Annotated in this window: 51 protein-coding genes (2 of these 51 only partly in view); 32 read left to right on the top strand and 19 right to left on the bottom strand. The window is 70.1% G+C overall.

The window, feature by feature from the left end; genetic code table 11:
- The 6 genes from yidD to CCN37_RS01255 form a co-directional block, all read left to right on the top strand.
- On the top strand, positions 1-280 hold the 3' portion of the coding sequence (gene yidD, locus CCN37_RS01280; protein ID WP_086818733.1) for a membrane protein insertion efficiency factor YidD. It extends 44 nt beyond the left edge of the window; the window shows 280 of its 324 coding nt (coding positions 45-324); the start codon falls outside the window, past its left edge; the stop codon is at positions 278-280.
- Positions 281-284: 4 nt separating this feature from the next.
- A complete protein-coding gene (gene yidC, locus CCN37_RS01275) occupies positions 285-1,319 on the top strand; it encodes a membrane protein insertase YidC (RefSeq protein WP_086818732.1) in 1,035 nt (344 codons plus the stop codon).
- 27 nt (positions 1,320-1,346) lie between these two features.
- Positions 1,347-1,889: a R3H domain-containing nucleic acid-binding protein gene (locus tag CCN37_RS01270; RefSeq protein WP_246842748.1), complete on the top strand. Its 543-nt coding sequence runs from the start codon at positions 1,347-1,349 to the stop codon at positions 1,887-1,889.
- Positions 1,890-2,305: 416 nt separating this feature from the next.
- A complete protein-coding gene (gene rsmG, locus CCN37_RS01265) occupies positions 2,306-3,019 on the top strand; it encodes a 16S rRNA (guanine(527)-N(7))-methyltransferase RsmG (protein WP_086818730.1) in 714 nt (237 codons plus the stop codon).
- A 98-nt stretch (positions 3,020-3,117) separates the two neighbouring features.
- Positions 3,118-4,014, top strand: coding sequence for a ParA family protein (locus tag CCN37_RS01260; RefSeq protein ID WP_086818729.1), 897 nt, complete (start codon positions 3,118-3,120; stop codon positions 4,012-4,014).
- A complete protein-coding gene (locus tag CCN37_RS01255; protein WP_086818728.1) occupies positions 4,011-4,982 on the top strand; it encodes a ParB/RepB/Spo0J family partition protein in 972 nt (323 codons plus the stop codon). Before CCN37_RS01260 ends, CCN37_RS01255 begins: the two co-directional genes overlap by 4 nt.
- Positions 4,983-5,071: 89 nt before the next feature.
- Here the strand turns inward: CCN37_RS01255 and CCN37_RS01250 are convergent, their stop codons facing one another.
- Both CCN37_RS01250 and CCN37_RS01245 read right to left on the bottom strand, forming a co-directional pair.
- The gene (locus CCN37_RS01250; protein ID WP_086818727.1) at positions 5,072-6,019 is read right to left on the bottom strand and encodes a D-alanine--D-alanine ligase; all 948 of its coding nucleotides are present in this window, start codon (positions 6,017-6,019) and stop codon (positions 5,072-5,074) included.
- A gap of 105 nt (positions 6,020-6,124) precedes the next feature.
- The gene (locus CCN37_RS01245; RefSeq protein WP_086818726.1) at positions 6,125-7,468 is read right to left on the bottom strand and encodes a PLP-dependent aminotransferase family protein; all 1,344 of its coding nucleotides are present in this window, start codon (positions 7,466-7,468) and stop codon (positions 6,125-6,127) included.
- Positions 7,469-7,643: 175 nt separating this feature from the next.
- On the opposite strand from CCN37_RS01245, the gene CCN37_RS01240 reads away from it, so the two are divergent.
- Positions 7,644-8,279, top strand: a complete 636-nt coding sequence (locus CCN37_RS01240) for a GNAT family N-acetyltransferase (RefSeq protein WP_086818725.1) — start codon at positions 7,644-7,646, stop codon at positions 8,277-8,279.
- Between the two features lie 80 nt (positions 8,280-8,359).
- On the opposite strand, the gene CCN37_RS01235 is transcribed toward CCN37_RS01240, so the two are convergent.
- From CCN37_RS01235 to CCN37_RS01195, 9 genes are all read right to left on the bottom strand, one after another.
- Positions 8,360-9,508, bottom strand: a complete 1,149-nt coding sequence (locus CCN37_RS01235) for an N-acetylmuramoyl-L-alanine amidase (protein WP_086818724.1) — start codon at positions 9,506-9,508, stop codon at positions 8,360-8,362.
- A gap of 195 nt (positions 9,509-9,703) precedes the next feature.
- Entirely contained in the window at positions 9,704-10,027 is a 324-nt protein-coding gene (trxA, locus tag CCN37_RS01230; protein WP_086818723.1) for a thioredoxin, read from the bottom strand.
- 30 nt (positions 10,028-10,057) lie between these two features.
- The gene (trxB, locus tag CCN37_RS01225) at positions 10,058-11,020 is read right to left on the bottom strand and encodes a thioredoxin-disulfide reductase (protein WP_086818722.1); all 963 of its coding nucleotides are present in this window, start codon (positions 11,018-11,020) and stop codon (positions 10,058-10,060) included.
- Positions 11,021-11,123: 103 nt separating this feature from the next.
- Complete coding sequence (locus tag CCN37_RS01220; RefSeq protein WP_086818721.1) at positions 11,124-11,948, bottom strand: hypothetical protein; 825 nt, start codon at positions 11,946-11,948, stop codon at positions 11,124-11,126.
- On the bottom strand, positions 11,945-12,562 hold the full coding sequence (gene sigM / locus CCN37_RS01215; RefSeq protein WP_086818720.1) for an RNA polymerase sigma factor SigM: 618 nt from the start codon (positions 12,560-12,562) through the stop codon (positions 11,945-11,947). The genes CCN37_RS01220 and sigM overlap by 4 nt, the downstream gene beginning before the upstream one ends.
- A 48-nt stretch (positions 12,563-12,610) precedes the next feature.
- Entirely contained in the window at positions 12,611-14,179 is a 1,569-nt protein-coding gene (locus CCN37_RS01210; protein WP_086818719.1) for a protein kinase family protein, read from the bottom strand.
- Positions 14,180-14,277: 98 nt separating this feature from the next.
- Positions 14,278-15,936 (bottom strand): murein biosynthesis integral membrane protein MurJ, encoded by a 1,659-nt coding sequence (gene murJ, locus CCN37_RS01205; protein ID WP_086818718.1) that lies wholly within the window; start codon positions 15,934-15,936, stop codon positions 14,278-14,280.
- The gene (locus tag CCN37_RS01200; RefSeq protein ID WP_086818717.1) at positions 15,936-18,110 is read right to left on the bottom strand and encodes a DUF6049 family protein; all 2,175 of its coding nucleotides are present in this window, start codon (positions 18,108-18,110) and stop codon (positions 15,936-15,938) included. Before CCN37_RS01200 ends, murJ begins: the two co-directional genes overlap by 1 nt.
- Positions 18,107-18,616 (bottom strand): NUDIX hydrolase, encoded by a 510-nt coding sequence (locus tag CCN37_RS01195; protein WP_086818716.1) that lies wholly within the window; start codon positions 18,614-18,616, stop codon positions 18,107-18,109. Before CCN37_RS01195 ends, CCN37_RS01200 begins: the two co-directional genes overlap by 4 nt.
- A 32-nt stretch (positions 18,617-18,648) precedes the next feature.
- On the opposite strand from CCN37_RS01195, the gene CCN37_RS01190 reads away from it, so the two are divergent.
- Positions 18,649-20,145: a CCA tRNA nucleotidyltransferase gene (locus tag CCN37_RS01190; RefSeq protein WP_086818715.1), complete on the top strand. Its 1,497-nt coding sequence runs from the start codon at positions 18,649-18,651 to the stop codon at positions 20,143-20,145.
- Between the two features lie 20 nt (positions 20,146-20,165).
- Entirely contained in the window at positions 20,166-20,525 is a 360-nt protein-coding gene (locus CCN37_RS01185; protein ID WP_086818714.1) for a PASTA domain-containing protein, read from the top strand.
- Here CCN37_RS01185 and CCN37_RS01180 read toward each other — a convergent pair.
- The 3 genes from CCN37_RS01180 to CCN37_RS01170 all read right to left on the bottom strand — a co-directional run bounded on the left by CCN37_RS01180 (position 20,522) and on the right by CCN37_RS01170 (position 22,948).
- A complete protein-coding gene (locus CCN37_RS01180; protein WP_143261358.1) occupies positions 20,522-20,818 on the bottom strand; it encodes a hypothetical protein in 297 nt (98 codons plus the stop codon). The genes CCN37_RS01185 and CCN37_RS01180 overlap by 4 nt on opposite strands.
- Positions 20,819-21,138: 320 nt before the next feature.
- Complete coding sequence (locus tag CCN37_RS01175; protein WP_143261356.1) at positions 21,139-21,594, bottom strand: hypothetical protein; 456 nt, start codon at positions 21,592-21,594, stop codon at positions 21,139-21,141.
- 34 nt (positions 21,595-21,628) lie between these two features.
- Positions 21,629-22,948 carry an MFS transporter gene (locus CCN37_RS01170; RefSeq protein WP_086818711.1) on the bottom strand — a complete coding sequence of 440 codons (1,320 nt, stop codon included), beginning with the start codon at positions 22,946-22,948 and terminating at the stop codon, positions 21,629-21,631.
- A 107-nt stretch (positions 22,949-23,055) separates the two neighbouring features.
- Here CCN37_RS01170 and CCN37_RS01165 point away from each other — a divergent pair, with 107 nt between their 5' ends.
- Both CCN37_RS01165 and CCN37_RS01160 read left to right on the top strand, forming a co-directional pair.
- Positions 23,056-23,637 carry a YqgE/AlgH family protein gene (locus CCN37_RS01165; protein ID WP_086818710.1) on the top strand — a complete coding sequence of 194 codons (582 nt, stop codon included), beginning with the start codon at positions 23,056-23,058 and terminating at the stop codon, positions 23,635-23,637.
- A complete protein-coding gene (locus CCN37_RS01160) occupies positions 23,628-24,665 on the top strand; it encodes an ADP-ribosylglycohydrolase family protein (RefSeq protein ID WP_086818709.1) in 1,038 nt (345 codons plus the stop codon). The genes CCN37_RS01165 and CCN37_RS01160 overlap by 10 nt, the downstream gene beginning before the upstream one ends.
- On the opposite strand, the gene CCN37_RS01155 is transcribed toward CCN37_RS01160, so the two are convergent.
- A complete protein-coding gene (locus CCN37_RS01155) occupies positions 24,643-25,092 on the bottom strand; it encodes an SdpI family protein (RefSeq protein WP_246842747.1) in 450 nt (149 codons plus the stop codon). The two genes, CCN37_RS01160 and CCN37_RS01155, sit on opposite strands and share 23 nt — an antisense overlap.
- Positions 25,093-25,178: 86 nt before the next feature.
- Between CCN37_RS01155 and CCN37_RS01150 the strand changes: the two genes are divergently transcribed.
- The 9 genes from CCN37_RS01150 (at position 25,179) to CCN37_RS01110 (ending at position 38,711) form a co-directional block, all read left to right on the top strand.
- Positions 25,179-26,321, top strand: a complete 1,143-nt coding sequence (locus CCN37_RS01150; protein ID WP_086818755.1) for an esterase-like activity of phytase family protein — start codon at positions 25,179-25,181, stop codon at positions 26,319-26,321.
- Positions 26,322-26,366: 45 nt separating this feature from the next.
- Positions 26,367-27,461 carry an esterase-like activity of phytase family protein gene (locus CCN37_RS01145; RefSeq protein ID WP_086818708.1) on the top strand — a complete coding sequence of 365 codons (1,095 nt, stop codon included), beginning with the start codon at positions 26,367-26,369 and terminating at the stop codon, positions 27,459-27,461.
- A 43-nt stretch (positions 27,462-27,504) separates the two neighbouring features.
- Positions 27,505-29,184, top strand: coding sequence for a glycoside hydrolase family 3 protein (locus tag CCN37_RS01140; protein ID WP_086818707.1), 1,680 nt, complete (start codon positions 27,505-27,507; stop codon positions 29,182-29,184).
- Positions 29,184-31,529 (top strand): serine hydrolase, encoded by a 2,346-nt coding sequence (locus tag CCN37_RS01135; RefSeq protein WP_086818706.1) that lies wholly within the window; start codon positions 29,184-29,186, stop codon positions 31,527-31,529. Before CCN37_RS01140 ends, CCN37_RS01135 begins: the two co-directional genes overlap by 1 nt.
- An 86-nt stretch (positions 31,530-31,615) precedes the next feature.
- Positions 31,616-32,185: a Uma2 family endonuclease gene (locus CCN37_RS01130; protein ID WP_168200474.1), complete on the top strand. Its 570-nt coding sequence runs from the start codon at positions 31,616-31,618 to the stop codon at positions 32,183-32,185.
- A 202-nt stretch (positions 32,186-32,387) separates the two neighbouring features.
- A complete protein-coding gene (gene leuS, locus CCN37_RS01125; RefSeq protein WP_086818704.1) occupies positions 32,388-35,246 on the top strand; it encodes a leucine--tRNA ligase in 2,859 nt (952 codons plus the stop codon).
- A gap of 78 nt (positions 35,247-35,324) precedes the next feature.
- On the top strand, positions 35,325-36,881 hold the full coding sequence (locus CCN37_RS01120) for an alpha/beta hydrolase (protein ID WP_086818703.1): 1,557 nt from the start codon (positions 35,325-35,327) through the stop codon (positions 36,879-36,881).
- Between the two features lie 68 nt (positions 36,882-36,949).
- Positions 36,950-37,627 (top strand): DUF4433 domain-containing protein, encoded by a 678-nt coding sequence (locus CCN37_RS01115; protein WP_168200473.1) that lies wholly within the window; start codon positions 36,950-36,952, stop codon positions 37,625-37,627.
- A 4-nt stretch (positions 37,628-37,631) separates the two neighbouring features.
- Positions 37,632-38,711, top strand: coding sequence for a macro domain-containing protein (locus tag CCN37_RS01110; RefSeq protein ID WP_086818701.1), 1,080 nt, complete (start codon positions 37,632-37,634; stop codon positions 38,709-38,711).
- Here CCN37_RS01110 and CCN37_RS01105 read toward each other — a convergent pair whose 3' ends face one another.
- Positions 38,712-39,437, bottom strand: a complete 726-nt coding sequence (locus CCN37_RS01105) for a TetR/AcrR family transcriptional regulator (RefSeq protein ID WP_086818700.1) — start codon at positions 39,435-39,437, stop codon at positions 38,712-38,714.
- A gap of 139 nt (positions 39,438-39,576) precedes the next feature.
- Here CCN37_RS01105 and CCN37_RS01100 point away from each other — a divergent pair, with 139 nt between their 5' ends.
- The 11 genes from CCN37_RS01100 (at position 39,577) to CCN37_RS01045 (ending at position 54,365) form a co-directional block, all read left to right on the top strand.
- Positions 39,577-41,751: an MMPL family transporter gene (locus CCN37_RS01100; protein ID WP_086818699.1), complete on the top strand. Its 2,175-nt coding sequence runs from the start codon at positions 39,577-39,579 to the stop codon at positions 41,749-41,751.
- A 264-nt stretch (positions 41,752-42,015) separates the two neighbouring features.
- Complete coding sequence (locus CCN37_RS01095; RefSeq protein WP_086818698.1) at positions 42,016-44,550, top strand: MMPL family transporter; 2,535 nt, start codon at positions 42,016-42,018, stop codon at positions 44,548-44,550.
- Between the two features lie 246 nt (positions 44,551-44,796).
- A complete protein-coding gene (locus CCN37_RS01090) occupies positions 44,797-45,783 on the top strand; it encodes a LacI family DNA-binding transcriptional regulator (protein ID WP_246842752.1) in 987 nt (328 codons plus the stop codon).
- On the top strand, positions 45,780-47,387 hold the full coding sequence (locus CCN37_RS01085) for a sugar ABC transporter ATP-binding protein (protein WP_086818696.1): 1,608 nt from the start codon (positions 45,780-45,782) through the stop codon (positions 47,385-47,387). Before CCN37_RS01090 ends, CCN37_RS01085 begins: the two co-directional genes overlap by 4 nt.
- Entirely contained in the window at positions 47,384-48,352 is a 969-nt protein-coding gene (locus CCN37_RS01080) for an ABC transporter permease (RefSeq protein WP_086818695.1), read from the top strand. Before CCN37_RS01085 ends, CCN37_RS01080 begins: the two co-directional genes overlap by 4 nt.
- 28 nt (positions 48,353-48,380) lie before the next feature.
- Positions 48,381-49,325, top strand: a complete 945-nt coding sequence (locus CCN37_RS01075; RefSeq protein ID WP_086818694.1) for a substrate-binding domain-containing protein — start codon at positions 48,381-48,383, stop codon at positions 49,323-49,325.
- 38 nt (positions 49,326-49,363) lie between these two features.
- Positions 49,364-50,296 (top strand): substrate-binding domain-containing protein, encoded by a 933-nt coding sequence (locus tag CCN37_RS01070; protein ID WP_086818693.1) that lies wholly within the window; start codon positions 49,364-49,366, stop codon positions 50,294-50,296.
- Positions 50,293-51,189, top strand: a complete 897-nt coding sequence (locus CCN37_RS01065; protein WP_246842746.1) for a ribokinase — start codon at positions 50,293-50,295, stop codon at positions 51,187-51,189. The genes CCN37_RS01070 and CCN37_RS01065 overlap by 4 nt, the downstream gene beginning before the upstream one ends.
- Positions 51,186-51,575, top strand: coding sequence for a D-ribose pyranase (rbsD, locus tag CCN37_RS01060; RefSeq protein ID WP_086818692.1), 390 nt, complete (start codon positions 51,186-51,188; stop codon positions 51,573-51,575). The genes CCN37_RS01065 and rbsD overlap by 4 nt, the downstream gene beginning before the upstream one ends.
- Positions 51,576-51,827: 252 nt before the next feature.
- Positions 51,828-53,471 (top strand): phosphoenolpyruvate--protein phosphotransferase, encoded by a 1,644-nt coding sequence (gene ptsP / locus CCN37_RS01050; protein WP_086818690.1) that lies wholly within the window; start codon positions 51,828-51,830, stop codon positions 53,469-53,471.
- Between the two features lie 72 nt (positions 53,472-53,543).
- On the top strand, positions 53,544-54,365 hold the full coding sequence (locus CCN37_RS01045; RefSeq protein WP_246842745.1) for a bifunctional 2-polyprenyl-6-hydroxyphenol methylase/3-demethylubiquinol 3-O-methyltransferase UbiG: 822 nt from the start codon (positions 53,544-53,546) through the stop codon (positions 54,363-54,365).
- Here the strand turns inward: CCN37_RS01045 and CCN37_RS01040 are convergent.
- From CCN37_RS01040 to macS, 3 genes are read right to left on the bottom strand one after another with little or no spacing between them, the layout of a single operon-like run.
- Positions 54,362-54,937, bottom strand: coding sequence for a DUF1707 domain-containing protein (locus tag CCN37_RS01040; protein ID WP_086818689.1), 576 nt, complete (start codon positions 54,935-54,937; stop codon positions 54,362-54,364). The genes CCN37_RS01045 and CCN37_RS01040 overlap by 4 nt on opposite strands.
- On the bottom strand, positions 54,930-55,607 hold the full coding sequence (locus CCN37_RS01035; protein WP_086818688.1) for a response regulator transcription factor: 678 nt from the start codon (positions 55,605-55,607) through the stop codon (positions 54,930-54,932). The genes CCN37_RS01040 and CCN37_RS01035 overlap by 8 nt, the downstream gene beginning before the upstream one ends.
- Positions 55,604-56,710, bottom strand: a complete 1,107-nt coding sequence (gene macS / locus CCN37_RS01030; RefSeq protein WP_086818687.1) for a MacS family sensor histidine kinase — start codon at positions 56,708-56,710, stop codon at positions 55,604-55,606. Before macS ends, CCN37_RS01035 begins: the two co-directional genes overlap by 4 nt.
- A gap of 114 nt (positions 56,711-56,824) precedes the next feature.
- Here macS and CCN37_RS01025 point away from each other — a divergent pair, with 114 nt between their 5' ends.
- Positions 56,825-57,488, top strand: partial view of a GGDEF domain-containing protein gene (locus CCN37_RS01025; RefSeq protein WP_086818686.1) — the 5' portion only. Its footprint extends 539 nt past the window's final position; only the first 664 of its 1,203 coding nucleotides appear in the window; the start codon lies at positions 56,825-56,827; its stop codon lies beyond the right edge, outside the window.

Genomic DNA, 57,488 nt, shown 5'->3' with positions numbered 1-57,488 from the left:
TCTCGCCGGGCGCGTGCTCCTGCTCCCCATCCGCGGCTACCGCAGATGGATCTCCCCCCTGCTCCCCCCGTCCTGTCGCTTCTACCCAAGCTGCAGCACCTACGCCGTCGAGGCGATCACCGTGCACGGCGCGCTCCGCGGCTGCTGGCTCGCCGCGCGCCGACTGCTCCGCTGCGGCCCCTGGCACCCTGGAGGCATGGACCCCGTTCCACCGCGCCGAGGGTCACGTGGCGAGTCCACTGACCAGGAGCGGGTTCACCACATCCCCGCCGAGGAGTAGCTTCGTGCTGGATTTCATCAACTACCCGGTGTCAGGCATCATGTGGGTCTGGCACAAGGTCTTCGGGACGCTGTTCGGAGCCGCCAGCGGCATCTCCTGGGCGCTGTCCATCATGTTCCTGGTCTTCACCCTGCGGGCCATCCTCTTCAAGCCGTTCGTCAAGTACGTGCGCTCCATGAAGCAGATGCAGGAGTTCGCTCCGCAGATGCAGAAGCTGCGGGAGAAGTACGGCAACGACCGGCAGCGCATGGCCGCGGAGATGCAGAAGCTCCAGTCCGAGCACGGCTTCAACCCGCTCGGCGGCTGCCTGCCGATGCTGGTGCAGATCCCGGTGTTCTTCGGTCTGACCAACGTGCTCCAGGGCTTCAAGGCCGGGGCTGAGCAGAACTTCTTCTTCGGCGCCGAGGACGTGAAGTCCTACCTGGCCGCCAAGCTGTTCGGCGCGAACTTCTCGTCCTCGCTGACCGCGACCGCCGAGACGCTGGCCCACTACGGCACCGACCGCAACGTCCAGATCTTCGTGACGATCCCGATCATGATCGTGGCGAGCGCGCTGACGCACCTCACCTCGCGGCACTCGGTCGCCCGGCAGAACCCCGCCGCGGCCAACCAGCAGACCGCGATCATGAACAAGCTGGCGCTCTACGTCTTCCCGGCCGGCGTGCTCGTCGCCGGTCTCTTCCTGCCCATGGGCATGCTGCTCTACTGGCTGAGCAACAACCTCTGGACGCTGATGCAGCAGTACGTCGTGTACCACCGCATCGACCGCGAGGAAGAGCAGAAGAAGCAGGACGCGATCTCCAAGCGGCAGAACCTCGCGCCGAAGCCGGGCCAGAAGCCGGCCCGCAAGCGCCCCGCCGCGGACACCACGGCGACCTCGCCTGCCGAGGACCCCACCAAGGCCGAGAAGCCGGCCGACAAGCCCGCCGCGAACGGCTCTGCTCCCCAGGACGACTCCGCCCGCCCCAAGTCGGGCACCGTCCCCGGGATCATCGACGACCGGTCTCGCGGCAAGAAGCAGAATCGCAAGCGCCGCTGAGGCGGCTGCCAGTTGAGAGGAGAAACCGTGTCGGAGACCTTGCAGGCCGAGGATGCGGACGTGCGGACCGACGCAGCCGGTTCAGCCGCCGAGGCCGAGGGCGGCGAATCGCTGCTCGTGCGTGAGGGCGACGTCGCCGGGGACTACCTGGAGCGGTTGCTCGACCTGCTCGACTACGACGGGGACATCGACCTCGACGTCGAGGCCGGGCGCGCGATCGTGAGCATCGACGGCGGTGAGGACCTGGAGAAGCTGGTCGGTCGCCGCGGTGAGGGGCTGGAGTCCCTCCAGGAACTGACCCGCCTCGCGGTGCAGCAGGCGACCGGCGTCCGCAGCCGCCTGATGCTCGACGTCGCGGGCTGGCGGGCCAAGCGCCGGGAGGAGCTCAGCGAGCTGGGCCGCTCCACCGCGGAGAAGGTCCTGGAGACCGAGAAGTCCATCCGCATGCGGCCGATGACCCCGTTCGAGCGCAAGGTCGTGCACGACGCGGTCGCCACCGTCAGCGGCGTGCACAGCGAGAGCGAGGGCGAGGAGCCCAACCGTCGGGTCGTGGTGTTCCGCACCTCCTGACGCAGCACTCCCCGAAGGGCCCCGTGGTCGACGACCGCGGGGCCCTTTCGCGTGCCGGGCTGCCCCGGACGAAGGAACTGCCGAACGAATCTCCGCACAAGCGCCCCCTCAGCTTGACCGCCTCACCCGCTGCGGAGGACCCTTGTTTTGGGGGAACCCGCACCGGGCGAAAGCCACCCTCGCTGCGCATCGCGTAACGAGGTTCACCTCGCCCGCCATCCGCTTCCCTTCTCGCTTCGGACCCGTGATGCTTGGCCGGTGGCGCGATCGCCGCGCCCGTTGGCGCGTGAGCGGCGAGCCGGAGCGGATGGCCCCGGGCGAACCCTCGATACTCGTTTCACGTGAAACACGGCGGCGCGGGCCGCGATGCCAAGCGCCCGTGTTTCACGTGAAACGCAACCGCGAGCTGGAGAGAGATGAACGAAACCGAACAGCGTCCGTCCGTGCCGACCCCCACAGGCCCACCGCCCGGAGCGGAGCAGGTGTTCGGGTCTCGCCTGGAGCTCGCGGTGCGGTTCCACGACATGCTGGCGCAGCGCGGGGTCGAGCTGGGGCTCATCGGTCCCCGCGAGGTCGACCGGCTGTGGGACCGGCACCTGATGAACTCGGCGGTGATCAGCGACCTCTTCCCCGAGGGCGCGCGGGTGATCGACGTCGGCTCCGGTGCCGGGCTCCCGGGCATCCCGCTGGCGATCGCCCGGCCGGACCTGCGCCTGACGCTGCTGGAGCCGATGGCTCGCCGAGTGGGGTGGCTGGAGGACGTGGCGGACGAGCTGGGGCTGTCCTCAGTGACGGTCGTGCGGGGTCGCGCCGAGGAGAAGTCGGTGCGGACGAACCACGGCGGAGCCGATGTGGTGACGGCGCGCGCGGTGGCGCCGCTGGCCAAGCTCGCGGCGTGGTGCCTGCCGCTGGCGCGCGCTGGTGGCCAGCTGATCGCGCTCAAGGGCGCCAGCGCGGCGGAGGAGATCGAGCGCGACGCCCGCGAGGTGAAGGCGGCCGGTGGCGGCGCCGCCGAGCTCGTGACGCGGGGCGAAGGCGTCTTGGAGGTGCCGACCACGGTGGTGCTCGTGCCGCGGGTCGAGGTCGACCGCGGCCGGGACTCCCGGCGGCGCAGGAGGAAGGACCGGTGAGGCGTGAGTCGCAGAACGGAGCGCGAGATGTTCCACGTGAAACAGCGGGTTCGAGCGGGGCGCACAGCGCGCCGAATGCCGGAGAGGGGCAGCACGCGGTGACGACCTCCGACCAGTTCTCCGGGTGGACCCCGATCGCCGAGGAGGCCGCGCGGGCCACCAAGGTGCTCCACCCCGACGCGAACCAACTCCCCCAGCCCGCCCGGCGCCGGATCATGACCGTCGCGAACCAGAAGGGCGGGGTCGGCAAGACCACGAGCACGGTCAACCTCGCGGCGGCACTGGCCATACACGGCCTGAAGGTCCTCGTGATCGACCTCGATCCGCAGGGCAACGCCAGCACCGCGCTGGGCGTCGAGCACCGCTCCGGCACCCCCTCGATCTACGAGGTGCTGATCGGCGAGATCTCGGTGTCCGACGCGGCGGCGGTCAGCAGCCAGTCCGACAACCTGTACTGCGTCCCGGCCACGATCGACCTGGCCGGCGCGGAGATCGAACTGGTCTCCATGCCCAACCGTGAGGGGCGGCTCAAGGAAGCCCTCTCCCCCGAGGCGCTGGACGAGCTCCGCCCGGACTACGTCTTCATCGACTGCCCGCCCTCGCTCGGCCTGCTCACGGTGAACGCGCTCGTGGCGGCCCGCGAGGTGCTCATCCCGATCCAGTGCGAGTACTACGCGCTGGAAGGGCTCGGTCAGCTGCTCCGCAACATCGAGCTGGTCCAAGCGCACCTGAACCCCACGCTGGACGTCTCCACGATCCTGCTCACGATGTACGACGGCCGCACCAAGCTCGCCGACCAGGTCACCACCGAGGTCCGGTCGCACTTCGGGGACCACGTCCTGAAGACGGTCATCCCCAGAAGTGTGAAGGTCTCGGAGGCGCCGGGCTTCGGACAGACCGTGCTCGCTTACGATCCGGGTTCCCGTGGAGCGATGAGCTATCTCGACGCCGGGCGCGAGCTGGCCATCCGGGGCACGCAGATGGAGCGGACATGAGCGAACGGAAAGGCGGCCTCGGACGGGGCCTCGCCGCCCTGATCCCCCAGGGCCCGCCTGGCGGTGCTCCGGCGGCCAGCTCGGGCGGCCTCGCCGTTGCCAACCGCGAGGGCGGCAAGGCCGAAGAGGTCAGCGGAAAGGTCGCGGGCGCGGTCTACCGCGAGGTGCCGATCTCGGAGATCAAGACCAACGCGAAGCAGCCGCGCCAGGTCTTCGACGACGAGGCGCTCGCCGAGCTGGAGCACTCGATCCGCGAGTTCGGCCTCATGCAGCCGATCGTCGTGCGCGAGCTGTCCCGCAACTCCTACGAGCTCGTCATGGGCGAGCGGCGCCTGCGGGCGTCCAAGCTGGCCGGGCTGACCAAGATCCCGGCCATCGTCCGGCAGACCGCCGACGACGCGATGCTCCGGGACGCGCTGCTGGAGAACATCCACCGCGTCCAGCTGAACCCGCTCGAAGAGGCGGCGGCCTACCAGCAGCTGCTGGAGGAGTTCGAGGTCACGCACGAGGAGCTGGCCTCGCGGATCGGGCGCAGCCGCCCGGTCATCACCAACATGATCCGCCTGCTGAAGCTCCCCCTCCCCGTGCAGCGGCGAGTGGCGGCCGGGGTGCTCTCCGCCGGTCACGCCCGTGCCCTGCTCGGGCTGGAGGACTCCGGCGGTCAGGAGGAGCTGGCGGCGCGCATCGTCGCCGAGGGCATGTCGGTGCGGGCCACCGAGGAGGCGGTCACCCTCGCGAAGAGCGAGCTGCCCGCCAAGCCCAAGCCCGCTCCCCGCAAGCCGATGCACGCGCCCGGTCTCCAGGATCTGGCGGAGCGGCTCTCCGACAGTTTCGAGACCCGGGTCAAGGTCGAGCTCGGCAAGCGGAAGGGCCGGATCGTCGTCGAGTTCGGCTCGGTGGACGACCTGGAGCGCATCGTCGCGATGATGCAGCCGAACGGGACAAATCGGACGCAAAACGGGGCCTAGGCGGCACACTGGGTCGTTTTGTCACGGTGACGAAACCGAAAAAGGGGCCTCCGGACGCGATGAGCGTCCAGGGGCCCCTTCGGCGTTCGTCAGCCGCGAGCGACGGCCTTCTCGACGAGTCCGGCGAAGACCTCGCCGAGCGAGCGGCCCGCCGCCTCGACCGCCATCGGCAGCAGCGAGGTCTCGGTCAGTCCGGGAGAGACGTTCACTTCCAGGAAGTGGACCGTGCCGTCCGCCGCCACGATCGCGTCCGTCCGCGACACGTCGCGCAGACCGAGCAGCCGGTGCGCGGCGACGGCCAGCTCCCCCACCGCCTTCGCCTCGGACTCGGACAGCCGCGCCGGAGCGTGGTAGTGGGTGAGCCCGGCGGTGTAGCGCGCGGAGTAGTCGTAGAGACCGCTCTCCGGAACGATCTCCACGGCGGGGAGGGCCTCAGGTCCCTCCGGCCCGTCCACGACCGTCACGGCGACCTCGACGCCCTCGATGTAGCGCTCGGCCATCACGGTGTCGCCGTAGGCCAGGCAGCCGACCATCGCGGCGGGCAGCTCCGCGGCCTCGCGCACCACCCGGGCGCCGAGGGCCGACCCGCCCTGGTCCGGCTTGAGGATCAACGGCAGCCCGAGCCGGTCGACCAGCGAGTCGAGCACGGCCTGGGCGCCGAGCACGCGGAAGGTGCTGTGCGGCAGCACCACCCACTCCGGCGTCGCCAGCCCGGAGCGCGCCAGCTCCGCCTTGGCGGTCGGCTTGTCCCAGGCCCTGCGGCAGGACTTCGAGTCGGTCCCGACGAACGGAACGCCCGCCATCTCCAGCACGGACTGCACCGCGCCGTTCTCGCCCTCCCCGCCGTGCAGCGCGACCACCACCGCATCGGGCCGAGAGCCCCGCAGACGGCTCAGCAGCGTCCCGTCGGCGTCCCACTCCTCGACGACGAGCCCGGTGCCGCGCAGGGCCGCTGAGAGCCTCCGTCCCGACCGCAGCGAGACCTCGCGCTCGTGCGAGAGGCCGCCGGACAACACGGCGATCCAGCGATCCGACACCCGTACTCCTCGATCTGACATGTCAGTGGACAAGCCTGTGGACAACTCCACCCCAAACTGGGGACAACTGCCCGCAGGCGGTGGGCAGCTGTGGACAACTCCGCGTCAGGCGGTGTCCGGCGACGGCGAGTGCGGGCCGCTGACCTGGCGCGTTGTCACCGTACCGAAGGTGCGCAGCAGTTCCAGTTCGCCTTCGAGCACCGTCGCCAGCCGCCGCACGCCCTCCCGGATGCGCTCCGGCGTCGGGTAGCAGAAGGACAACCGCATCTGCCTGGTCCCGAAACCGTCGCCGTAGAACGCCGTGCCCGGCACGTAGGCCACGCGCTGGGTGACCGCCCTCGGCAGCATGGCCTTGGTGTCGATCCCCTCCGGCACGGTCAGCCACACGTAGAAGCCGCCGTCCGGCTTCGTCCAGGTGCAGCCGGCGGGCAGGTGCTGCTCGAGCGCGGAGAGCATCGCGTCCCGCCGCTCGCGGTAGGCCTGCTGGTAGACCTTGATCTGGCCCTTCCAGTCGTGCTTGGTCAGGTACGCCGAGACCACGGCCTGGGTGATCGTCGGCGGGCACAGCGTCGCGGACTCCGCGGCCAGCACCAGCTTCTCCCGCACCGCGTGCGGGGCGAGCGCCCAGCCGACCCGCAGGCCCGGCGCGAAGGTCTTGGAGAACGAGCCGAGGTACACCACGTTGTCCGGCTCGCTGGCGCGCAGCGCGGGGTAGGTCTGGCCGTCGAAGCCGAGCAACCCGTACGGGTTGTCCTCGATGATCAGCACGTTGTGCTCGGCGCAGATCCGCAGGATCTCCGGGCGGCGCTCGACGGAGAGCGTCACACCGCCGGGGTTGTGGAAGTTCGGGATCGTGTAGAGGAACTTCACCCGCCTGCCGCTGGCCCGCACGGCGTCGAGCGCGGCGCTGAGCGCGGACGGGATCAGGCCGTCGTCGTCGACCTCGACGTGCACGACCTCGGCCTGGTAGGCGGTGAAGGTGCCCAGCGCGCCGACGTAGGACGGGGCCTCGGCGAGCACCACGTCGCCCGGGTCGCAGAAGATCCTGGTCACCATGTCCAGCGCGCTCTGCGAGCCGACGGTCACCACCACGTCGTCCGGGTGCGCCGAGATGCCCTCCAGCGCCATGACCTCGCAGATCTGCTCGCGCAGGCGCGGGATGCCCTGGGCGGAGCCGTACTGGAGGGCCTGCTGCCCCTCGGTGGCGATCAGCTCGGCCACGTCGGTGGCCAGCGCGTCCATCGGCAGCGCGGCCAGGTACGGCATGCCACCGGCCAGCGAGACCACCTCCGGGCGGCTGGCGACGGCGAACAGCGCGCGGATCTCGGAGGCCGTCATCCCGGCGGTCCTGGCCGCGTAGCGCTGAACGTGCGGGTCGAGGCTGCGACCCGCAGCTGCCACAACCGAGGGGTTGCTTTGCTGATCAGGTCCCTGTCCCGGTAGGTTCATGCGGCGCTCCCTGGGGCCGTGCACACCGACAACGTCGGCCTTAGTCTAGAAAGACGCCGGTCGGGGCGGCCCCACCGTGCTGGTTATGTCACTTTCGGCCGTGGGCTCGGCGCGCCTATGCTGGTAAGCGTTCTCGTCGGAGAAGGCGAGTGACGTCCTTCTGCGGGGAGGTCAGGTGTCGCGACGCGTCGACAGCGTCACGCTGGACAACCTGGACCACCTGCCTCGGCACTGCCGGGGCTGTGTGTTCTGGGAGCTGGCCCCGCACATCAAGGAGCAGGCCGAGGAGTTCGGCCAGACCGAGCTCGAGAAGGAAGCCTGGGTCTCCAGCGTCCTGCTGGAGTGGGGTTCCTGCGGCCGGATCGCCTACAGCGACAACGTGCCCGCCGGGTTCGTCCTCTACGCGCCGCCGAACGCGGTCCCGCGCGCGGCCGCCTTCCCCACCGCCCCGGTCAGCCCGGACGCGGTCATGCTCACCTCGCTGAAGGTGCTGCCGGAGTTCGAGGGCACCGGGCTCGGGCGGATGCTCGTGCAGGCCGTCGCCAAGGACCTCACCCGTCGCGGTGTGAAGGCGATCGAGGCGTTCGGCCGCGCTCAGGAGAAGGACGTCGACACCTGCGTCATCCCGGCCGCGTTCCTGGTCAGCGTCGGGTTCAAGACCGTGCGCGAGCACCCGCGCTGGCCGAGGCTGCGCCTGGAGCTGCGCACCGGCCTGACCTGGAAGGAAGACGTCGAGGCCGCGTTGGAGCGGCTGCTCGGCGAGGTCAGCATCACCAGCACCGCGACGATCGGCGAGTCCAGCCTGCGCTGAGGCTCCCCCTCACGTGAAGAAGCCCCCGGCCACGAGGTCGGGGGCTTCTTCGTGCTGTCAGGTGCTCTGCTGTCAGGGGCTCAGTCGGCCTTGGCCAGCTCGTACTGGAGCAGGTCCTTGAAGGTGAACGTGCCGGTCGGCTGGTCGTTCTCCCCGAGCAGGTAGAGCCGCTTCACGGCCACCAGGATGCCCTCGGCCACGATGTCGCGGAAGGCGGGGTCGAGCAGCCTGCGGCGGTCGTTCTCGTTGGTCAGGTAGCCCACCTCGACGCGCACCGCCGGGCAGCGGGTCAGCCGCAGCGTCTCCCAGGTCTTGGGGTGGGTGTCGCAGTCGAGCATGCCGGTGCGCGCGGTGATCTCGCGCTGGATGAAACCGGCCAGCGCCTCCCCCACCGTGGACGACGTGGTGCCCTGACCGGTGCCGAAGTGGTAGGTGGAGACGCCCTCGGCCAGCGGCGAGCGGTTGGCGTCGGTGTGCAGCGACAGGAACAGGTCCGCGCCCGCCTTGTTGGCGAACTGGGCGCGGTCGGCCTCGGCCGGGCACACCTGCTCGCCACGGGAGAGCAGCGCCTCCATGCCGGTGGCGACCATGCGGCCCTCGAGCCTGCGCGCGAGGTCCCAGACCAGGTCGGCCTCGGAGACTCCGGCGACGAACACGCCGCGGTCCTGGCCGCCGTGGCCCGGGTCGATGACGATGCGCTTGCCGCGCAGCCTGGGGCCGGAGTTGCGGAGGTTCTCCTGCTCGCGCAGGAACACCTGGCGGCCTCCGCGGGCGCGCGGGGACAGCTGGCGCAGCGCGCGCAGCGTGCCCGGCCCGCACATGCCGTCGACGACCAGGCCGTAGTCGCGCTGGAAGTTGCGCAGCGCGTGCTCGGTCTGGCTGCCGAAGACGCCGTCGGCGCGGCCGGCGTTGTAGCCCAGCTCCAGCATCCGCTCCTGCAGCGCGTACACGTCGTCGCCGCACATCGGGTTGGACACCAGGTAGGCCAGGTTGCGGTCGCCGAGGCGCCAGCGGGCGTCGCAGAGACCGCGGTAGGTGGCGGGGCCGACGATCCCGTCGGTGATCAGCCCGCGCTGCTGCTGGAAGGTGCGCACCGCGTGCTCGACGGCGCCGTCGAAGACGTCCGAGGGGCCGGAACCGTTCGCGGGGGGCAGGAGCTTCAGCGTGACGAGGGTGGCTCGGATCTCGGCAACGGCAGGACCGTCGTCACCGCGGCGGAGCAGCAGCATGCACCCCTCGCTCAGTATTCAGGCGCCGAAAGTCGCGGCGCGGATCGTGAAAGTCATATTGTGCCCTGCTTCCCGGCGCGGCCTTCTTCGGGCTACGGGGAGTGGCCGGACGCCCACGACGCGCGAACCCCGGCCCACCCAACTAAGACGGATCTGGGTGGGCCGGGGTTGCACGGCGGCTGTCAGCTCACGACCTCAGATGTGGTCGGCGATCTCCTTGAGCAGCGCGGCCTTCGGCTTGGCGCCGACGATCTTCTGCACCGGCTGGCCGTCCTTGAACAGGATCAGCGTCGGCACGGACATGATCTGGTAGTCCCGCGCGATGCCCGCGTTGGCGTCGATGTCCAGCTTGGCGATGGTCAGGTGCTCGGACTTCTCCGCGGCGATCTCCTCCAGCACGGGGGCGACCATCTTGCACGGCCCGCACCAGGTCGCCCAGAAGTCCACCAGCACCGGCTTGCTGCTCTTGAGGACCTCGTCGGCGAAGGTCGCTTCGGTGACGGTCACGGTGTTGGCCATGGTGTTCTCTCCTGTGTTGTCGCTGGTGGGTCAGTTGGCGGCCGCGGAGACGGCTTCCTCGGCGGGAGCGTGCTCGGCGAGCCAGCGCTCGGCGTCGATGGCGGCGGAGCAGCCGGAACCGGCCGCCGTGATCGCCTGGCGGTAGGTGTGGTCGACGAGGTCGCCGCAGGCGAAGACGCCGTCGATCTTGGTGGCGGTGCTCGGGTGCCGCACGTCGACGTAGCCGTCGGAGTCGGTGTCCACCTGGTCGCGGACCAGCTCACTGCGCGGGTCGTGCCCGATCGCCACGAACAGGCCGGTCACCGGCAGCAGGGACTCCGCGCCGGTCACCGTGTCGGTGACGCGGACGCCGGTGACGCTGCTCTCGCCGAGCACCTCGGTCACGGCGGCGTTGGTCAGCCACTTGATCTTCTCGTTGGCCCGCGCGCGCTCCAGCATGATCCGCGAGGACCGGAACTCGTCGCGGCGGTGGATGATCGTCACGGACTTGGCGAAGCGGGTGAGGAAGGTGGCCTCCTCCATCGCGGAGTCACCACCGCCGACGACCGCGATGTCCTGGTCCCTGAAGAAGAACCCGTCGCAGGTCGCGCACGCCGACACACCGTGCCCGAGCAGCGCCTGCTCCCCGGGGACGTGCAGGTAGCGGGCTGCGGCGCCCATCGCGAGGACCACCGCGCGGGCCTGGTAGCGGACGCCGTTGGCCAGAACGGTCTTGACCTCACCGGTCAGGTCCATCTCCTCGACGTCCTCGGCGCGCAGCTCGGCACCGAAGCGCTCGGCCTGGGCGCGCATCTGCTCCATCAGGTCCGGGCCCATGATGCCGTCGCGGAAGCCGGGGTAGTTCTCCACCTCGGTGGTGGTCATCAGCGCGCCGCCGAACTGGCTGCCCTCGAACACCAGCGGGTCCAGCTGGGCGCGCGCCGCGTACACCGCCGCGGTGTACCCGGCCGGGCCGGAACCCACGATGATCAGGTTTCGGACGTCTGCACTCACCTAGGGCCTCCGCGTCTTGCTCATCTCCCGGTACTCGGGCTCAACGCGATCCTAGGTGGGGCTGTTCCCGCCGCCGTTCACGTCACAGTGAACGGCGACAGGACTAGCGCCCGACGGTCTTCTCGGCGATCTTGTCCGGCGTGCTCGTCGAGCAGTTCGGGCCGACGACGAGCAGCCGCTGCCTGCCGACGGTGACCGGGTCACCGAGGATCAGCAGCACGCCCTGCTTGCCGTCCAGCACCACCTGGCGAGCGCCGAGCAGCGCCGTGGTGGCCGGGAAGCCGTTGGCCTGCATGCACGCCGTGAGCCTGGCCTTGTCGCTGAGCGGGCCGAGGTCGTTGTTGCCGGCGACCCCGGGCGGGATCGAGCTGAGGTCGGAGTCCTTGAGCGTCATGGGCCCGTCCCCTGGCCCAGGTGCGGAAGAACTCGAACCGGCGCCCGGTTGCGCCTGCGGGGTTCCGACGGTGGTGCCACCGGGGATGGTCATCATCGCGATCCCGAAGACGGCCGCGGCCGCCGCGAGCACCCCGCCACCCCAGCCCAGCTGTTTCCTGCGCCTGCGCCGCGCGAGGTCGAGCGAGACCACGTTGCCCTGTGGGTTGCCCTGGGGCGCCTGTTCTACCACCTCCGATGCGGCGGGAACCTGGAGGCCGACGTTCGCCATGGCGGTGCGGACCTCGTTCTGGATCGCCGCCTCGATGCGGGCGGAGACCGCTGGCGGCATGGTCAGCGGAGGCAGCGCCGCGAGGTCCGCGGTCGTCGCGTCCAGCGCGGCGAGCACCGCGCGGGCCTCCGGGTCCTGCGCCACCCTGTGCCGCAGATCGGCCGCGACGTCACCGTCGAGCACACCCGCGTGCAGGTCAGCGAGGAGGTCAACGGACCACGGCGGTCCATCGGGCGTCCGTGAACGCCCCTCGTTGCCGGTCATCTTCCCTCCCCGTGGCGCCGCGCCTGCCTGGCTCGACCATCAAGTGGGACGCCCTCACCCGCGTCGGGGTTCCGCAGATGCCCCAGCACTTTGGCCAGTTTCCCCCGGCCCCGGGCGCAGCGGCTCTTCACCGTGCCCTCGGCGATGCCCAGGATCTTCGCCGTCTCGGCGACGGAGTAACCCTCGACGTCCACGAGCACGATGGCCGACCGCTGTTCGGCGGGCAGCTCCGCGAGCGCGGACTGCACGGCGAGCGAGGTCTCCCGGTCGGCCATGGCGTCCCGGCTGACCGCGGGCTCGCCGGGGCCCGCCTCCGGCAACGGCACGGTCGGTCTGGCCTGGCGGCGGCGGATGCGGTCGAGGCAGGCGTTCACGACGATCCGGTGGAGCCAGGTGGTCACCTGGGACTCGGCGCGGAAGGAGCCGGCGGCGCGGAAGGCGGAGATGAACGCCTCTTGGAGCGCGTCGGCCGCCTCTTCCGGATCGCGGAGGGTGCGCAGGGCAACCGCCCACAACCGATCCCGATGCCTGCGCACCAACTCGGTGAAAGCGTGTGGATCACCCGCGGCGTGTGCCGCGATGAGAGCACCGTCCGTACTGGCAGCGGCTGTCACGCCGCGAGGATAACGTTCCACGTGAAACGCCTTTCACCCTCCCGGGTGTTACTCCGCCCGGAGGAACGTCAGCTCCGAGAGCTCGGAGACGTTGCGCCCCTCGCTGCCCGCCAGCCCGGTGATCCAGAGCAGCACGTACTTGGTGCTGCCTTCGGGGTTCAGCTGGATCTCGGTGTCGCCGGAGGCGAGCGTTCCCGAGCCGATCACCTTGGTGTCCTCGAGCCTGGCGTCGTCGGAGGTCGCGCTGCGCACCTCGACCGTGGTGCCGTCGCTCGGGGAGTCCACCACGACCTTGGCCAGCTTCACGGCCTCGTCGAAGGTGACCATCACGCCGACGCCGGGCTTCGGCGCGGGGAACGGCTGCCGGTAGGTCATGGTCTTCCAGCTGGAGCGCGGGTCGCCGTCGATCACGCGCTTGATCCGGTTCACGTTGTCGGGCTCGCCGGAGACGTTGTAGACGCTCACCGAGGCGACCGCCGCAGGACCGCTCGGCTTGGGCGGGTTGACCGGGGGCTGGGCGTTGCCGCCTCCCCCTGGCTGCGGGTTCGCCCCCGGCGTCTGGCTGAACGCCACGGTGGGGCCGGAGTGGCTGGGCTGCTGCTGGAACATCCCGATCACCTGGAAGGCCAGCCAGGCGAAGACACCGACCGTCGCGGCGGCGAGCGCGGTGAAGCTCAGCGCGAGCTTGCGCTTGCGACCGCGCTTGGTCTTGGCGATCTCGTCGGCGGACTCCACCCGCTCCGCGGCCAGGCGCTCCTCCTCCGCTTTGAGGGCGGCGGCCTCGGCCTCGTCGGCTGCGGTCTGCTCCAGCACGCGCAGGATCGCCGCGCCCGTGCGCAGTCCGCCGATGCTGGTGTCCACGAGGCTGCGCACGGCGACCGTGGAGATCTCGTGCGGCAGCGCGGGGCGCAGCGTCCTCGGGGAGACCACGGTGCCGTCAGGGCCGGTGGGAGCGGCGGGAAGGCCGTTGGTGCCCTCGTGCAGCGCCCAGCGACCGGTCAGCAGCAGGTAGAGCGCGGCGCCGAGCCCTCGGACGTCCTGGCGGGCGTCGGCCTCCGGGTACGGGCCGGGGAAGGCGAGCCGGAGCTTGCCGTCGGCCGTCACGCGCAGGCGCATCGGGTGGTCGGTGCCGAGCACGAGACCGTTGTGGTGCGCGGCTTCCACGGCCGCGGCCAGCGGTTCGAGCAGCTTCGACGCCGTGCCTGCGGGCAGCGGCCCCTCGGCGACGAGGTCGATCAGGTCGGTGCCCTGCGTCCACTCCGCGACGACGATGCCGTAGAGGCCCTCGGCGGGGTCGAGACCGTTGCCCTGCCACAGCACGTCGATGAGGCGGGCGACGCCGGGGTGGGAAAAACCGGCCTGGCGCATGGAGCGTTCGAGGGTGCGCCGCGCGCGGGCGGCGCTGTCGGGGTCGCGGGGGTCGCCGACGAGCAGCGTGAGCGCGACGTCCCTGCCGAGGGAGTTGTCCCTGCCGCGCCAGAGCTGCGCGGGCACCCGGTCGTCGGAGCCGATGCGCGTGAGCAACCGGTAGCGGCCACCCGCGATCGAGGCACCGGGCAGCAGGGCACCGGTCGCCTCCCGACGCGGTGCCTTGTGCTCGGACGGCGTGCCAGTCACCCCGCACTCTCCCTCTTGCCGCGCGCCGTCAAGGACGGCTGTCGCCCCTGCGTGCGCGGTCAGCTCAGTCGTCACTCAGGGTACGTGAAAAGCCGAGTTCACTTGCGGCGAACGAGGCGACCGATCTTGCTGAGCGCCGGGCGGAGCTCCTCGATGTCCAGTGCCGCAAGGACTGCGAAGGTCGCGATCAGACCGAGTGGTCCCGCTGTGATGAGCGACACCACGGAGTACCAGTAGTTCGACGAGCCGATCGGAACGATCCAGTCCACCAGGACCGAGGCGCTGAACATGATCGCGCCGCCGATCACCGTGGCGAACACCGCGAGCGCGACGCTGCGCAGCGTCTTCGCCGTCTCCAGCCTGCCGAGCCTGATGCGCAGCCAGATGTCGCCGATCACCCAGCCCAGCAGGAAGGTCGCCGAGTTGATCACGGCGAGGCCGAGCACGACGTCGTCCGGGGCGAGCAGCTTGGGGCAGAGCAGGATCGCCGGGATCTTGAACGCCATCATCATCAGCATGATCAGCGCGGGCGTTCGCGCGTCCTTCATGGACTGGAACACGCGCATCTGCAACAGGTTCACCGCGTAGGGCAGCAGGCCGAACGCGGAGACGGCGAGCGTGGAGCCGAGGCTGTACGCCTGCTCGTAGCTGGTCTTGCCGAGGTTGAAGATCGAGACGCCGATGTCGCCGCCGATCACGGTCAGCGCGCCGCTCACCGGGACCAGCATCAGCGCCATCAGCCGGGTGCCGAGCCCGAGGTCGCCGACGACCGCCTTCATGTTGCCGTCGGCGGCGTTGCGGCTCATCCGGGGCATGATCGCGGTGAGCAGCGAGACGCCGAGGATGCCGTACGGCAGCTGGAACAGCTGCCAGGCCAGGCTGTACTGCGTCAGCGCGCCGTTGTCTGCGGCCGTGGCGACGCGGGTGTTCACCACGATGCCGATGATGCCGAAGATCGCGTAGAGCGAGGTCCAGCCGGCCAGCCCGGCGAACTCGGTGAGCCGCTTGTCCCAGCCCCAGCGCCAGCGGAAGCGCACCCCGGCCCTGCGCATCGCCGGGAGCATGACGAACGCCTGCACCGCGATGCCGAGCGTGGTGCCGACGCCGAGCACCAGCAGGTGCGCGTCGGTCATCCGCACGGGGTCGAGGGTCAGCTCGCCGGGCAGCAGCGCGTAGACACCGAGAGTGATCACGACGACGACGTTGTTCATCACCGGCGCCCACGCCGTGGGGCCGAAGACCCCGCGCGCGTTGAGCACGGCCATGAACAGCGCGCCGATCGCGAAGAACACGATCTCCGGCAGCAGCAGGTAGGCGAAGGCGGTGGCGAGTTCCGGGTTGGCGACGTTGGTCGAACCGTCGACGTAGATCCGGGTCAGCAGCGGCGCGCAGGCAACGGCGACGATCGCCGCGCCGGTCGCCAGGATCGGCCCCATCGTCAGCAGCCGCTGCGTGTACGCGAGCCCGCCGTCGGCGTCGTCCTTCTGCGCGCGCACCAGCAGCGGCACCAGGATGCTGGTGAGCACCCCGCCCAGCAGCAGCTCGTAGATCTGCAGCGGGACGGTCAGCGCCGCGTTGTAGGAGTCGGTGATGACGCCCGAGCCGATGATCCACAGCAGCATGGCCCGCGAGCCGAACCCGGTGATCCGGCTGACCAGGGTGGCGATCGCCATCGAACCGCTGGTCTTGGCCAGCGACGGTTCTGGCTTCGCCGGCAGGGGTGCCGGACCGTTCGCGCCGGTCGTGCTGGCGGTCATCACGTGCCTTCCGATTGCGGGAGTCGCTCGTTCATGTCCTCGACGGGCTTCTTCATCGTCGGGCCGTAGCGCAGCCGCTTGTACACGCGCCTGCCCATCATCCCGACCATCAGCAGCCCCGCTGTGAGGGTGATGCCGAGGGTGACGCTGCCATAGGCCGCCGAGCGGATGGTCAGGCGCTTCGGGTTGCCGAGCACCATGCCCTTCTTCGGCGTGGTCAGCCAGGCGTCGACGGTGAACTGGCCGGAGCGGTTCACCTCGGCGGTGACCTTGACCTGGCGGCCGCCGCCGGGCGCGAGCTTCTCCTCAAGCGGTTCCGTGCGCAGGCCGGGGGTGTCGGAGAAGTTCAGCTGGACCTTCATCACCACGGGCAGGTCGTTGAGCAGCGTCAGCGGCAGCGGGCTCGACGAGGAGGCCAGCGCGTAGGAGGTCGGCGGCTCGACCACGTCGACCTTGCTGGTCAGCGCCGCGACCTGGTCCAGGACCTCGGCGTTGGCCCCGGCCCCGCCCGCCGGATCGGTGCGCCACGCCGAGGACATCGCGCGCAGCAGGCCGAGCTGGAGCGGATCGGTGAGCGCGCTCGGCCGGACCTTGCGCGCCGGGTCCTCCTCCATGTGGTTGACCATGTCGCGGATCGTGTTGCGGGCGTCGAGCACCTTGTTGGTCAGCTCGGGGGAGATCTCCCGCGCGCCACCGGGCGGCGGGTAGTTCAGCGGCACCGTGCGGCCGGGGTTGTACACCGCGGCCAGCTCGGTCAGCCGCTTCGCCTTCGCCAGCCGGTCGCCCTCGACCAGCTGCCCGGTCGCGCGCAGCAGCGCCGTCAGCTCCTCAGCGGACTCCGTCCACCGCCTCGGCGGCGTCACCAGCACGGTGCCGCCGGTCTTGCCGACCGCGCCCGCCCGGTAGGCGATCGCGGCGAGGGCGTTCTGCATGCGCAGCGAACCGCTCTGGCTCGCCCGCTCGAAGGCGGTGTTCACGATGGGGTCGGCGATCAGCACGCTCGGGCCGGTCTGCACGCCCTCCTTGGCCGCGGTCACCCGGACCGGCTGGTGGGCGGGCGGGTTCTGCTGGAGCCCGCGCTGGTCCATCACCACGACGGTCTCGTCCAGGTCGGCCAGCGCCCTGGCGTCGAGCACGCCGTCCGCGGGCCACGCGACGTGCTGCAGCGGCACCGCGCTCAACGCCTCGGTGACGATGGAGTCCTTCTCCCGCGACAGCTTCTCCAGGTCGGTCAGCCCGGCCCTGGACAGCGCGACCAGGTCGACGTCGGCGAAGGGCAGCGTGAGCACGCAGCGGCCCTGCACCACGTCCTTGAGCCGGTCCAGCCACTGCTTCGCGGCGGCCGACGCCGAGCGCTCGACGATCTGCTCCCCGCTGCGGACGGCGTAGTTCGTCGTCATCGCGCTCACGGTGCTGATCAGGTCCGGGTCGATGGCGAAGCACAGCGAGGTGCCGACGGTGGAGTTCTTCGGCGCGGCCTCCTCGACCGCCTCGACCAGGTTCGACAACCGCCCGCCCGGCTGCAACGCCTTGGCGAGCTCGTCGTTGCGCAGCACCTTGCGCTTCTCCTGGTAGGAGTCGAAGGCCGACAGCAGGTGCGGCTTGTCGGTGATCGGCCAGAGCACGGTGATCGTCGCCGGTGCCGCGGGCGGTGCCGCTCCCCCGCCGGAGGTGCCGAGCACGGGCAACAGCATCCGGCTCTCCGCGATCCGGGTCTGGCCGCCGTACTCCGGATAGCCGTTGAGGTTGACCAGCATCGGGTACACGCCGGGCGTGGTGATCTTCAGCGCGTCCAACGGCACGGTGAAGTCCACCCGCGCGCTCTGACCGGGGTCGAGCGCGTCGGCGACCTTGGACCAGCGCGAGGACTGGTCGGTGGCCACCGTGCTGGTGAGCGCGGCGTACGCCTTGTCGTCGCTGGCCAGCGCCTGGCCGACCTGGACGCGCGCCTCGATCCGACTCACCTTGCGGTCGCTGATGTTGGTCAGCCGTCCGGTGACCCTGATCTCCGTCGTGTCCGAGGTCACCACCCTCGGGGAGATCGCGTCGAGTTCGAGCCTGCCGTGCTTGGGCACGTCGGCACCGTTGTCACCGGTCCCGCGCTGCGCGTGCGCCAGCGGCGTCGTACCGAGCAGAAAAGCGGCCACTCCCAGCGCCGCGAACAGGCGTTTCACGCCGACTCCTGACCCTCACCCAGCAACTCGGCCGCCCGGCGCACCAGTCGGCGCTCGTCGACGTACGCGAGCTGCGCGTCCAGCTCACCCAGCGGCACCCACGCCACCTCGGTGACCTCCACGTCCTCATCGGAAAGCTCTCCACCCACCGCTTCCAGCAGGAAGTGGTGGACGGTCTTGTGCACTCGCCGGTCCTCGGCGACGAACCAGTAGTCGATGGTCCCCAGTGGCATCAGAATCCTGCCCCTGATGCCGGTCTCCTCGGCGACCTCGCGCACCGCCGCCTGCTCAGCGGTCTCACCGGCCTCGATGTGGCCCTTGGGCAGCGACCAGAGCAGCCGCCCCCTGCGGTCCAGCCTGCCGATGAGCGCGGCGTGCGCGCGGTCGGGGTCCAGCACGAGCCCCCCTGCCGAGACCTCGTCGACGGTCCGCAGGGGCCGCTTGGGGGTCCGTCGGTTCCGTCGACCCGGCTTGGTACCGCCGGAACGGCCGGAAGGGGGAGGCATACCGGCGATGGTAGTGGCGGGGCGATGCGGTCATGACGAGCCGCGAAACGAGCGTGCGGACTGCCATATGCTCGCTTCTCGTGTCCGGACCAGCAGCCCCCTCCGCAACCACCGAGCAGGACGCCCCCGTGGAACCGCTTCGGATAGCCCAGCTCGCCGACGAGCTCGCCGAGCGCTTCGCCGCGGCTGGCCACCGGCTGTTCCTCGTCGGCGGGAGCGTGCGCGACCTGCTGCTCGGCCGCGAGGGCAACGACCTGGACTTCACCACCGACGCGCGTCCTGAGCAGGTGCAGCGCCTCGTCGCGGGCTGGGCGGACGCCGTGTGGGACACCGGGATCGCCTTCGGCACCCTCGGCATCGTCAAGAACGGCAGCACGCTGGAGGTCACGACCTTCCGCGCCGATACCTACGATCGGGTGAGCCGCAACCCCGAGGTCGTCTTCGGCGACACCATCGACGGCGACCTGCTGCGGCGGGACTTCACCGTCAACGCGATGGCCGTCGAGCTGCCCGCGCACCGCTTCGTCGACCTGCACGGCGGTCGTGCGGCGCTGGCCGCGAAGGTGCTCGACACCCCGGCTCCGCCGAACGAGTCCTTCGCCGACGACCCGCTGCGCATGCTGCGCGCCGCCCGCTTCGTCGCCCAGCTCGGCTTCGACGTCGCGCCGAGGGTGGTCGAGGCGATGCGCGGGATGGCCGAGGAGATCAACCGCGTCACCGCTGAGCGCGTGCAGGCGGAGCTGTCGAAGCTGCTCTGCGGCGAGCATGCGCGCAGGGGCGTGGAACTGCTGGTGGACACGGGTCTCGCGGACCACGTGTTGCCAGAAGTTCCCGCGATGCGGCTGGAAATCGATGAACACCATCAGCACAAGGACGTCTACCACCACTCGCTGGTTGTTCTTGATCAAGCGATTGACCTCGAAGAGGACGGCGCGGATCTGGTGCTGCGCCTTGCCGCGCTGCTCCACGACATCGGCAAGCCCGCGACCAGGCGTTTCGAGTCCGGCGGCGGCGTGAGCTTCCACCACCACGAGGTGGTCGGCGCGAAAATGGTGCGCAAGCGGCTGCGCGCGCTGAAGTACTCCAAGGAAATCGTCGAGGACGTCGCGCAGCTGGTCTATCTGCATTTGCGCTTCCACGGCTACGGCAAGGGCGAGTGGACCGATTCCGCGGTTCGCCGCTACGTCACCGATGCGGGTGATCTGCTCTCGCGGCTGCACAAGCTCGTGCGCGCGGACTGCACCACCCGCAACCGGCGCAAGGCGGGCGCGTTGCAGCGCACCTACGACGGTCTTGAGGAGCGGATCGCCAGGATCGCGGCCGAGGAGGACCTCAACCGGGTCCGCCCGGACCTCGACGGCAACGAGATCATGAGCCTGTTGGGCCTGTCCCCCGGCCCGCTGGTGGGCCAGGCTTGGAAGCACCTCAAGGAGCTGCGCCTCGACCGGGGACCGCTCAGCCGGGACGAGGCCGAGGCCGAACTGAAGGCGTGGGCCAGGGAGAAGGGGCTGGGCGACGGGGGCTCCTGAGGTCGACCAAGGGGGGTCGCATGATCAGGAAGTCCGCTGTCGCCGTGCTGTCCGTCATCGCTCTGGTGGGGTGCAAGCCGACCACCGAGTCACCACCGGCGCCGGTCACCACCACGGCGACGACGACCACGGTGGCCAAGGCGCCGGTGGTCTCAGGTGATGTGACGGTGCCGAACGTCGTCGGCATGGAGCACCAGAAGGCTCAGGACACGATGCAGGCGGCCGGTCTGCGCAACCTCGCCGAGGAGGACGCGACCGGCCGCAAGCGCCTGTTGATCAACGACAGGAACTGGGTCGTCGTCACCCAGGAGCCCGCGGCCGGGTCCGTCGTCCCGAAGACCACCAAGGTCCTGCTGAAGTCCAAGAAGAAGGACGACTAGGCGTCGGTCAGGAACTCGGCGAGCGACCGCGGCGCGCGGCCCAGAACCTCGGCGGCGTCCGGGAGGACCGCGTCGCGGAAGTCCCCGTCCGAAACCGGTTGGTAGTCGTCCACCGGCACTGAGGAGTCTCGGCAGGCGCAGCACACAGTCGTGCGCTTCGGTGAGGGAGCGCACGACTGCCGGTACTGCTCGGCCAGGGATGCGGCGTGGGCGCGCAGCTCGTCGTGGGCGGCGGTCCAGAACTCCACCAGCATCCGCCACGTCGGCACCGCGACACCTGACGCCGGCGACACGTCGGCGAACCGCGTCGCTCTCCGCACATATCGAGTTGGTGGGCCTACTCGTGGGCGGAGAAGTGGTGCGCGCAGCCGATGTGGCTGCACCACGAGCTGAGACCGGAGAAGTTGTTGCAGCGGCACGACCGGCATCGGCCGTAACCCGCGTTAATCGCGTCGTCCGTGTCGTGTTCGGTGGCCGGAATGGTCGGGGCAGCTGCCTCCGTGATCGTCAGCATGAGTGCGATCAGAACAAGAGCGAAACAGCCAGTGCGAGGGGGTTCGGCGCGGTCGTGCCGAACCCCGCACCGTTCGGCTGCCCGAACGCAGCTCAGGGATCAGTTGTTGGCCACGACGCTTCCCACTCCGACGATGAAGAGGGTCGCGTACTGATCGTGGGGGCCCCACATCTCGCTGGTGTTCAGGTCGGGCTCACCGTTGCCGTACTTCGTGTCAGCGACGCACCGAGTGGAGCCGGTGGGGGTGCGGTGGCACGCTGAAACGCTCAGCTGGTCACCCTTGACTCCGTTGAGCAATTGGGCGTGATAGAGATCGTTGCCGTCGTTCCTCCACAACCGGACGGTGCGACCGAAGCCCTTCGCTTCCCCGAGGAGGGTGAAGCCCGCCATCCTGGCCGATTCGGCTGAGGCGGGAGCGGCTTGGACCGGCGCGGTCGCGATCGATGCGAAGGCGAGTGCGATCAGCGCCGCGCTTGCTGCTTTCTTGAGCACAGAAGTCCCCTGTTCGAGAAAATGACAAAACGAAAATAATCGCGTTATCAAGTTCTCGGGCAACGGATTCAGGGCCGTGCGAAACCCGAAAGGGCTGCTATTTCCGGCTCATGCGGCGGTCGATGAGCAGGTACGCCGCGAGACCGACGAGGTAGGCGCAGGCGCCCGCCGCCATCAGCTCGGGTGACCGGCCGTCGGGGGCGACGAGCAGCGCGGTCGTGGTGATGGCGCTGACGAAGGTCAGGTTGAACAGCGCGTCGTAGAGCGCGAACACCCTCCCCCGCGCCTCGTCGCCGACGTCGTGCTGCACGGCGGAGTCCACGCAGAGCTTGATCATCTGGCTGCAGCAGGCGACGACGAGCACGGCGCCGAGGATGCTGGGCAGCGTCATGATCAGGCCGAGCCCGAGCTGCGCGACGGCGGAGACGACGAGCGCGCCGCAGACGGTGGCCTTCCTGCCGAAGCGGTGCACGGCGGGCGCGGTGATGAACGCGGCGAGGACCAGGCCGACCGCTCCGGCGGCCAGCGCCTCGCCGACCCCGGCGATCCCGGCCTTGAGCCAGCCGACGTCGGTGAAGGCGAAGCGCATGAGCAGCAGGCCGAGCAGCATCGACGTGCCGAAGCCGATGCGGTGCGCGACCAGGGCGGCGAAGCCGGTGGCGACGCTGCGCGTGCGCGCGGCGACCTTGCCGCTGTCGATGAGGCCGTGCGCGATGGCGGTGACGGCCTTCGCGGGCTCGTCGCGCTCATCGGGGCCGAGGGAGCCCCTGGCGAAGCCGGAGGCGGCCAGTGCGGCGAACACGGAGCCGAACACGGCGCACGCGGTCACCCACGCGGAGCCGAAGTCGTCGCCGCCGAAGACCGAGCGCAGCGCGAAGGCGCAGCCCCCGCCGACGGCGGCCATGGCGGCGCCGCCGGTCGCGAGGATCGCGTTGGCCTCGACGAGGTGCTTCTCGTCCATGGTGTGCGGGAGCGACGCGGACAGGCCAGCGCCGACGAAGCGGCTCACGCCCATCACGAGCAGCGCGCTCGCGTACAGGGGCAGCCCGGCGACCCCGGTGCCGACCGCGACGGCGACCAGCAGGATCAACGCGCCGCGCAGGAGGTTCGCCACGAGCAGCACCTGGCGCCGGTCCCACCGGTCCAGCAGCGCGCCCGCGAACGGTCCGACCAGCGAGTACGGCAGCAGGATCACGGCGAATCCGGCCGCGATGGCCAGCGGATCGGCCTCGCGCTCGGGGTTGAACAGCACGGCGCCGCCGATGCCGGCCTGGAAGACGCCGTCGCCCCAGTGCGCGAGGAACCGAGTGATCAACAACCGGGCGTAGCCGGGGGTGCCGAGAAGTCGGCGCAGACCGAGCCGGGGCGGCTTCGTCGAGGGTTCTGCGGCGGCCGGGTCCCCCGTGGCGGTCGTCACGGACCGAGGGTACGGGGCCGACGACGCCGAGCACGAGCCCACGACCCGTACAGGGGAACGCGGCTTTCCCGGCGCGGTTGCCGGGTCCCTGGAAGGTGAGTGGGATCATGGTCGGCGTGCAAGCCGAGGTAGAGGTCGAGCCGGGCACGCTTCTCGTCGCGACACCCAGCCTGGTCGATCCCAATTTCCGCCGAACGGTCGTCTACGTCATAGACCACCGCGACGAGGGCACCCTCGGCGTCGTGCTGAACCGGCCGAGCGAGATCGCCGTGCACGACGTGCTCCCGACCTGGGGCGAGCACGCCAGCAAGCCGCAGGCGATCTTCGTCGGCGGGCCGGTCGAGCAGAAGACGGCCCTGTGCCTCGCGGCGTTGCGGGCCGGCGAGGACGTGGCATCGCTGGACGGGCTGATCCAGGTCAGCGGGCCGGTCGCGCTGGTCGACCTGGACATCGAGCCCGAGGACCTGATGCCCCACGTGCGCGGCCTGCGGGTGTTCGCCGGGTACTCCGGCTGGAGCTCCGGTCAGCTGGAGGAGGAGATCGAGCGCGACGACTGGTTCGTGGTGCAGGCGTTGCCCAACGATGTGCTCAATCCCCCTGGCGCGGATCTCTGGGGCCGGGTGCTGCGTCGACAGGGAATGCCCCTGTCGCTGCTGGCCACCTACCCGGAGGACGTGAAGTGCAACTGACCAAGGACCGCCTGCTGGGCTGCCTGCTCGGCGGAGCCGTCGGGGACGCGCTCGGCGCCCCCGTGGAGTTCATGTCGCTGCGCGACATCCGCAACCGCTACGGCGAGCAGGGGTCCCGCGACTTCGACGGCGCGTACCGCAGGGACGGCGGCGCGATCACCGACGACACCCAGATGACGCTGTTCACGCTGGAAGGGCTGCTGCTCTCCGACCGCGCGTCCAACCCGGTGCCGTCCGTGCTGCGCGCGTACCTGCGTTGGCTGCACACCCAGGGCTTCCCGTGGGACGAGGTCTCGCGGTCGATCAAGGACGTCGAGCCGGAGCCCGCGGGGAAACTGGTGCACGTGCAGGAGCTGCACAGCCAGCGCGCTCCCGGGCACACCTGCGTGACCGCGCTGCGCGCGAGCACCTACGGCAAGGTCGGCACCACCACGGACCCGATCAACGACTCCAAGGGCTGCGGCGGAGTCATGCGCGCGGCGCCCGCCGGGATCTTCAGCTCCTACGTCAGCGACTCGTTCTGGCTGGGCTCTGCCGTCGCGGCGCTCACCCACGGACACCCCTCGGGCTACCTGTCGGCAGGCGTGTTCGCGGCGATGACGAGCCTGCTGCTGCGCGGGGCGGACCTGGGGACCGCGCTCGACAGCGCGATGGCTGAGCTGCGCAAACACCCTCGCCACGAGGAGACGCTGAACGCGCTGACCCAGGCCCGTGCGCTCGCCGAGCGGGGAAGGCCGACACCGGAGGAACTGGAGGCCTTGGGCGGCGGTTGGGTCGGCGAGGAGGCGCTGGCGATCGCGGTCTGCTGCGCGCTCGTCGGCAAGGACTTCGAGGACGCGTTGCTGCTGTCGGTCAACCACTCCGGCGACTCGGACTCCACCGGGGCGATCTGCGGGAACCTGCTCGGCGCCCGCGACGGCGTCGGCGTGATCCCGCTGCGCTGGCAGTCCGGGGTCGAGCTGGTCGAGGTCGTCCGCGAGATCGCCGACGACACCTACGAGCTGCTCAGCCGCCCAGCAGGGCCTTAGCGCAGCCACCGCCGCAGCACCCGCCACAACCACCGGCGGCGGGCTTCTCCGGCACGGCCGCCGCGGCCTGGTTGCCGAGCGAGCCACCGGCCATCATCATCCCGAACAGCCCGACGACGCCGATCACCATGATGATCACCGTGGCCAGCGCGTCCGGGACGGCGATGGCGATCCCACCCGCGACGGCGGCGACGGCTCCCGCTGCAAGGAACGGCAGCCCGGCGACCCGGTTGGCGGCCCGGAAGGTGTCGTCGTCCCGCATGCTCGCCTCGGTGCGGACCCCGGCGAAGCGGTTGCGCGGCAGCCTGCCGAGCAGCCCGAGCGCGCCGATCACCGCGACGGCCAGTCCCGCCACGATCAGCACCGCGCCGAGCGCGGTCTGCACGATGAAGGGGGCGGGTGCGTCGATCCCAGCAGCGTTCGTCACGCCACGAGGGTAAGCGAGGCCAGGTGTCCTCTACGCTCCACCGCTCAGCAACCTTGCCGTCATCCGAATGGGGTGTGCTCCGCGTCATGCTGCGACGTCTTCTCCCCGTGGCCCTCGCCACGACCACAGCGCTCCTGCTGGCCTCTGCGGCGCCCGCCTCCGCGCACTCCTCCGGGGTGCGCCTGCTCGGCGAGCACATCGTGCCGTTCGCGCAGGACCACCAGGGCACGACGGTGGGTGGCCTCTCCGGGATCGACTACGACCCGAAGACCGGCACGTACGTCCTGATCAGCGACGACAGGTCGGACCGGCAGCCCGCGCGGTTCTACACCGCCAAGATCGACATCACCAAGGACGCCCTGCGCGGCTTCGAGCTCACCGGTACCAAGCCGTTCCTGCGCGCCGACGGCAGCACCTTCCCGTCGTACTCCAAGGACCCGGCGGGGTCGACCGATCCCGAGGACATCCGTATCGACCCGTGGACCGGCGACTACTGGTGGACCAGTGAGGGAGATCGCATCACCGGGGACAAGCCGGTGCTCGTCGATCCCACCGTGGGCGCGGTCGGCAAGGACGGCAAGTTCGTCCGGCAGCTGCCCCTCGCGCCGAACCTGAAGATGTCCGCGCAGGAGGTGGGGCCGCGTCGCAACGCCGTGCTGGAGGGCCTGACCTTCGCCGCGGGCGGTTCGCTGGTGGTCAGCTCGATGGAGGGCCCGCTGATCCAGGACGGAGTCGACCCGACGCTGACCGACGGCGCGCTGTCCAGGATCACCGTCCAGGACCGCTTCGCCGGGCGCGTGCTCTCGCAGTACGCCTACCCGCTGGACAAGGTGCACGCGGCGCCGAACCCCGCTGGCGGCTTCTTCGTCAACGGCGTCGACGCGATCCTCGCGGTGAACCAGTTCGACCCGACGAAGTTCCTGGTCATGGAGCGCTCGTTCGCCACCGGCGCGACTCCGTCCAACAGCATCCGCATCTACGAGGCGGACACCTCCGGCGCCACCGACGTGAAGCGGCTGGGCTCGGTGAAGGACGCCAAGAAGCTCAAGCCCGTGCGCAAGCGCCTGCTCGTCGACCTCGCGTCGCTGAAGCTGTCCTCCGTGGACAACGTCGAGGGCATGAGCTGGGGCCCGCGCCTGCCCACCGGGGAGCGGACGCTCGTGCTGGTGAGCGATGACAACTTCGCGAAGAACCAGGTGACCCAGGTGATTGCCCTGGCGGTTCGCTGAACCGGGGAGCTGTGCCGGAGCGCGGCGGTCGGTTCGGTCGAGATCATGAGAACTCGATCACTGGCCGCCGCGTTCGCATTGCTGGCCGCGCTGCTCACCCCGGCGGTCGCGACGGCCGCGCCGGGCGTGCGCTTCCTCGGCGCGCAGGTCGTCCCGTTCAAGCTCGACTTCCAGGGCACGTCGGTCGGCGGGCTCTCCGGCATCGACTACGACCCCAGGGGCGGCGAGTACGTCCTGATCAGCGACGACCGCTCCTACCTGCAACCGGCGCGGGTCTACCGCGCGCGGATCGACCTGGACCGGACGGCGCTGCGCTCGGTGCGCTTCACCGGAACGCAGCCGCTGCGCCGCCCGGACGGCTCGACCTACCCGCTGAACGCGATCGACCCCGAGGAGGTCCGGGTCGACCCGTGGAGCGGCCAGTACTGGATCAGCCAGGAGGGCAACCGCGCCAACCCGACGATCCAGCCCACCATCCACCGGGCCGAGCGCACCGGCGCGCACGCGGGCGAACTCCCCCTCCCGGCCAACTACCAGGTCACGGCGGAGCGCGGGCCCCGGCAGAACCTGGTGCTCGAAGCGATCACGTTCAGCCGTCGCGGCGCGGTGCTGACCAGCGCGATGGAGGGGCCGCTGCTGGAGGACGGCCCGGTGCCGACCACGAAGGCGGGTGCGCTCTCGCGGATCACCCTGCACTCACGCGGCGGCGGAGTCCTCGCGCAGCACGCCTACAAGCAGGAGCCGCTGTACGCGGAGTCCGACCCGAGCAGCCCGTGGCACGCGGACACCGGCGTCGCGTCGATCCTGGCCGACCCCGTCGACCCGAGCCGCTACCTGGTGCTGGAGCGGACCTACGTGCCGGGACCGGGCTACAAGGCACGCGTCTACGAGATCTCCACGCGTGGCGCGACCGACGTGAAGAACGTGGACTCGCTGGCGAAAGCGCAGGTCAAGCCGGTGAGCAAGCGTCTCGTGCTGGATCTGGCCGAGCTGCCGATGAAGGCGGTGTTCAACATCGAGGGCATGACCTGGGGGCCGCCGCTGTCCACGGGTGAGCGGTCGTTGGTGCTGGTGGGGGACGACAACTTCACGCAGGAGGAGGCCACTCAGGTGATCGCGCTCGCGCTGCGCTGGCCGTAGCGTCCACTCCCGGAGTTGTCAGCAACTCACCGGGAGAGTCGACATGGCGAAAAGACTTCACCTGATCGGACTCGTGACCGCACTCTCGGTCGCCGTCGCCACCCCGGCGTCGGCGACCGAGGAGTCGCGGATGAGCCTCGAAGAGAAGGTCGGCCAGCTCTTCGTCACCTACGCCTACGGCGCGACCGCCGACACCACCGATCCGGCGCACGTGGCCGCGAACCGCAAGGAACTCGGCGTTGACAACGCCAAGCAGCTCATCGAGAAGTACCACCTCGGCGGCGTCATCTACTTCGCGTGGGCGGGCAACACCGCCAACCCCGCGCAGACCGCCGGGCTGTCCAACGGGCTCCAGGCCGCGTCGAAGCTGCCCCTGCTGATCAGCACCGACCAGGAGCACGGCGTGGTCTACCGCGTCGGCGAACCCGCGACGCAGTTCCCCGGCAGCATGGCGCTCGGCGCCTCCCGCTCCGCCGATCTAGCGGAGGACGCCGGCCGGATCGCCGGGCGCGAGCTGCGCGCGATGGGCATCAACCAGAACTACGCGCCCGACGCGGACGTCAACGTCAACCCGGCCAATCCGGTGATCGGCGCGCGGTCCTTCGCCGAGGACCCGAAGCTCGCCGCGCGGCTGACCGCCGCCCAGGTCGAGGGCTACCAGCGCGGCGGTGTGGTGGCGACCGCCAAGCACTTCCCCGGGCACGGCGACACCAACGTGGACAGCCACACCGGCATCCCGGTGATCAACCACAGCCGGGAGCAGTGGGAACGCCTCGACGCTCCCCCGTTCCGCGCGGCCATCGCCAGCGGGATCGACTCGATCATGACCGGCCACCTCGTGGTGCCCGCGCTCGACGCCTCCGGCGATCCGGCGACCCTGTCCAAGCCGATCATCACCGGCCTGCTCCGCGAGAAGCTCGGCTTCCGGGGCGTGGTGGTCACCGACTCGCTCGGCATGGCCGGAGTGCGGCAGAAGTACGGCGACGCGCGCGTTCCGGTGCTCGCGTTGAAGGCGGGCGTCGACCAGCTGTTGAAGCCGCCGAACATCGACCTCGCCTACAACGCCGTGCTGAAGGCCGTGCGCGACGGCGAGCTGACGGAAGCGCGGATCGACGAGTCCGTGCGCCGCATCCTGAAGCTGAAGCGCCAGCGCGGGCTGTTCGCGAACCGCTTCGTCGACCCGAAGCCGGTGGTCGGCACGCCCGCGAGCCTTCGTGCCGCGCAGGAGGTCGCCGATCGCGGCACCACGGTGCTCCGCAACTCCGTGCTTCCGTTGCGCGACAAGCCCGCCAAGGTCCTGGTCACGGGCTGGGGAACCACGGCCGAACCGGCTCCGGCCAAGCTCGGCGAGTCCCTGGCGCGGCGAGGTGCGGCGACGACCGTGCTGCCGACCGGGGCTAAGCCGACGCAGGCGCAGATCGACGCGGCCGTAGCGGCTGCCGGTGATCTCAACGTGGTGATCACCAACAACGCCTCCCCCGAGCAGCAACAGCTGGTCAAAGCGTTGCAGGGCACGGGGAAGCGCGTCGTGGTGATCGGCGTCCGCGAGCCCTACGAAGCCGCTTCGCTGACGGTGACTTACCTGGCGACGTACTCGTACGCGCGCCCGGCGTTGGAGTCGGCGGTGCGCGTCATCTACGGCGAGGTCGCTCCGCGCGGCAAGCTCCCCGTGACGGTGCCCGGCCACTTCGCGTTCGGCCACGGGCTGACCTGGAGGATCTGATGCGTCGCCTCGTTCTCCTCGTCATCGTGGCGCTCCTGCTCACGGGAACGCCCGCGCTCGCCGCACCCGCTGGGCTGCGGGTGCTGTCGTTCAACATCCACACCGGCATCGGCGTGGACAACCGGCTCGACCTGACCCGCGTCGCGCAGACGATCCGCGCCACCAAGGCAGATGTCGTTGGCCTGCAAGAGGTCGACGTGCACTGGTCGGAGCGGAGCAACTGGGTTGACCAGGCGTCCTCGCTCGCGTCCGCTCTGGGGATGCACGTGTTCTTCGCGCCGATCTACGACCTCGACTCGGTGCAGGCGGGCAAACCGCGTCGGCAGTTCGGCGTCGCGCTGCTGAGCCGCTTCCCGATCCTGTCGGCGGAGAACCACAAGATCACGCGTCTTTCCACGCAGAGCGGCAATCCGGTTCCCGAGCTGATGCCCGGCTTCCCGGAGATCGTCGTCGACGTCCACGGCGTGCGGACCCACGTCTACACGACGCACCTGGACTACCGGGGCGATCCGTCCGTGCGGCGGATGCAGGTCGCGGACACGCTGAAGGTGCTCGGCCAGGACCGCGGCGCGCCGAGGATTCTCGTCGGCGACTTCAACGCGGGCCCGGACGCGCCTGAGTTGAGTCCACTGTGGACAGAGCTGAGCGACGGGTGGCTCGCGGCGCGCGGGCGCTCCGGCGGGCTCACGTATCCCGTTGACCCGCCGGAGAAGCGCATCGACTACGTCACCGCGTCCTCGCCCGTGCGGTTCCGGTCGGTCGACGTGCTGGTCAGCCCCGTTTCCGACCATCTCCCCGTGCTCGCCGAACTCGTGCTGCCGCGCCCGCGTTCGCCTTGGGGCTCGGCGAACCAGGTGCTGCGCAAGGGAACCGCCGCGGTGCCGCCGCTCGCTCCGATCGCGCAGGACGGGCCCTATCCGGGCGGGGTGGTGCTCGGCGCTCGGGACGGCGTGATCTTCGAGCACGCCGCGTTCGGGGACGCTCTGCGGCACAACGAGAACGGCGAGCTGCCGCCCGCGTCTCGGTTACCGATGCGGCCGGACACGATCTTCGACGTCGCGTCGATCTCCAAGCTGTTCACCAGCGTCGTCGCGATGCAGTTCGCCGAGCGCGGGCGCATCGACCTCGACGCACCCGTCGCCCGCTATCTGCCGGAATTCGCGTTCAACGGCAAGGAATCCGTGACGTTGCGGCAGGTGTTGACGCACACCTCCGGTCTTCCCGCCGGGCTCGCGATCGGTTCCATCCCGACGATCCCCGAGCGGCTCACGGCGATCTACCGCGTCGGCCTGCGCGCGGCGCCGGGGACCCGTTACGAGTACTCGGACCTGAGCCTGATCATCGTCGGCAAAGTGTTGGAACGGGTGTCCGGGCGCGCGTTGCCGGAGCTGGTCGCTGACGGCATCACCGGGCCGCTTCGCTTGCGCGACACCATGTACAACCCGCCGTCGTCCTTGCGCAGTCGCATCGCTCCGACGCAGGTCACGGCCGCGCGCGGGCTGATCTGGGGCGTTGTGCACGACTCCACGTCCTGGAGCCTCGGCGGAACCGCTGGCCACGCGGGCGTTTTCAGCACCGCCGCCGATCTCGCGGTGTTCGCGCAGATGCTGCTCAACGGCGGGCGCTACGGCTCCGCGCAGGTGCTCTCGCCGGACAGCGTGCGCGCCATGACCACCAACTGGAACGCGGCGTTCGTCGGTGCCGACCGTGGGCTCGGGCTCGACATCTACAAGCACTCGTTCATGGGCGCCATGGCCGCGCCGTCCACCGTGGGGCACACCGGTTTCACGGGAACTTCGCTGGTCATCGACCCGGTCACGCGCTCGATCCTGATCTTGATGACCAATCGGGTCCACCCCACGTCGTCCGGCCCCTCGGTGAATCCCAAGCGCCAGGCCATCGCCGACGCCGTGGCCCGATCCGTGCCCGTCCGCCCGCTCGCCGGGCCCACCGCGTGGTTGGCCACCGCGCCGACCTCGACCTTGACGCTGCCCGTCAAGGGAGGTGCCGCGGTGGAGTTCGGCCTGTGGGTCGACACCGAGCCCGGCGACACGTTCTCGCTGGAGACGTCGGCGGACGGCGTCACGTGGCAACCGCTGCCGTTCTCGCTGCGCGATTCGGATGGCGCGTGGTCTTCGCCCGGCACCGTTTCCGGATTCCTGGGACGCTCGTGGGCGCGGGCGTCGACCACGCTGCCCGCGGCCACCGTGCATTTGCGGTGGTGGCAAAGGAACAATGCGGAAGTACAGGGGCGAGGTGTGTACGTGGACGCGATCCGGGTCGACGGCAGGCCCGTTGACGAGGCAAAACTCGTTGCTTCAGGATTCGCTCCGAGTGCTACCTAGAGTGTTCGGCTTCCCCATTTTGGCAAGCAGGAGAATTCGGGAGAATGGGCGTGGACGACGAAGACCAGCGAGAGGCGGTGAATGAGATGTCCAGCGCAGTGGAGTTGGGTCCCTACACCCTGGACGACTGGCTGAGCCTTGCGCCGGTGGAGGGTTACCGCGTTGAGCTTGTCGACGGGCACTACGTCATGAGCCCAGCTCCGGCCATGCTGCACAACTACGTCGCGGACGAGCTGAGGGTCGTTCTGCAGAACGCGGTCAAGTGGCTCGGGCTGGTCGCGGTCACCGGGATCAACGTCCGCGTCGGCGACCGTGGCTACATTCCCGATGTCGCGGTCTGCGGGCTGACCGACTCCGTGGTGACGCCCGCCGAGGAGATCCTGCTCGCGGTGGAAGTGGTCTCACCGTCGACCGTCAGGACCGATCGACTGGAGAAGCCGATCGCGTACGCCGCTGCCGGAATCCCCCGCTACTGGCGGGTCGAGTTCTCCGCGGCGCGGACTCCGACGATCTTCTGCTTCGAGTTGGACGACGGTTGCTACCGGCAGGTGGCCTTCGCCGACGGCACCGCGACCGCCGAGGTGTCGGTGACCGACGAGGTCGTGGTCAAGCTGAACGTGCACGACATCCTCCCTCCGGAGCGGCGGAGCCGCTGACCCGCGCGGCAAGGGGGTTGAACACGGGGAGTACTCTGAAGGTGTGAGCACTGGTTTTCTGCTCCTTAGCCAGCCGCGCTGACCGTACGAACGGTCCGCGCGGCAACCCCTCATGCCCTCCCTGGGCTGAGGGGTTTGTTGTTGCTAGGGCCAGAAGTGTTCGCGCGGGGACGCCCGCACCCGGGAAGGAAAGGGAACGACGATGAGCACCGAGGCAGCCGCCGAGAGCGGCACCCAGGACGCGGTACCGGCACACCGGTACACCGCGGCGCTGGCCGGCCGGATCGAGAGCCGCTGGCAGGACCACTGGGAGGACAAGGGCACCTTCCAGGCGCCGAACCCCTCTGGCTCCCTGGCGGACCCGGGCGCGGCGGCGGGCCGCGAGAAGCTGTTCGTCCAGGACATGTTCCCCTACCCCTCCGGGGCCGGGCTGCACGTCGGCCACCCGCTGGGCTTCATCGGCACGGACGTCTTCGCCCGCTTCCACCGGATGAACGGCCGCAACGTCCTGCACACCATGGGCTTCGACGCCTTCGGCCTGCCCGCCGAGCAGTACGCGGTGCAGACCGGGCAGCACCCGCGCAAGACCACCGAGGCCAACATCGAGACCTACCTGCGGCAGATCCGCAGGCTGGGCCTGGGCCACGACGACCGGCGGCGGATCTCCACGATCGACCCCGGCTACTACAAGTGGACCCAGTGGATCTTCCTGCAGATCTACAACTCCTGGTTCGACGCGCGAGTCAACAAGGCGCGGCCGATCGCCGAGCTGGAGGCGGAGTTCGCCGCTGGTGAGCGCGCCACCGCCGACGGCCGCGCGTGGGCCGAGCTGAGCGCGTCGGACCGGCAGCGCGAGCTGAACTCCTTCCGCCTGGCCTACCTGTCCGAGGCGCCGGTGAACTGGTGCCCCGGCCTGGGAACGGTGCTGGCCAACGAGGAGGTCACCGCGGACGGCCGCAGCGAGCGCGGCAACTTCCCGGTGTTCCGCCGCAACCTGCGCCAGTGGATGATGCGGATCACCGCCTACTCCGACCGCCTGGTGGACGACCTGGACCGGCTGGACTGGCCGGACAAGGTCAAGGCCATGCAGCGCAACTGGATCGGCCGCTCCCAGGGCGCGCGGGTCAGCTTCGCAGCGGGCGAGCACGCCATCGAGGTCTTCACCACCCGCCCGGACACGCTGTTCGGCGCGACCTACATGGTGCTGGCGCCGGAGCACCCGCTGGTCGACGCGCTGGTCCCGGACGCGTGGCCGTCCGATGTGGACAGTCGGTGGACCTCGGGCGCGGCGACCCCGGCCGAGGCGATCGCGACCTACCGCCGCGCCGCCTCGATGAAGTCCGAGTTGGAGCGCCAGGAGAACAAGGACAAGACGGGCGTCTTCGTCGGCGCCTACGCGGAGAACCCGGTCAACGGGGCCAAGATCCCGGTCTTCGTGGCCGACTACGTGCTGAGCGGCTACGGCACCGGCGCGATCATGGCGGTGCCCGGCCAGGACACCCGCGACTGGGACTTCGCCGAAGCCTTCGGGCTGCCCATCATCCGCACGGTCAGGCCTTCGGACGGCTTCGAGGGCAAGGCTTTCACCGGTGATGGGCCTGCGATCAACTCTGGCTTCCTGGACGGCATGGCGGTCGCCGAGGCCAAGCCACGGATGATCGCGTGGCTGGAGGAGCGCGGGGTCGGCGAGGGCACCGTCCAGTACAAGCTGCGCGACTGGCTGTTCTCGCGGCAGCGCTACTGGGGCGAGCCGTTCCCGATCGTCTACGGCGCCGACGGTGTGCCGCGCGCGCTGCCGGAGAGCATGCTGCCGATCGAGCTGCCGGAGGTCGACGACTACTCGCCGAAGACCTTCGACCCGGAGGACGCGCAGAGCGAGCCGTTCGCGCCGCTGGGCCGCGCCACCGACTGGGTCGAGGTCGAGCTGGACCTGGGTGAGGGCAAGCAGACCTACCGCCGCGACATCAACACGATGCCGAACTGGGCGGGTTCCTGCTGGTACCAGCTGCGCTACATCGACCCGTACAACACCGAGACGCTGTGCGACCCGGGCGCCGAGCAGTACTGGATCGGCAAGGACCCGGCCAAGCACGGCGCGAACGACCCCGGCGGCGTCGACCTGTACATCGGCGGCGTCGAGCACGCGGTGCTGCACCTGCTGTACTCGCGGTTCTGGCAGAAGGTCCTGTTCGACCTGGGCCACGTCAGCTCGGAGGAGCCCTTCCGCAAGCTGTTCAACCAGGGCTACGTCCAGGCCTACGCCTACACCGACTCGCGCGGGTCCTACGTGCCCGCCGAAGAGGTGGTCGAGCGCGATGGCAAGTACTTCCTGGGAGACCAGGAGGTCAACCGCGAGTACGGCAAGATGGGCAAGAGCCTGAAGAACGTCGTCACGCCGGACGAGATGTGCGACAACTACGGCGCCGACACCTTCCGGCTGTACGAGATGTCCATGGGGCCGCTGGAGCTGTCCCGGCCGTGGGCGACCAAGGACGTTGTTGGCGCGCAACGGTTCCTGCAGCGGCTGTGGCGCAACCTGGTCGACGAGGAGTCCGGCGAGCTGCGCGTCACCGACACGTCGCCGGACGAGGACACGCTGCGCGCGCTGCACAAGGCGATCTCCGGGGTCCGCGAGGACTACCAGAACATGCGCAACAACACCGCCGCCGCGAAGCTGATCGAGCTGAACAACCACGTCACCAAGCGCTTCTCCGCCGAGGCGGGCACGCCGCGCCAGGTGGCCGAGGCGATGGTGCTGATGCTGGCGCCGCTGTGCCCGCACGTGGCCGAGGAGCTGTGGTCGCGGCTGGGCTCCACGGAGTCCCTGGCGCACGGGCCTTTCCCGGTCGCGGAGGAGCGGTACCTGGTCGAGGACTCGGTGGAGTACCCGATCCAGGTCAACGGCAAGGTCCGCTCGCGCGTGGTCGTTCCGGCCGACGCCGGGGTCGACCAGGTCAAGGCCGCCGCGCTGGCCGAGGAGAAGATCGTCGCGGCGCTGGCCGGTGGTGAGCCCCGCAAGGTGATCGTGGTGCCCGGCCGCCTGGTCAACGTGGTGCTGTAGCACGTCTTTTCGCGAACTACGCGCCGCCCGCTGTGAAAGAACGCAGCGGGCGGCGCTTTGTTGGGTACGTTCGGGTTCATGATCAGTGCAACGGGGGGACGGCGTCGCGCGCTGTTCGTGGCGGGCGTCGTGGGTGCGGCGGTGCTGGTGGGTGCCACGCCCGCGCAGGCGAACCCGTTGTCGTGGAAGGACTGCGCGGACAACGCGGAGCTGAAGTGCGCTTCGCTCGACGTGCCGTTGGACCACGCTGAGCCCGGCGGTGACCGCGTCACGCTCGCGCTGGTCAAGGCACCTGCGCGCAAGCAGTCGGAGCGGCTGGGCTCCGTGGTGGTCAACCGCGGCGGGCCGGGTTTCTCCACGATCCAGTACCTGGAGCTGATCAAGGGCAAGCACCTGCCCGCGCCGTGGGACGAGCGCGTGTGGGACCGCTACGACGTGATCGCGTTGGACCAGCGCGGCGTTGGCAAGGCGACGCCTGCGGTGAAGTGCTTCGCCACTCCGGAGGCCGCCGCCGCGTTCGGCGCGGGCGTGCCCACGGTTCCGGTGAGCCTGGCCGACGTGATGAAGCGCGCCGCCAAGGACGCCGAGTTCGCGTCGGAGTGCCGCAAGCACAGCGGAAAGCTCCTCGACCACATGTCGACCGCTGCCGTCGCGCGTGACCTCGACCTGGTGCGCGCGGCGCTCGGCGAGCAGCGGCTGAACTTCCTCGGCCAGTCCTACGGCGTCGCGCTCGGCACCGTCTACGCCAACATGTTCCCCGCGCGCACCGGAGCGTTGGTGCTGGACAGCGTGCTGAACCCGGCGATCACCACCACGGGCGCGATCGGCTCCGTGCCGTCCGAGCGGATCGGTTCGGACACCGCGACCCGCGACACCATGCGCGAGTTCCTGCGGTTGTGCGCGCAGGGCAAGACCTGCCAGTTCGCCAAGCACGGGCCCGGCGCCTACCGCGACCTGCTCGCGAAGCTCCGGGCGGAGCCGTTGTCGTTGACCACGCCGGAGGGCAAGGAGGTCTCGCTGACGTATTCCAAGCTCCTCGTCTACGTCGGCGGACGGCTCTACCAGACCAATGCGTGGTCCGGGATCGACTACATGCTCGACCTGACCCACCGCGTCCTCGCCGAGCCCACCGGCCAGGCGGCTTCGGACCTGGCGCAGGTGGTGGCCTACCTGGACGAGTACGAGCCCGACAACCCGTACAACGACCTGACTCCGGCCTACAGCGCCTTCACCTGCAACGACGACGACACCTCGAAGTTCGCGCTCGCGTGGTGGAAGGCGGCCGAGCGCCGAGAGCGGATCGCGCCGAACTTCGCGACGCTGCGCGCCTACGAGACCAGTCAGTGCGCGTCGTGGCAGGCCAAGCCCAAGGAGCGCTACACCGGCCCGTGGCGCGGCAAGAACGAGCGGCCCGCGCTGATCGTCAACAACCGCTTCGACTCCGCGACCCCGCTCTCCGGAGCCGTCGAGCTGAGCCGGACGTTGAACAGCCGCCTGCTGATCGCGGAGGGCTGGGGACACATCGCCGCGCAGCAGTCCACCTGCGCGATCACCGCCACCTCCGACTACCTCGTGACCGGCGCCCTCCCCCGGCCCGGCGCGACCTGCAAGCCCGACACCGTCCCGTTCAGCTAGTCCACAGTGGACAGAACGTGAGTTGATGTCGGCGAGGGATGTCAGATACTGGCTGTAGCTTGCTCGACATGAACTGGACCTGGGACAGGTTCGTCAACGGGGATGATCCGCGAATCTTTCACTTCACTCACGTGGACAACCTGCCTTCGCTGGTCGAAGCAGGTGAGCTGATGGCTGACTGCGTAGTCCGCAAGGGTGAGCGGAGCGTTGTCGAGGTCGGCAACCAGGACATCAAGGCGAGCAGACGTGGGAGACGGGTACCTGTCGAGCCTGGCGGAGTCGTTGGTGAGTACGTGCCCTTCTACTACGCTCCGCGGTCACCGATGTTGTTCCAGGTAGCGCATAGCTATCACATCCAAGGGCAACAGATTCAAGATCAGCTGGTGTACCTCGTTAGCCGTGTGTCCACAGTGGCCGGACGATGCCGTGTCGTGGCAACTGACAGGAACGCCGCGCTGCTGCTTGCTGAGTTCGCTGAAGGCCCAGAAGGCGTAGCCAAGATGATCGACTGGCCGCTGATGCGACAGGTCATGTGGAACTCGACGGAGGAGAGACCGGATCGGAAGGAGCGCCGCATGGCTGAGCTTCTTGTCCATCGCGGCGTGCCTGTGGACTGCATCACCGGGCTCGTCACCCGGACGCAGGACACTGCGGACGTTGTCCGAGACCACGTGGCTGGTACATGCTTAGCCGAACTAAGGTTGCTCACCTGTCCTGACTGGTACTTCGACGAGCGGGGATGGTGAACCGATGATCAGATTCGCCTTCGGGAACCTGCTACGCGCTGACGTCGAAGCCGTGGTGAATCCGGTCAACTGCGTTGGCGTGATGGGTAAGGGGCTTGCCCTGCAGTTCAAGCGGGCATTCCCTGAGATTGTCGAACCCTACGAGAACGCGTGCGCCACAGGAGAGATACAACCTGGTCGAGTGCAGACGATCGATCGAGGTGCTGGCGAGAAACCTCGATGGATTCTCAATGTTCCAACAAAACGTCACTGGCGCCAGCCGAGCAGGCTGGATGACGTGGAAGCAGGGGCTGCCGCACTTGCGGAGTCAATTGAAAGGCAAGGGATTCGATCCGTTGCTGTAGCGCCTCTCGGGTGCGGTAATGGTGGCCTTGACTGGTTTGTAGTTTTGCCAATTCTGCTTAAACACCTGGCTCCGTTGGAGTCGGTAGACGTTGTCATATATCCGCCAGCAGGCGCTCCCGCTCCGGAAGACATGCCCAACCGCAGCCTCCGGCCAAGTATGACTAGTCGTCGTGCGGGAGTGATAGTTCTCTTCGCCGAGTTCGTACGTAGGTCGGAATCATTCCGCGTAGCATTCCAAGCTGACAGCTTGGCGCGCCTGGAGATGCAGAAGCTGGTCTACTTCGCCCAAGTCCGATCTGATGATCGTTACTGGGATTTCGAGAGGGGGCGCTACGGCCCTTACTCGCATGGCCTTGAGAGGGAGCTTCGGTCATGGGAAGGGCATTTCCTGATCGGGTTCGGTGATGCAACCGATAAGGTCATGGAGCTGCGCCCAGTACGCCTGCTTCCGGATGCGATCAAGCAGGCGGACGGCGAGCGCCTGTTTAGGCAGCAAGAAGTGATCGATGATGTTCTGAAGCTGCTGGTTGGCTGGGAGAACACCTACGAACTTGAGCTCCTTGCTACGGTGCTTTTCTTGAGCGAGTGTAAGCTTGCTTCCAGTGCTGAAGGTGCATACGAGATCATCCAAAAATGGGATGCTCCTGCACGCCTTTTCACTAGCCGACATGTGCGGATTGCCTGGCGTCATCTCTGTGAACAAGGTTGGATAGCTGACAACATCTCCATGTCAGTGTGATCAGGAGAAGCCGACGACGGAGGCCAGCTCGGTGAGCATGGACTCGAAGAGCGGCTCGGCGTCGGGCACGGCGAACGGGAAGCGGCCGAAGACCTCCAGCGCCACGTGGCCGTACAACCGCGCCCACCACTGGAGCATCAGGTAGATGGTGCCCAGCTGGAGCTTCTCCTCCGGCACGCGGATGCCGGTCGCGGCCAGGCTCGCGCTGACGTCGTCGCGGTAGGCGGCCAGCTCGGCGCGCAGGGCATCGGGCACGTCGAGCGAGTCCGACAGGAAGATCTTGTGCTCGGACAGCAGCTGCCCGGCGATCTCCAGGAACACCCGGCCGAAGTGGTCCTGGGCAGGGCGGTTGACCGGAGTGTTGGTCTCCTCCGGGCTGGTGGCGAAGACGAGCGTGAACTCCCTCGGGTGCGCGAGCGCCCAGCGGCGGAAGGCGCGGCAGACGGTGAACACGCGCTCAGCGGGCTGGTCGAGGGGAACGGCGGCGATCTGCGGGGTGAGCGTGGCGGCCAGGTCGGCGGAGATGTCGTCGCAGACGTGGCGCAGCAGGTCGGCGCGCGAGTCGTAGTAGCGGTACAGCGCGGGGGCGGTGATGCCGAGCTCGCGGGCGATGGCGCGCAGCGTCACGGCGTGGCTGCCGTCCTCGACGAGCAGTCGGCGGGCGCAGGCCAGGATCTCGCGCTCCGTGTCGGCCCGCAGTTTCTCGCGCCGAGTGCTCTCGGTCATACCTCACCCCATCGGGTTGTAAACGGTGTTCACCGTCGCGTACGGTCACGAACGGTGGTGAACACCGTTTACTGACTGCACCGGCTCTCGCACGGTAGCCGCAGCGGTCACCGGACTACCAGTCGCCGGAGGCTCGATCGTGTTCGTCTCGTGGGGTTCCCTCGTCCACCGCCGCCGCTGGCTGGTGGCGATCGCGATCGTGCTGTTCACCGTCGTCGGCGGGGCCTGGGGCGCAGGGGTCTTCGGCCAGCTCTCGCAGGGCGGCTACGAGGACCCGGGCAGCGAGGCGGCGCGGGCGACGACCACCGCCAAGGAAGCGCTCGGGCGCCAGGGCGGCGACTTCGCCGTCGTCTACACCGCGCCGAGCGGCACCGTCGACGACGCGGCGTTCGCCACGAAGGTCACCGAGCGGCTGCGCGCGCTGCCCTCCGACAAGGTCGAGCGCGTGCTGTCCTACTGGGACACCAAGGCACCGCAGTTCGCCGACGCGGAGAAGAAGCGCGGGGTCGCGGTGGTGACCCTGAAGTCCACGGACGAGAACGAGAAGATCAGCCAGTACCCGGAGCTGCGGGATGCGCTCCAGGTGGACGGCGCGCGCACGGAGATCGCCGGTTTCGTGCCGATGGCCGCGGCGATCAACGAGACCACCCAGACCGACCTGATCAAGGCCGAGCTGGTGTCGGTCCCGCTCACCCTGATCCTGCTCGTGGTGATCTTCGGCGGCCTGGTCGCGGCCTCGCTGCCGGTGGCGGTCGGCGGTCTGGCGATCCTCGGCTCGCTCGGCGTCATCCGGATCATCTCCTCCTTCGCCGAGGTCAGCACGTTCGCGGTGAACGTGGCCTCGCTGCTCGGACTCGGGCTCGCGATCGACTACGGGTTGTTCATGGTCGGGCGCTTCCGCGAGGAGATCGCCTCGGGCCGCTCGACCCCCGACGCCGTGCGCCGCACGGTGGCAACGGCGGGCCGCACGGTCGCGTTCTCGGCGACGCTGCTGGTCATCGCGCTGGCCGGGCTCCTGCTGTTCCCGCAGGGCTTCCTCAAGTCGGTCGCCTACGGCGGCATGGCGGCGGTCGGCATCGCGGCGCTGGTGTCGCTGACGCTGCTGCCCGCGCTGCTGGGCATGCTCGGCAAGAAGATCGACTCGCTCGGCCTGCCGTGGCGCAGGCAGAAGCGCGCCGCCGCCGAGGAGGGTCGTGGCTGGCACCGGCTGGCCACCGGCGTGATGCGCCGCCCGGCCCTGGTCGCGGTGCCGATCGTCGCGGGCCTGCTGCTGCTCGGCGCCCCGTTCCTCGGCGCGAGCTTCGGCGCGGTCACCGAGAAGGTGCTGCCCGCCTCCAACGCCACCCGCCAGGCCACCGAGACGCTGAACACCAACTTCCCCGGCCTGGCCAACGACGGCGCGCAGCTGGTGCTCAAGAGCCGCGACGGCTCGGCGCCGGACCAGCGCGCGGTCGCCAGCTTTGCCGCGTCGGTGGACAACGTGCCGGGCGTCAGCGCGGTCCAGGTGACCGGTGCGGGCAAGGACGTCGTCACGCTGAGCGCGAAGCTGCCGGGCGATGCGATGGGCACCGCCGCCAAGGACGCGGTCGTTGCCATCCGCGCGGTCTCGCCGCCGCCGAACACCGACCTGCTCGTCGGCGGGATCACCGCGCAGGTGACCGACTCGCTGGACGCGATCATCGCGCAGCTGCCGCTGATGGCCGTCGTGGTGATCGGCGCGACGCTGCTGCTGATGTTCCTGGCGTTCGGCTCGGTGTTGTTGCCGGTCAAGGCCGTGGTGATGAGCGCGCTGAGCCTGTCGGCGACCTTCGGCGTGCTGGTGTGGGTCTTCCAGGACGGTCACCTCGCCGACCTGATCGGGGTGACGCCGGGACCGCTCGAGGCCGGGATCGTGGTGCTGATGGCGGCCGTGGTGTTCGGCCTGTCCACCGACTACGAGGTCTTCCTCATGTCGAGGATGGTCGAGGCGAAGGCCAAGGGCGCGAACAACGTGGAGGCCGTGGCCACCGGTATCGCCAAGACCGGGCGCGTGATCAGCGCCGCGGCCGTGCTGCTGATCGTGGTCACCGGCGCGTTCGCCTTCTCCGACGTGGCGATGATGCGCTTCGTCGGCGTCGGCATGATCCTCGCGCTCGTGCTGGACGCGACGATCGTGCGGATGCTGCTCGTCCCCGCCGTCATGCGCCTGCTCGGTGACGCGGCGTGGTGGGCGCCGGGGCCGCTCCGGCGGCTTCAGCAGCGAGTCGGCCTCCAGGAGTCCGACGACCTTCCGGAGGACGTCGAAACGTCCAGGAATCCCCAGCCGGTGGCCTGACAAGCAAGATCGTTGATGGCTTCACCCATAAGTGTTTGCCTGCACCTGGAAAAGGCTAATTTCAACATCGAACTTCTTTCTGTGACGCTATCGTTAGCTGATACCCCTGAGTAGCCTCTGCCGAGTTCCACCGTTTGGCGTAAGCCCGCCGAGAATTTCTACTGAGAGTGATTGATCCGCTGCTCAGTGGTCGGGACCGCCGGACAGTCGTGGTTGCCGGACTGCCGCCATCCGGAGGGGCTCGTGTTCGCTGCTTGGGGATCGATGGTTCACCGCCAACGCTGGCTCGTCGTTGGCACAGTGCTGCTGATCGCCCTGCTGGGCGGGGCGTGGGGCAGCGGGGTCTTCGACCGGCTGTCCCAGGGCGGCTACGACGACCCCACCAGCGAGGCGGTGCAGGCGACCAAGGCGGTCGAGAAGACACTGGGCAAGCCCGGCGGCGACTTCGTCGCGATCTACACCGTGCCGCAGGGCAAGTCGGTCGACGACCCGCAGCTGGGCCAGCGGATCAACAGCAGGCTGAGCACGCTGCCGCAGAACAAGGTCAGCAAGGTCGTCTCCTACTGGCAGCTGCCGAACCCGCAGTTCGCCACGCCGGACAAGCAGCGCGGCGTCGCCGTCTTCACCCTCGCCGGAGCCAACGAGGACGAGAAGCTGGCCGCCTTCGACGAGGTCAGGGACATGATCTCGGTCGAGGGCGCCGCGACGACCGTGACCGGCTACTTCGCACTCGGCAAGGAGATCAACGAGATCTCGCACAACGACCTGGTGCGGGCCGAGCTGATCTCGCTGCCGGTGACGTTGGTGCTGCTCGTGCTCTTCTTCGGCGGCCTGGTCGCGGCCTCGCTGCCGGTGGCCATCGGCGGCCTGACCATCCTCGGCGCGCTCGGTGTGCTCCGGCTGCTCACCGTCTTCGGCGACGTGAACACCTTCGCGGTGAACGTGGCCACGCTGCTCGGGCTCGGGCTGGCCATCGACTACGGCCTCTTCATGGTCGGCCGCTTCCGCGAGGAGCTGGCTGGCGGCCGCTCCACCGAGGACGCCGTGCAGCGCACCGTCGCCACGGCCGGTCGCACCGTCGCCTTCTCCTCCACCCTGCTGGTGATCGCGCTCGGCGGCCTGCTGCTCTTCCCGCAGGCGTTCCTCAAGTCCGTCGGCTACGGCGGCATGGCGGCGGTCGGCATCGCCGCCGTGCTCTCGCTGACCCTGCTGCCCGCCGTGTTCGCGGTGCTCGGCCGTCGCGTGGACGCGCTGTCCATGCCGTGGCGGCGCGGTGAGGACGCCGCGCAGCACCGCGAGTGGCCGGGCTGGCGCAAGCTCGCCGACTGGGTGATGAAGCGCCCGGTCTTCGTGGCCGCGCCGATCCTGGCCATGCTCTTCGTGCTCGGCGCCCCGTTCCTCGGCGTCAACTTCGGCGCGGTCACCGAGAAGGTGCTGCCGCAGGAGAACTCCGCCCGCCAGTCCGCCGAGCAGCTGATGCGCGAGTTCCCGCAGCTCGGCGCGGACGGCGCGCAGATCGTGCTGCGCGGCTACGACGGCAAGGCGCCGACCCCGGAGACCGTGCAGAAGTTCATCGACGTGGTCGGCAAGGTCCCCGGCGTCACCGAGGTGAAGCCCGGCCAGTCCGCCGGTGACGTCGCGACGATCTCCGCGAAGCTGCCCGGCGGCTCGCTCAGCTCCGAGGCCAAGACCGCGGTCGCCGATCTGCGCAACCTCTCCGAGCCCGCGGGCACCGAGGTCATGGTGGGCGGTCGCACCGCCGAGGTGGTGGACAGCCTCGCCGCGACGGCCGCCCAGCTGCCGTGGATGATCCTGCTGGTCGTCGGCGCGACCATGGTGCTGATGTTCCTGGCCTTCGGCTCGGTGATGATGCCGATCAAGGCCGTGGTGATGAGCGCGGTCAGCCTCACCGCCACCTTCGGCGCGCTGGTCTGGGTCTTCCAGGACGGCCACGGCGCCGACCTGCTCGGCGTGGAGCCCGGACCGCTCGAAGCCGGCGTCGTCGTGCTGATGGCGGCCGTGGTGTTCGGCCTCTCCACCGACTACGAGGTCTTCCTGATGTCCCGGATGGTCGAGGCCCGCGAGCGCGGCGCGACCACCGAGGAGGCCGTGAGCATCGGCCTCGGCAAGACCGGCAAGGTGATCAGCGCTGCGGCCGTGCTGCTGATCGTGGTCACCGGCGCGTTCTCCTTCTCCGACATGGCGCTCATGCGCTTCATCGGCATCGGCATGATCCTCGCGCTGGCGCTGGACGCCACCATCGTGCGGATGCTGCTGGTACCGGCACTGGTGAAGCTCCAGGGCGAGTTCACCTGGTGGGCCCCGGCGTCGCTGCGGCGGTTGCAGCAGCGGATCGGGCTCCAGGAGCGCGACGAGCTGGACGACCTGGTGCCCGCCGCGGCCAAGGCGCTGGAGACCACCAGTTCCACCACCCGCCTGCCCCGACTCGCCGAGCGCGCCATCGCGGCGGCCTCGGTGGTGCTGGAGCCGGAGCTGGTCCAGACGGTGCGCAGCGCCAAGCGGGACTTCCTGCACCGCCTCGAACCGCTGCGGCCGGAGCTGTTCCAGTACTGCCTGCGGCTGGCCGGCGACATCAACCACGCCGAGCGGCTGGTCCAGGAGACCATGGCGCGCGCGTTCGTGGCCTGCACCGAGGTGGCCAACCCCGGGATCGAGCGACCGCTGCCGTGGCTCATGCGGATCGCGACCAAGACCCACGTGGACTCGTGGCTGAAGCGGGTGCCGCCCGCCACCGGCCGACTGGTGATGCACAGGACGACCGCGCAGCTCATCGGGTGAGCGCCGAGCGCGGATGACGCGGTCGGCTACGGAGCCGGACCGCGTCATCTCGTTCCCCCTGCCGGGTGTCATCCGATGGGCCGGATGTAGGTCGCGTGACCGACACAGAAGTCACCTGTTTCGATTCAGTTGAGAATCCTTCTTGTGTATTCGATTAACCGGGTCGTGTAATCGAATACACGCACGGCTTGTGTCACGGTGAAAACGCCCGTGATCACAATGGGAGGAGCGCCACCGGTGGCCACGATGAAGGACGTCGCACGTCGTGCGGGCGTCTCCACCGCCACCGTCTCCCGCGTGCTCAACGGCCACTCCGCGCCGACCCCCGAGACCCGCGCCAGGGTGCTCGCCGCGGTCGAGGCGCTGGAGTACCGGCCCAACGTGCTGGCCAGATCGCTGCGCGTGCACTCGACGCAAACGCTTGGACTGGTCATCAGCGACCTGCTCAACCCGTTCTTCGCCGAGATCGCCCGCGCGGTCGAGGACGAGGCGCGCAAGCACGGCTACGTGGTGATCTTCGGCAACGCCGACGAGAACGTGGAGCAGCAGGAGCGCTACGTGCGCACGCTGCTCGACCGCAGGGTGGACGGCCTGCTCGTGTGCCCCGCGACCGACGACGACGGCTGGGTCAGCGAGGTCAGCGCGCGCAACGTGCCGCTGGTGCTGCTGGACCGCCGGATCGACGTCGGTGGTGCTCCGGTCGTCAACGCCGACGGCGCGGCGGCACTGCGCGAGCTGGCCGCGCACCTGGTCAAGCTCGGGCACCGGCGCATCGGCGTGATCTCCGGCCCCGAGGACACCAGCACCGGCCGGGAGCGGCTGCACGCCTTCAACGACGCGCTCCGCTCGCTCGGCCACCCGGTCGCGCCGGACCTCGTGACGCACGGGGATTTCCGCCGTCGCAGCGGGGCGGACGCCGCGTCGTGGCTGCTCGGACGGCCGGAGCCGCCGACGGTGCTGGTCGCGATGGACAACCTGATGGGGCTCGGCGCGCTGGAGGAGCTGCGCAGGCTGGGCAGGCGCATCCCGGACGAGGTCGGCCTGGCCATCTACGACGACCAGCCGTGGTTCCCGCTGTTCGAGCCCGCGATCACCGTCGTCGCCCAGCCCACCGAGGAGATGGGCGGTGCGGCCGTGCGGAGCCTGCTCGCGCTGATCAACGGCGAGCAGCCAGCAGAGGTGCACCTCGACGCGCGCCTGATCGTCCGAGCGTCCTGTGGAGAGCGGCTGTGAGCACGGAACTCCTTCGAGCCGAGGGAATCACCAAGCGCTTCACCGGCGCGCTGGCCCTGTCCGACGTGGACTTCGACCTGCGCTCGGGCGAGGTGCACGTGCTGCTCGGGGAGAACGGCGCGGGCAAGTCCACCCTGGTCAAGGTGCTCGCGGGCGCGCACAGCCCGGACGCCGGGCGGATCGTGGTCGGCGGCGAGGAGGTCCGGCTCGGCTCGCCGCAGCAGGCCGCGAAGCTCGGCATCGCCGTGATCCACCAGGAACTGACGCTCGTGCCCGACCTCTCCGTCGCGGAGAACCTCTTCCTCGGCCGCACGCCGAGGCGCTTCGGCTTCGTCGACCGCGCCCAGATCCGCCGCCGCGCGGGCGAAGTGCTCGATCGCGTCGGCCTGCGCGTCGACCCGAGCACTCCGGTGCGCGGGCTCGGCATCGCCCAGCAGCAGATGGTGGAGATCGCCAGGGCGCTGGACACCGACGCCAAGGTGCTGGTGCTCGACGAGCCGACCGCCGTGCTCACCGAGACCGAGACCGACCGGCTGCTGGAGATCATGTCCGAGCTGCGCGAACAGGGCGTCGGCCTGGTCTTCATCACCCACCACCTCGACGAGATCCGGCGCATCGCAGACCGGATCACCGTGCTCCGCGACGGCGAGAGCGTCGGCGTGCTGCCCGCGGGCGCGAGCGTGGACGAGATGGTCAGGACGATGGTCGGCCGCACGATCTCCGAGCAGTACCCGCGTCGTGCGCAGGAGCCCGGTGAGGTGCTGCTCGGCGTCTCCGGACTGACCAGGAGCGGCGCGTTCACCGAGGTGTCCTTCGAGGTCAGGGCCGGTGAGGTGCTCGGGATCGCCGGACTGGTCGGCTCCGGCCGGACCGAGGTGGCCAGGGCGGTCTTCGGCGTCGACCGCTACGACTCCGGCGAGGTCGTCGTCGCGGGCACGCGCCTCAAGCCGGGTGATGTGCAGGCCGTGATGCGCGCTGGGCTCGGCCTGGTTCCGGAGGACCGCAAGGGCCAGGGCCTCGTGCTGACCTCCAGCGTTGGCGAGAACCTGGGCCTGGTCACGATGCGCGCGGCGACGCGGGGCGGCTTCGTCGACCGCAAGGCGCAACGCGTGCGGACCTCGGCCATGGCGGGCAGGCTCCGCGTGAAGACGGCCGGGCAGGACCAGCTCGTGCGCGAGCTCTCCGGCGGCAACCAGCAGAAGGTCGTGATCGGCAAGTGGCTGCTGGCCGACGTCCGCGTGCTCGTGCTGGACGAGCCGACGCGCGGGGTCGACGTCGGCGCCAAGGTCGAGATCTACGAGCTGGTCAACGAGCTGACCGACGCCGGGCACGCGGTGGTGCTGATCTCCAGCGACCTGCCGGAGGTGATCGGGATGAGCGACCGCGTGCTGGTCATGTCGGCTGGCCGGGTGGCCGGTGAGCTGACGGCCGAGGAAGCCACGCAGGACGCGGTGATGGCGCTCGCGGTCTCCGAGTCAGGGCCGCAGCGCTGGTCGCACAGGGACGGCTTCTCCGACGAGTGGCAGGAAGCGGAGCGCGACACCCCGCGCCCGGTGCCCTCCGAGGAAACGATCACGGACACGACGCGGGAGCAGGCGACATGACGACGACCGTTGCCGAACGGGGCCGCAACCGCCCCGACCTGGGCAAGCTGCTCTCCGACAACGGGGCGCTCGGCGGCCTCGTCGTGCTCGTGGTGGCCCTGTCGATCATGGCGCCGACCTTCCTCACCCCGCAGAACCTGCTCAACGTCGGCGTGCAGGCGGCCGTGGTCGCGGTGCTCGCGTTCGGCCAGACCTTCGTGATCGTCTCCGGCGGGATCGACCTCTCGGTGGGCAGCGTCGCCGCGCTCTCCGGCATGGTCGCCGCCTGGTCCTTCACCGAGTCGGGCCTGCCCGGCTGGTTGGCGCTGGTCGCGGGCCTGGCCACGGGCTTGGCCGCCGGTGTCGTCAACGGCGTGATGGTCAGCTACGGCAGGCTGCCCGCCTTCATCGCGACCCTGGCGATGCTGAGCGTGGCGCGCGGCCTGACCCTGGTCGTCTCCGACGGCACGCCCAAGTCCACACCGGACGAGATCACCGCGCTCGGCAGCACGATCGGCGACTACCTGCCGGTCCCGCTGCTGGTGATGCTGCTGGTCTTTGGGCTTACCGGAATCATTCTCACGAGGACCTACGCGGGGCGCACGATGTACGCGATCGGCGGCAACGCCGACGCCGCGCGGCTCTCCGGGATCAACGTGCGCCGGTCGACCCTGGTGGTCTACGGCCTCTCCGGGCTCTTCGCCGCGGTGGCCGGGCTGCTGCTGGCCGGTCGCCTGGCGTCAGCCGGTCCGCAGGCGGCGGTCGGCTACGAGCTGGACGCCATCGCCGCGGTCGTCATCGGCGGGGCCTCGCTCTCCGGCGGTGTCGGCAGGGCGACGGGCACCTTCGTCGGCGCGCTGGTGCTCGCGGTGCTGCGCAACGGCCTCAACCAGCTCCAGGTCACGCCGTTCTGGCAGCAGGTGGTCATCGGCGTGGTGATCGCGCTCGCCGTCCTGTTCGACACGCTCCGCCGCCGCACCAAGTGATCTCCACAGGAGAAGGGGCAGTCTCTCGATGAAGAACTCCGGTCGTCGTCGCGGCGCCGTCACGGCGGTCATGGCCGTCACCGCGCTCGCCTTCACGACGGCGTGCGACTCCGGCTCCGCCGGCGACAGCGGTGCGCCGACCCTCTCCATCGCGTTCTCGGTGTCCACGCTGAACAACCCGTTCTTCGTCCAGCTCAGGGACGGCGCGGAGCAGGCCGCCAAGGAGATGGGCGTCAAGCTGGTCGTGCAGGACGCGCAGAACGACGCGACCAAGCAGATCAACGACGTGCAGGCCTTCGTCACGCAGAAGGTGCAGGCGATCCTGGTCAACGCGGTCGAGACCGACCAGTCCGAGCCGATCGCCAAGGCCGCCGCCGGCGCGCGCATCCCGCTCGTCGCGGTGGACCGCTCGATCGACGGCACCGTCGTCTCCGAGATCACCTCGGACAACGTGCAGGGCGGGCAGCTCGCCGCCGAGGCGCTGGCCAAGGCCGTCGGCCCCGGTGACGTGGTGACCCTCCAGGGCATCTCCGGCACCTCGGCCAGCCGGGACCGCGACGAGGGCTTCACCCAGGGCATGGCTCTGCGCAGCAGCATCCGCGTGGTCAGCAAGAAGGGCGCGGAGTTCGACCGGGCCAAGGGCATGGACGTGATGTCCGCGCTCGCGCAGTCGCAGCCCAAGCTCAAGGGCGTCTTCGCGGAGAACGACGAGATGGCGCTGGGCGCGGTGAAGGCGTTGGGCTCGCGGGCGGGCAAGGACGTGATGGTCGTCGGCTTCGACGGCACGCCCGACGCGCTGGTCGCCGTGCAGAACGGCACCCTCGCCGCCACGATCGCCCAGCAGCCGCGCGAGCTGGGGCGCCTCGCCGTGGAGCAGGCGGTGAAGACCATCCGCAAGGAGAAGGTCCGGCAGCTGATCGAGGTGCCGGTCAAGGTCGTGACCAAGGACAACGTCGCGGACTTCCGCAACTAGCGGATGCATCAGTTGATCAGGTGAAAGGGACAACCCAGATGAAGCTCACCCGCCGGTCCGCGTTCGCGGCCGTTGCCGTGGCCACCCTCGCGCTGACCGCCGCGTGCGGAGGCGGCGCTGGCGGCTCCTCCTCCGGTGGCGAGATCACCGTGGCGCTCTCGGTCTCCACGCTGAACAACCCGTTCTTCGTGCAGCTGCGCGACGGCGCCCAGGAAGCGGCGAAGGCCCTCGGCGTGAAGCTCGTGGTCCAGGACGCGCAGAACGACCCGGCCACCCAGGTCAACCAGGTGCAGACCTTCACGACGCAGGGCGTGAAGGCGATCATCGTCAACGCCGTCGAGTCCGACCAGGCGACACCGGCGGCCAAGGCGGCGGAGAACGCCAAGATCCCGGTCGTCGCCGTCGACCGCGCGGTGAACAACGCCAAGATCGCCTCGCAGATCGCCTCCGACAACGTCGCGGGCGGCAAGCTGGCCGCCGAGGCGCTGGCCAAGGCCATCGGCGGCGCCGGGGACGTCGTGGTGCTCCAGGGCACCCCGGGCACCTCCGCCGCGCGCGACCGCGGCCAGGGCTTCGCCGACGGCATCAAGGCCAGCGCGGGCATCAAGGTCGCCGCGCAGCAGGCCGCCGACTTCGACCGCAGCAAGGGCCTGGAGGTCACCACCAGCCTGCTGCCGACGCAGGCCGCGCTGAAGGGCCTGTTCGCGCAGAACGACGAGATGGCGCTCGGCGCGATCAAGGCGCTCGGCGGTCGTGACGTCAAGGTCGTCGGTTTCGACGCCACCGAGGACGGCCTCGCCGCGATCGAAGCGGGCACCATGGCCGCCACCATCGCGCAGCAGCCGCGTGAGCTGGGCAAGCTCGCCGTGGAGCAGGCCGTGAAGGCGGCAAAGGGCGAGCAGGTCACGGCCAAGGTCGACGTGCCGGTCAAGGTCGTCACCAAGGAGAACCTGGCCGAGTTCAAGAAGTGAGCGCGCAGAAGAAGGTCGTGGTCATCGGGTCGGCCAACGCCGACCTGGTGGTCGCGCTGAACCGGCGCCCGGGGCCCGGCGAGACCGTCATGGGCGCCGACCTCGTGGTCTCCCCCGGCGGCAAGGGCGCGAACCAGGCGGTGGCGGCGGGCATGCTCGGCGCCCCCGTCGTCTTCCTCGGCGCGGTCGGTGAGGACGAGCACGGGGAGCTGCTGCTGGGCTCGCTGCGCGGAGCGGGCGTGGACGTGTCGCACGTGGCGCGGCCCGACCGGCCCACCGGCAACGCCTACATCATGGTGACCCCGGACGGCGAGAACTCGATCGTCGTCTCCCCCGGCGCGAACTCCGCAGTGGCCGAGTCCGATGTGGACGCGGCCAGCGACGTGCTCGCCGAGGCGGCGGTCATGGTGCTGTCATTGGAGATCCCGCTGTCCACGGTGGCGCACGCGGTGGCTTCGGCGGTGGAGCTGGGCGTCCGCCCGGTGCTCAACCTGTCGCCGACCGCGGAGCTTCCGGGCGACGTGCTCGCGGCGCTGGACCCGTTGGTGGTCAACGAGCACGAGGCCGCTTGGCTGCTCGGCGCGGAGGGCTCAGCGGAGGAGCTGGCGACGCGGTTGCTGGACATCGGGCCGTGCTCGGTCGTGGTGACCATCGGTGCCGAGGGAGCCGTGATCGCTGACCGCGCCGGAGTGCGTACCGTGCCGTCGCCGCAGGTGAAGCCGGTCGACACGACCGGGGCGGGCGATGCGTTCACCGGCGCGCTCGCGGGACGATTGGCCGCTGGCGAGGACCTGGTCGAAGCCGCGCGCTTCGCGGTCCGGGTCGCGGCCACGTCGGTGACGCGGCACGGGGCCCAGCCCTCGTACCCGCGCGCTGACGAGGTGATCGGGTGAGGCGCAGGGGAATCCTGCACGCCGAACTGAGCGCCGCGCTGGCCCGGCTGGGACACACCGACCACGTGGTCGTCGCCGACTGCGGGTTGCCGATCCCGGCCGGACCGCAGGTCGTCGACCTGGCCTTCACCTTCGGCGTGCCGGGCTTCCTCCCGGTGCTCGACGGGTTGCTGGCCGAGCTGGTGGTGGAGGACGCGGTCGTCGCCTCGGAGATCGACGCGGACAACCCGCACTGCGCGGCGGCGCTGGCTCAGCGGCTGCCGGAGGCGCGTCGCGTCGCGCACGAGGAGCTCAAGCGGCTGCTCGGCGACGCGAAGCTGGTGGTGCGGACCGGCGAGGCCAGTCCCTACGCGAACGTGGTCCTGCGGTGCGGGGTGCCGTTCTAGTCGCTCGGGCCAACCACTCAGGCCAGCAGGAAGGCCAACGGCGACAGCACCATGGCCAGCAGGACGAGTCCGGCGATCAGGCGGATGCGGCGGGATCGGGTTTCGGTGCTCATGCCGCCGGAGCCTAGGCTGCCGATGACGCTGGGCTGCGCGGTGGTCGCCCTCCGTAACTCTTCCGGGTGACCTGGGGTGATGATTAGTTGCTCCGATGTCGGCATTGACGCTGGTCCGAGGTTCGGTATGGTCTAGACCATGGCAGCGTTGCAGCTCACAGGTGTCGGTGTCAGCCCCGGCCGGGCCTCGGGTCCCGTCGTCCGCGTCGCCGAACCGCTGGGTGAGCCGTCGGCGGTCCCCGCGCCCACCGACGTCGAGGCCGAGGCGGGCCGCATCGCCCCGGCGGCGGCCGCCGTCGCCGACCGGCTCACCGCCAAGGCCGCCACCGTCGAGGGCGACTCCCGCGCGGTCCTGGAGACCACCGCCGCGATGGCCACGGACCCGGCGCTCGCCAAGCAGGCCGCCAAGCTCGTGCGCGAGCGCGCCCTGCCCGCCCCGCGCGCCGTCTTCGAGGCGGCCAACGTCTTCGCCGCCTCGCTCGAAGCCGCTGGCGGCTACCTCGCCGAGCGCGCGCAGGACGTCCGCGACGTGCGCGACCGGATCGTCGCCGAACTGCTCGGCATCGACCCGCCCGGCGTGCCCGAGCTGGCCGGTCCGAGCGTGCTCGTGGCCCGCGACCTCGCGCCCGCCGACACCGCGGGGCTGGACCCCGCCAAGGTGCTCGCGCTCGTCACCGAGGAGGGCGGTCCGACCAGCCACACCGCGATCCTCGCCCGCTCGCTCGGCATTCCCGCCGTGGTCGCCGTGCGCGGAGTCCTCGCGCTGGACGCCGAAGGGCTGATCGTCGACGGCGCGACCGGCTCGGTCGAGGTCCCCGACGGTCCCGTCGAGGTCGTCGCCGCCGCGGTGCAGGCCGAGCCCGAGTGGGACGGCGTCGGCCGCACCTCCGACGGCCAGCGCGTCAAGATCATCGCCAACGTCGGTTCCGCCGAGGACGCCGCCACGTCGGTCGCCGCGGGCGCTGAAGGCGTCGGGCTGTTCCGCACGGAGTTCTGCTACCTCTCCGCCACGACCGAACCGTCCGTCGAAGCGCAGCGCGCCGCCTACGCCAAGGTCCTGTCGCCGTTCCAGGGCAAGCCGGTCGTCGTCCGCACCCTCGACGCGGGCGCCGACAAGCCGTTGCCGTTCCTGACGCCGGAGGACGAGCCCAACCCCGCGCTCGGCGTCCGCGGCCTGCGCATCGGCCGCGAGCAGCAGGGCGTGCTCGACCGCCAGCTCGAAGCGATCGCGGCGGCGGCCGAGGACTCCGGCGCCGAGGTCTCGGTGATGGCGCCCATGGTCGCGACGGCCGAGGAAGCCGCCTGGTTCGCCGAGCGCGTCCGCGCCGCCGGGCTGCCCCGAGCGGGCGTGATGATCGAGATCCCGGCGGCTGCCCTGTCCGCCAAGGAGATCCTCGCCGAGGTCGACTTCGTCAGCCTGGGCACCAACGACCTCGCGCAGTACGTCTTCGCCGCCGACCGCATGCTCGGCGCGCTGGCCTCGCTCAACGACCCCTGGCAGCCCGCGCTGCTGCGCTTGATCGCTTTGGTCGGCGAGGCGGGCGTTGAGCTGGGCAAGCCCGTCGGCGTGTGCGGCGAGGCCGCCGCAGATCCCGCGCTGGGGTGCGTGCTGGTGGGCCTCGGCGTGACCAGCCTGTCGATGAACGCGGCGGCGTTGGCGCGCGTGGGCTCGACTCTCGGTGGGGTGACGGTGGACGCGTGCCGCGAGGCCGCCCGTGCCGCGCTCGCCGCGAAGGACCCCGCTCAGGCCCGGGAGGTCGCCCGCGCAGCCCTTGGGCTTTGACGCTGTAGGAGTTTGCCGGTCTTCAAGCACAGCAACCTCTGGCGACCTCGCGGAGCGACCTAGGCTCGCGGAGTGGACAGCGGCACCGAGCGCATGATGCGGGCGAACGAGGCGAACTGGGACGCGCGCACGCCCATCCACGCGGAAAGCCGGTTCTACCAACGCGATCCGGAGACGTGGTTCGCGGACTGGGAGTGGGCGGACCTCGGCGAACTGGCCGACCGGGACGTGCTGACGCTCCAGTGCCACCTGGGCGTGGACGTGGTGGCGTTCGCGCGACGGGGAGCGAGGGCGGTGGGACTCGACCTCGCCGGAGCCGCGATCGACGAGGCCCGAGCTCGTGCCCAGCGCGACGGCGACGACGTGGAGTTCGTGCGCGCCAACGTCTACGACGCGGTGGAAGCCCTGGGAGGACGGCGTTTCGACGTCGTCTACACGGCGAAGGGCTCGCTCTGCTACCTGCCCGATCTGCCCGCGTGGGCGTCCGTGGTGGCTGACCTGCTCAACCCCGGCGGGCTGGTCTACGTGGTGGACTTCCACCCGCTGCTCAACGCGCTCGGCCCGAGCCAGAACGGCGACGACGGCCCGAACCTGTTGCTGCGCAACGACTACCTCAGCGGCAGGGGTGCGATCGAGAAGAACTCCACCCACACCTACACGGACGGCCCGGCGCTGGCGGGCTCGACGCGGGCCTACGAGTGGCGGCACGGGGTCGGCGACCTGGTCACCGCGCTGGCCGGAGCCGGACTGCGGATCGAAGGGCTGCGCGAGACCGAGCAGATCCAGTGGCCGCGCTGGCCGCACATGGAGCAGACCGAGCCCGGGTGGTGGCGGCTGCCGGAGGGCGAACCGCGCATCCCGTTGCTGTTCGCCTTGCGCGCCACCAAGAACTAGCTGAAGAACCTTCGCAGACCGCGCTTCTTCTTCGGCGGCGGCAGGATGCTCAGCGAGCCCATCCGCAGCGTGCCGGTCAGCAGGAAGTGCGGGGTGCCGCGGTGATCGCCGGGCCCCACCTTGTCGGTCACGGTGGACATCACGGGCGTGAGCTCGTCGATGTTCACCGTCGCGCCGTGCGGCAGCACCAGGGTGGTCGAGCCCGCCGTGCTGTCCAGCTCAACGGTGACCATCGGCTCCGCGATCACCGCCTCGGTGAAGTCCAGGCGGCTGGAGCCGAGATTCCCGCGCAGCACCACCGTCCTCGGCACCACCCAACGCCCGCTGCGCTGCACGGTGGAGCCGGTGTGCCGCAGCTCCAACGAGCCCTTGGCGGCGGCGGTGTCGAGCACCATCCCGGGGATGTCCATCAGCACCGCGTTGAGCTCGGCGCGGACGACGGCGCCCGTCGCGCGGTTGGAGCGCTCGGAGAAGTCCGACAGCGACAGCCTGCCCTGGCCGACGGCGCGTTCCAGCAGACCGAGCACGTGCTGCCGCTCGGCGTCGGAGACGCGCAGGTCGCGGTCACTCATCCGGGTCCCCGTCCAGTCCGTGCTCGATCGCGTAGCGGGCCAGCTCGACCCGGTTGTGCAGCTGGAGCTTGCGCAGCGTGGACTGCACGTGGTTCTCGACCGTGCGGTGGGAGATCACCAGGCGGTCGGCGATCTGCCGCGCGGTCAGGCCCTTGGCGACCAGGCGCAGCACCTCGGTCTCGCGCTCGCTCAGCCTGGGCGTGGCGGGGTCGGCGCCGGGCCCGGTCGCGGCCATCCGCCGGTACTCGCCCAGCACCAGCCCGGCCAGCCCGGCGGTGAACACGGCGTCCCCGTTCGCGGTCCGCCGCACGGCGTCGACCAGCTCCTCGACCGACGCGGACTTCAGCAGGTAGCCGGAAGCGCCCGCCTTCACCGCCTCCAGCACGTCGGTGTGCTCGCCGCTGGCCGAGAGCACGAGCACCCTGGTCCCCGGCAGCTCGGTGGTGATCCGGCCGGTGGCCTCCACACCCGTGCTCGTGCCCATGTTCAGGTCCATCAGCACCACGGCCGGCCGCACCGTGCGCGCGATCCGCACGGCCGCGTCGCCGTCGCTGGCGGTCGCCCTGACCTCGAACCCGCGTTCGGCCAGGTCCCGCGCCACTCCGTTGCGCCAGATCGGGTGGTCGTCGACGACCATCACCGACACCGCGGCTGTCTCCGCCTCGGTCATCCTGTTCCCCCTCGCCGCACCTTGATCTCCCACTCGACCCCGTCCCCAGGGGAGGTCAGCAGCGCCAGGCTCCCACCGAGGTCGGTGACGCGCCCGCGGATCGAGCGCGACACACCCATCCGGCCCTCGGCCTCCGCCTGGGCGAGCCGCCCCTCCGGGATGCCGGGGCCGTCGTCCCGCACGCTGAGCACCACGTCCTCGCCCAAGTCCTCCAACAGCACCCAGGCCCGCGCATCCGGCCCGGCGTGCTTGTCCACGTTGCTCAGCGCTTCGCGCGTGATCGCCACCAGCTCGGTCGCGGTGCTCGTTGGCATCTTCACCGCCGTCGCGGGCGTCGAGACCTGCACCCTGGGCGTCGCCAGGACCTGGAGCAGCGGGCCGAGGTCGCTCTCCCCGTCGACGCTGGAGTCCGGCGGAGCCGCCGAGATCAGCGAGCGGAGCGCGACCTCCTGCTCCCCCGCCAGCTGGGCCAGCTCCGCGGTCTCCCCCGTGACCGCCGCGCCGCGCGTGCGGACCCGTGCAAGGACTTGGAGCACGCCGTCGTGGATCGACCGCGCGAGCCGTTCGCGTTCCGCCGTCGCGGCCTGCGCGCGCAGCGCCTGGTGCAGCTGCATCGCGGAGCGCCGCGCGGTGGTCGACGCCATCCCGATCACGAAGCCGACCGCGACGAGCAGCATCGAGTCCCTGGCGATGTCGAAGGTGAAGTATCCCCGCACTGTGAACGAGACCAGCGCGTTGACGGCGCCCGCCAGCAGGCCGCTCAACTGCCCGCCCTGCACCGCGGCCGCCACCACGGAACTCGCGCCCCAGACCGTGGTGATCGTCGGCTTCGGCGTCTCCAGATATGCCCTATCCAGAACGAGCGCGGACAAGCCGATGAGAACGAGTGTGAGCAGGACGTCGACGACGACGATCGGGGCTCGGCGCCCGGGCTCCCTGCTGTAGGCGTACGCGGTGAAGACGGTCCAGCCCGCCATCACCCCGAGGACCAGCCATCCCAGCCATTGCCGCTGGTACTCGCTCTGGTGAAGGAGAACTCCCGTGGTGGCGAAGACAAGGGTGCCGACCCGGAACAGCACCGCTCCGCGCCACAGCGGGGCCATCGTCGATGCCAAGGTCTCGTCCGCTGGCGTGGACGTCGGCACTGCGGTCCCCCTCCCGAAGGCGGCTCTGTCGGCTCCGGTCATCCTGCCGCATGTGCCTCGGGGGAGGACCGCGTGCGCGATTGGCCGTTGCTGAGCCTGCGAAAGCCGGCGCTGATCTACTGGTGCCTCGTCTACGCCGCCGCCGTTGTCGGCTTCCTGACCACGTCGCTGGGCGGACCGCTGCCCACCGAGGACGAGATCCGCGACTTCGGCGCGCTCGCGGGAGCTTCCGTGCTGGTCGTGGTGATGACCTCGGCCTGCGACCCGTTCCGCGCCGAGTCGCCGCAGAGCCTGTGGGCGGTGCACGTCTCGTACCTGTTGGCGGGTGCGCTGACGCTGCCGAAGAACCTCGTGGTGCTGCTGATGATCGGCCCGGTGCTGCAAGGAGTCCTTGAGCAGCGCCCCGGTCCGCACCGCTGGCTGTTCACCACATCCGCGACGACGGTCGCCACCTTCGTCGCGTGCCTGGTGGCGGGCACGTGCCCGAACCACTACGGGGACAACCTGTTCGGTTCGCTGATGGTCGGCGGGACGCTGCTCAGCACGCGGGCGCTGCTGGTGGGCGTCGGTTTCTGGCTCCGCAAACCGCAGGCGCCGCCGAACCAGGTCTTCGGTGAGCCGCTGGACGTCGGTGTCGGCGTGGTGGCCGTGTGCACCGGCGTGCTCAGCTCGATGGTGCTGATGGCGAACCCGCTCGCGGTGATCCTGCTGGTGCCGCCGATGGTGATGCTCGGCC

Origin of the sequence: Allokutzneria sp. NRRL B-24872 (genome assembly GCF_002155965.1) — a bacterium.
Lineage (GTDB): Bacteria > Actinomycetota > Actinomycetes > Mycobacteriales > Pseudonocardiaceae > Allokutzneria.
The sequence above is the reverse complement of the archived record's forward strand: the minus strand, read 5'-3'. Positions and strand labels throughout refer to the sequence as shown.

Excerpts from the sequence above, each read along its gene's own strand:
- rsmG (WP_086818730.1), top strand. The coding sequence starts at position 2,306 with ATGAACGAAACCGAACAGCGTCCGTCCGTGCCGACCCCCACAGGCCCA.
- CCN37_RS01255 (WP_086818728.1), top strand. The coding sequence starts at position 4,011 with ATGAGCGAACGGAAAGGCGGCCTCGGACGGGGCCTCGCCGCCCTGATC.
- CCN37_RS01245 (WP_086818726.1), bottom strand. The coding sequence starts at position 7,468 with ATGAACCTACCGGGACAGGGACCTGATCAGCAAAGCAACCCCTCGGTT.
- CCN37_RS01235 (WP_086818724.1), bottom strand. The coding sequence starts at position 9,508 with ATGCTGCTGCTCCGCCGCGGTGACGACGGTCCTGCCGTTGCCGAGATC.
- trxA (WP_086818723.1), bottom strand. The coding sequence starts at position 10,027 with ATGGCCAACACCGTGACCGTCACCGAAGCGACCTTCGCCGACGAGGTC.
- CCN37_RS01220 (WP_086818721.1), bottom strand. The coding sequence starts at position 11,948 with ATGACCGGCAACGAGGGGCGTTCACGGACGCCCGATGGACCGCCGTGG.
- murJ (WP_086818718.1), bottom strand. The coding sequence starts at position 15,936 with ATGACCGCCAGCACGACCGGCGCGAACGGTCCGGCACCCCTGCCGGCG.
- CCN37_RS01195 (WP_086818716.1), bottom strand. The coding sequence starts at position 18,616 with ATGCCTCCCCCTTCCGGCCGTTCCGGCGGTACCAAGCCGGGTCGACGG.
- CCN37_RS01190 (WP_086818715.1), top strand. The coding sequence starts at position 18,649 with ATGACGAGCCGCGAAACGAGCGTGCGGACTGCCATATGCTCGCTTCTC.
- CCN37_RS01185 (WP_086818714.1), top strand. The coding sequence starts at position 20,166 with ATGATCAGGAAGTCCGCTGTCGCCGTGCTGTCCGTCATCGCTCTGGTG.
- CCN37_RS01165 (WP_086818710.1), top strand. The coding sequence starts at position 23,056 with ATGGTCGGCGTGCAAGCCGAGGTAGAGGTCGAGCCGGGCACGCTTCTC.
- CCN37_RS01150 (WP_086818755.1), top strand. The coding sequence starts at position 25,179 with ATGCTGCGACGTCTTCTCCCCGTGGCCCTCGCCACGACCACAGCGCTC.
- CCN37_RS01145 (WP_086818708.1), top strand. The coding sequence starts at position 26,367 with ATGAGAACTCGATCACTGGCCGCCGCGTTCGCATTGCTGGCCGCGCTG.
- CCN37_RS01140 (WP_086818707.1), top strand. The coding sequence starts at position 27,505 with ATGGCGAAAAGACTTCACCTGATCGGACTCGTGACCGCACTCTCGGTC.
- CCN37_RS01135 (WP_086818706.1), top strand. The coding sequence starts at position 29,184 with ATGCGTCGCCTCGTTCTCCTCGTCATCGTGGCGCTCCTGCTCACGGGA.
- CCN37_RS01130 (WP_168200474.1), top strand. The coding sequence starts at position 31,616 with ATGTCCAGCGCAGTGGAGTTGGGTCCCTACACCCTGGACGACTGGCTG.
- leuS (WP_086818704.1), top strand. The coding sequence starts at position 32,388 with ATGAGCACCGAGGCAGCCGCCGAGAGCGGCACCCAGGACGCGGTACCG.
- CCN37_RS01120 (WP_086818703.1), top strand. The coding sequence starts at position 35,325 with ATGATCAGTGCAACGGGGGGACGGCGTCGCGCGCTGTTCGTGGCGGGC.
- CCN37_RS01115 (WP_168200473.1), top strand. The coding sequence starts at position 36,950 with ATGAACTGGACCTGGGACAGGTTCGTCAACGGGGATGATCCGCGAATC.
- CCN37_RS01110 (WP_086818701.1), top strand. The coding sequence starts at position 37,632 with ATGATCAGATTCGCCTTCGGGAACCTGCTACGCGCTGACGTCGAAGCC.
- CCN37_RS01105 (WP_086818700.1), bottom strand. The coding sequence starts at position 39,437 with ATGACCGAGAGCACTCGGCGCGAGAAACTGCGGGCCGACACGGAGCGC.
- CCN37_RS01095 (WP_086818698.1), top strand. The coding sequence starts at position 42,016 with ATGGTTCACCGCCAACGCTGGCTCGTCGTTGGCACAGTGCTGCTGATC.
- CCN37_RS01090 (WP_246842752.1), top strand. The coding sequence starts at position 44,797 with ATGAAGGACGTCGCACGTCGTGCGGGCGTCTCCACCGCCACCGTCTCC.
- CCN37_RS01080 (WP_086818695.1), top strand. The coding sequence starts at position 47,384 with ATGACGACGACCGTTGCCGAACGGGGCCGCAACCGCCCCGACCTGGGC.
- CCN37_RS01075 (WP_086818694.1), top strand. The coding sequence starts at position 48,381 with ATGAAGAACTCCGGTCGTCGTCGCGGCGCCGTCACGGCGGTCATGGCC.
- CCN37_RS01070 (WP_086818693.1), top strand. The coding sequence starts at position 49,364 with ATGAAGCTCACCCGCCGGTCCGCGTTCGCGGCCGTTGCCGTGGCCACC.
- ptsP (WP_086818690.1), top strand. The coding sequence starts at position 51,828 with ATGGCAGCGTTGCAGCTCACAGGTGTCGGTGTCAGCCCCGGCCGGGCC.
- CCN37_RS01040 (WP_086818689.1), bottom strand. The coding sequence starts at position 54,937 with ATGAGTGACCGCGACCTGCGCGTCTCCGACGCCGAGCGGCAGCACGTG.
- CCN37_RS01035 (WP_086818688.1), bottom strand. The coding sequence starts at position 55,607 with ATGACCGAGGCGGAGACAGCCGCGGTGTCGGTGATGGTCGTCGACGAC.
- macS (WP_086818687.1), bottom strand. The coding sequence starts at position 56,710 with ATGGCCCCGCTGTGGCGCGGAGCGGTGCTGTTCCGGGTCGGCACCCTT.